This window comes from Enterobacter vonholyi (assembly GCF_008364555.1).
Classification (GTDB): Bacteria; Pseudomonadota; Gammaproteobacteria; order Enterobacterales; family Enterobacteriaceae; genus Enterobacter; species Enterobacter vonholyi.
In genome coordinates, this window is the sequence record NZ_VTUC01000002.1 from 395,159 (window position 1) to 451,601 (window position 56,443).

Annotated in this window: 60 protein-coding genes (2 of these 60 cut by a window edge); 36 read left to right on the top strand and 24 right to left on the bottom strand. The window is 53.0% G+C overall.

Annotation, left to right across the window (positions count from 1 at the left end):
• The 14 genes from pabC to F0319_RS04230 all read left to right on the top strand — a co-directional run.
• Positions 1–710 carry the 3' portion of an aminodeoxychorismate lyase gene (pabC, locus tag F0319_RS04165; RefSeq protein ID WP_149366333.1) on the top strand. 100 nt of this gene lie to the left of the window's left edge, so 710 of the gene's 810 nt are visible here — the last part of the coding sequence; its start codon lies beyond the left edge, outside the window; it ends in the stop codon at positions 708–710.
• 2 nt (positions 711–712) lie between these two features.
• On the top strand, positions 713–1,735 hold the full coding sequence (yceG, locus tag F0319_RS04170) for a cell division protein YceG (RefSeq protein ID WP_149366334.1): 1,023 nt from the start codon (positions 713–715) through the stop codon (positions 1,733–1,735).
• The gene (gene tmk / locus F0319_RS04175; RefSeq protein WP_149366335.1) at positions 1,725–2,366 is read left to right on the top strand and encodes a dTMP kinase; all 642 of its coding nucleotides are present in this window, start codon (positions 1,725–1,727) and stop codon (positions 2,364–2,366) included. Before yceG ends, tmk begins: the two co-directional genes overlap by 11 nt.
• Complete coding sequence (gene holB, locus F0319_RS04180) at positions 2,363–3,367, top strand: DNA polymerase III subunit delta' (RefSeq protein WP_111965545.1); 1,005 nt, start codon at positions 2,363–2,365, stop codon at positions 3,365–3,367. Before tmk ends, holB begins: the two co-directional genes overlap by 4 nt.
• 10 nt (positions 3,368–3,377) lie before the next feature.
• On the top strand, positions 3,378–4,172 hold the full coding sequence (locus F0319_RS04185; protein ID WP_149366336.1) for a metal-dependent hydrolase: 795 nt from the start codon (positions 3,378–3,380) through the stop codon (positions 4,170–4,172).
• Between the two features lie 297 nt (positions 4,173–4,469).
• Entirely contained in the window at positions 4,470–5,903 is a 1,434-nt protein-coding gene (ptsG, locus tag F0319_RS04190) for a PTS glucose transporter subunit IIBC (RefSeq protein ID WP_023311158.1), read from the top strand.
• 247 nt (positions 5,904–6,150) lie between these two features.
• Positions 6,151–6,510 (top strand): purine nucleoside phosphoramidase, encoded by a 360-nt coding sequence (gene hinT, locus F0319_RS04195; protein ID WP_014069796.1) that lies wholly within the window; start codon positions 6,151–6,153, stop codon positions 6,508–6,510.
• A gap of 1 nt (position 6,511) precedes the next feature.
• Positions 6,512–6,886 (top strand): YcfL family putative periplasmic lipoprotein, encoded by a 375-nt coding sequence (locus F0319_RS04200; protein WP_111965547.1) that lies wholly within the window; start codon positions 6,512–6,514, stop codon positions 6,884–6,886.
• 13 nt (positions 6,887–6,899) lie between these two features.
• Positions 6,900–7,544 (top strand): penicillin-binding protein activator LpoB, encoded by a 645-nt coding sequence (gene lpoB / locus F0319_RS04205; RefSeq protein WP_197737691.1) that lies wholly within the window; start codon positions 6,900–6,902, stop codon positions 7,542–7,544.
• Positions 7,525–8,349 carry a thiamine kinase gene (gene thiK / locus F0319_RS04210; protein ID WP_149366337.1) on the top strand — a complete coding sequence of 275 codons (825 nt, stop codon included), beginning with the start codon at positions 7,525–7,527 and terminating at the stop codon, positions 8,347–8,349. Before lpoB ends, thiK begins: the two co-directional genes overlap by 20 nt.
• An 11-nt stretch (positions 8,350–8,360) precedes the next feature.
• Positions 8,361–9,386: a beta-N-acetylhexosaminidase gene (gene nagZ / locus F0319_RS04215; protein WP_032655375.1), complete on the top strand. Its 1,026-nt coding sequence runs from the start codon at positions 8,361–8,363 to the stop codon at positions 9,384–9,386.
• Between the two features lie 34 nt (positions 9,387–9,420).
• On the top strand, positions 9,421–9,963 hold the full coding sequence (ycfP, locus tag F0319_RS04220) for an alpha/beta hydrolase YcfP (protein ID WP_008500781.1): 543 nt from the start codon (positions 9,421–9,423) through the stop codon (positions 9,961–9,963).
• A 238-nt stretch (positions 9,964–10,201) separates the two neighbouring features.
• Entirely contained in the window at positions 10,202–11,506 is a 1,305-nt protein-coding gene (locus F0319_RS04225; protein ID WP_127730402.1) for an NAD(P)/FAD-dependent oxidoreductase, read from the top strand.
• 192 nt (positions 11,507–11,698) lie between these two features.
• Positions 11,699–12,238, top strand: a complete 540-nt coding sequence (locus tag F0319_RS04230; RefSeq protein WP_008500779.1) for a glycine zipper 2TM domain-containing protein — start codon at positions 11,699–11,701, stop codon at positions 12,236–12,238.
• 58 nt (positions 12,239–12,296) lie between these two features.
• Here the strand turns inward: F0319_RS04230 and F0319_RS04235 are convergent, their stop codons facing one another.
• Positions 12,297–12,932 carry a TetR/AcrR family transcriptional regulator gene (locus tag F0319_RS04235; RefSeq protein ID WP_024909039.1) on the bottom strand — a complete coding sequence of 212 codons (636 nt, stop codon included), beginning with the start codon at positions 12,930–12,932 and terminating at the stop codon, positions 12,297–12,299.
• A 244-nt stretch (positions 12,933–13,176) separates the two neighbouring features.
• Here F0319_RS04235 and bhsA point away from each other — a divergent pair, with 244 nt between their 5' ends.
• Entirely contained in the window at positions 13,177–13,434 is a 258-nt protein-coding gene (gene bhsA / locus F0319_RS04240) for a multiple stress resistance protein BhsA (protein WP_008500777.1), read from the top strand.
• A gap of 75 nt (positions 13,435–13,509) precedes the next feature.
• Here bhsA and ldtC read toward each other — a convergent pair whose 3' ends face one another.
• From ldtC to F0319_RS04255, 3 genes are all read right to left on the bottom strand, one after another.
• Positions 13,510–14,475, bottom strand: coding sequence for a L,D-transpeptidase LdtC (gene ldtC / locus F0319_RS04245; RefSeq protein ID WP_111965550.1), 966 nt, complete (start codon positions 14,473–14,475; stop codon positions 13,510–13,512).
• A 147-nt stretch (positions 14,476–14,622) separates the two neighbouring features.
• Positions 14,623–18,069 carry a transcription-repair coupling factor gene (gene mfd, locus F0319_RS04250; protein WP_111965551.1) on the bottom strand — a complete coding sequence of 1,149 codons (3,447 nt, stop codon included), beginning with the start codon at positions 18,067–18,069 and terminating at the stop codon, positions 14,623–14,625.
• A 149-nt stretch (positions 18,070–18,218) separates the two neighbouring features.
• On the bottom strand, positions 18,219–19,292 hold the full coding sequence (locus tag F0319_RS04255; protein ID WP_149366338.1) for an acyltransferase family protein: 1,074 nt from the start codon (positions 19,290–19,292) through the stop codon (positions 18,219–18,221).
• Positions 19,293–19,548: 256 nt separating this feature from the next.
• On the opposite strand from F0319_RS04255, the gene lolC reads away from it, so the two are divergent.
• From lolC to cobB, 5 genes are read left to right on the top strand one after another with little or no spacing between them, the layout of a single operon-like run.
• A complete protein-coding gene (lolC, locus tag F0319_RS04260) occupies positions 19,549–20,748 on the top strand; it encodes a lipoprotein-releasing ABC transporter permease subunit LolC (RefSeq protein WP_024908607.1) in 1,200 nt (399 codons plus the stop codon).
• A complete protein-coding gene (gene lolD, locus F0319_RS04265) occupies positions 20,741–21,442 on the top strand; it encodes a lipoprotein-releasing ABC transporter ATP-binding protein LolD (protein WP_149366339.1) in 702 nt (233 codons plus the stop codon). The genes lolC and lolD overlap by 8 nt, the downstream gene beginning before the upstream one ends.
• Positions 21,442–22,686 (top strand): lipoprotein-releasing ABC transporter permease subunit LolE, encoded by a 1,245-nt coding sequence (gene lolE, locus F0319_RS04270; protein ID WP_111965554.1) that lies wholly within the window; start codon positions 21,442–21,444, stop codon positions 22,684–22,686. Before lolD ends, lolE begins: the two co-directional genes overlap by 1 nt.
• 53 nt (positions 22,687–22,739) lie before the next feature.
• The gene (gene nagK / locus F0319_RS04275; protein ID WP_115874745.1) at positions 22,740–23,651 is read left to right on the top strand and encodes an N-acetylglucosamine kinase; all 912 of its coding nucleotides are present in this window, start codon (positions 22,740–22,742) and stop codon (positions 23,649–23,651) included.
• 14 nt (positions 23,652–23,665) lie between these two features.
• On the top strand, positions 23,666–24,487 hold the full coding sequence (gene cobB / locus F0319_RS04280; protein ID WP_021240739.1) for a Sir2 family NAD+-dependent deacetylase: 822 nt from the start codon (positions 23,666–23,668) through the stop codon (positions 24,485–24,487).
• A 45-nt stretch (positions 24,488–24,532) separates the two neighbouring features.
• Here the strand turns inward: cobB and F0319_RS04285 are convergent, their stop codons facing one another.
• Positions 24,533–26,464, bottom strand: a complete 1,932-nt coding sequence (locus F0319_RS04285; protein WP_149366340.1) for a methyl-accepting chemotaxis protein — start codon at positions 26,462–26,464, stop codon at positions 24,533–24,535.
• Between the two features lie 237 nt (positions 26,465–26,701).
• On the opposite strand from F0319_RS04285, the gene F0319_RS04290 reads away from it, so the two are divergent.
• Positions 26,702–27,931, top strand: a complete 1,230-nt coding sequence (locus tag F0319_RS04290; RefSeq protein ID WP_149366341.1) for an EAL and HDOD domain-containing protein — start codon at positions 26,702–26,704, stop codon at positions 27,929–27,931.
• Positions 27,932–27,977: 46 nt separating this feature from the next.
• Here the strand turns inward: F0319_RS04290 and potD are convergent, their stop codons facing one another.
• The 4 genes from potD to potA are packed head-to-tail and all read right to left on the bottom strand — an operon-like array spanning position 27,978 to position 31,780.
• A complete protein-coding gene (gene potD / locus F0319_RS04295; RefSeq protein ID WP_111965558.1) occupies positions 27,978–29,012 on the bottom strand; it encodes a spermidine/putrescine ABC transporter substrate-binding protein PotD in 1,035 nt (344 codons plus the stop codon).
• Positions 29,009–29,800: a spermidine/putrescine ABC transporter permease PotC gene (potC, locus tag F0319_RS04300; protein WP_033145228.1), complete on the bottom strand. Its 792-nt coding sequence runs from the start codon at positions 29,798–29,800 to the stop codon at positions 29,009–29,011. Before potC ends, potD begins: the two co-directional genes overlap by 4 nt.
• A complete protein-coding gene (potB, locus tag F0319_RS04305) occupies positions 29,797–30,654 on the bottom strand; it encodes a spermidine/putrescine ABC transporter permease PotB (RefSeq protein WP_045401925.1) in 858 nt (285 codons plus the stop codon). The genes potC and potB overlap by 4 nt, the downstream gene beginning before the upstream one ends.
• The gene (gene potA, locus F0319_RS04310; protein WP_181574049.1) at positions 30,638–31,780 is read right to left on the bottom strand and encodes a spermidine/putrescine ABC transporter ATP-binding protein PotA; all 1,143 of its coding nucleotides are present in this window, start codon (positions 31,778–31,780) and stop codon (positions 30,638–30,640) included. Before potA ends, potB begins: the two co-directional genes overlap by 17 nt.
• 237 nt (positions 31,781–32,017) lie before the next feature.
• Here potA and pepT point away from each other — a divergent pair, with 237 nt between their 5' ends.
• Positions 32,018–33,241 (top strand): peptidase T, encoded by a 1,224-nt coding sequence (gene pepT / locus F0319_RS04315; protein ID WP_111965560.1) that lies wholly within the window; start codon positions 32,018–32,020, stop codon positions 33,239–33,241.
• Positions 33,242–33,282: 41 nt separating this feature from the next.
• Here pepT and F0319_RS04320 read toward each other — a convergent pair whose 3' ends face one another.
• The 8 genes from F0319_RS04320 to rluE form a co-directional block, all read right to left on the bottom strand.
• Positions 33,283–34,404: a ribosomal protein uL16 3-hydroxylase gene (locus F0319_RS04320; protein ID WP_111965561.1), complete on the bottom strand. Its 1,122-nt coding sequence runs from the start codon at positions 34,402–34,404 to the stop codon at positions 33,283–33,285.
• 92 nt (positions 34,405–34,496) lie between these two features.
• Complete coding sequence (phoQ, locus tag F0319_RS04325; protein ID WP_111965562.1) at positions 34,497–35,960, bottom strand: two-component system sensor histidine kinase PhoQ; 1,464 nt, start codon at positions 35,958–35,960, stop codon at positions 34,497–34,499.
• On the bottom strand, positions 35,961–36,632 hold the full coding sequence (phoP, locus tag F0319_RS04330) for a two-component system response regulator PhoP (protein WP_028019015.1): 672 nt from the start codon (positions 36,630–36,632) through the stop codon (positions 35,961–35,963). It lies immediately after the preceding gene.
• A gap of 123 nt (positions 36,633–36,755) precedes the next feature.
• Entirely contained in the window at positions 36,756–38,126 is a 1,371-nt protein-coding gene (gene purB / locus F0319_RS04335; RefSeq protein ID WP_008500757.1) for an adenylosuccinate lyase, read from the bottom strand.
• Between the two features lie 19 nt (positions 38,127–38,145).
• A complete protein-coding gene (hflD, locus tag F0319_RS04340) occupies positions 38,146–38,775 on the bottom strand; it encodes a high frequency lysogenization protein HflD (RefSeq protein ID WP_013097081.1) in 630 nt (209 codons plus the stop codon).
• A 27-nt stretch (positions 38,776–38,802) separates the two neighbouring features.
• Positions 38,803–39,915: a tRNA 2-thiouridine(34) synthase MnmA gene (gene mnmA / locus F0319_RS04345; RefSeq protein WP_021241033.1), complete on the bottom strand. Its 1,113-nt coding sequence runs from the start codon at positions 39,913–39,915 to the stop codon at positions 38,803–38,805.
• 40 nt (positions 39,916–39,955) lie between these two features.
• Positions 39,956–40,429, bottom strand: a complete 474-nt coding sequence (locus tag F0319_RS04350; RefSeq protein ID WP_149366360.1) for an NUDIX hydrolase — start codon at positions 40,427–40,429, stop codon at positions 39,956–39,958.
• Positions 40,430–40,438: 9 nt separating this feature from the next.
• A complete protein-coding gene (gene rluE / locus F0319_RS04355; RefSeq protein WP_111965565.1) occupies positions 40,439–41,092 on the bottom strand; it encodes a 23S rRNA pseudouridine(2457) synthase RluE in 654 nt (217 codons plus the stop codon).
• Positions 41,093–41,209: 117 nt separating this feature from the next.
• Here rluE and icd point away from each other — a divergent pair, with 117 nt between their 5' ends.
• From icd to F0319_RS04370, 3 genes are all read left to right on the top strand, one after another.
• The gene (icd, locus tag F0319_RS04360; RefSeq protein WP_045327001.1) at positions 41,210–42,460 is read left to right on the top strand and encodes an NADP-dependent isocitrate dehydrogenase; all 1,251 of its coding nucleotides are present in this window, start codon (positions 41,210–41,212) and stop codon (positions 42,458–42,460) included.
• Positions 42,461–42,874: 414 nt separating this feature from the next.
• Positions 42,875–43,357: an outer membrane beta-barrel protein gene (locus F0319_RS04365; protein ID WP_048980379.1), complete on the top strand. Its 483-nt coding sequence runs from the start codon at positions 42,875–42,877 to the stop codon at positions 43,355–43,357.
• Positions 43,358–43,374: 17 nt separating this feature from the next.
• Complete coding sequence (locus F0319_RS04370; protein ID WP_047368302.1) at positions 43,375–43,911, top strand: response regulator transcription factor; 537 nt, start codon at positions 43,375–43,377, stop codon at positions 43,909–43,911.
• A 142-nt stretch (positions 43,912–44,053) separates the two neighbouring features.
• Here the strand turns inward: F0319_RS04370 and F0319_RS04375 are convergent, their stop codons facing one another.
• Positions 44,054–44,653, bottom strand: coding sequence for a helix-turn-helix domain-containing protein (locus F0319_RS04375; protein WP_052686501.1), 600 nt, complete (start codon positions 44,651–44,653; stop codon positions 44,054–44,056).
• Between the two features lie 567 nt (positions 44,654–45,220).
• Between F0319_RS04375 and F0319_RS04380 the strand changes: the two genes are divergently transcribed.
• Positions 45,221–46,513, top strand: a complete 1,293-nt coding sequence (locus F0319_RS04380) for an MATE family efflux transporter (RefSeq protein ID WP_240168077.1) — start codon at positions 45,221–45,223, stop codon at positions 46,511–46,513.
• A 164-nt stretch (positions 46,514–46,677) separates the two neighbouring features.
• Here F0319_RS04380 and F0319_RS04385 read toward each other — a convergent pair whose 3' ends face one another.
• The 6 genes from F0319_RS04385 to F0319_RS04405 form a co-directional block, all read right to left on the bottom strand.
• Positions 46,678–47,805 (bottom strand): site-specific integrase, encoded by a 1,128-nt coding sequence (locus F0319_RS04385; protein ID WP_087822352.1) that lies wholly within the window; start codon positions 47,803–47,805, stop codon positions 46,678–46,680.
• The gene (locus F0319_RS04390; protein WP_071785721.1) at positions 47,786–48,031 is read right to left on the bottom strand and encodes an excisionase; all 246 of its coding nucleotides are present in this window, start codon (positions 48,029–48,031) and stop codon (positions 47,786–47,788) included. Before F0319_RS04390 ends, F0319_RS04385 begins: the two co-directional genes overlap by 20 nt.
• 52 nt (positions 48,032–48,083) lie before the next feature.
• Positions 48,084–50,567, bottom strand: coding sequence for a 3'-5' exonuclease (locus F0319_RS04395; protein WP_149366342.1), 2,484 nt, complete (start codon positions 50,565–50,567; stop codon positions 48,084–48,086).
• 176 nt (positions 50,568–50,743) lie between these two features.
• Positions 50,744–50,926, bottom strand: a complete 183-nt coding sequence (locus tag F0319_RS04400; RefSeq protein ID WP_087822354.1) for a DUF1482 family protein — start codon at positions 50,924–50,926, stop codon at positions 50,744–50,746.
• Positions 50,923–51,045 carry a hypothetical protein gene (locus tag F0319_RS22470; protein WP_010433050.1) on the bottom strand — a complete coding sequence of 41 codons (123 nt, stop codon included), beginning with the start codon at positions 51,043–51,045 and terminating at the stop codon, positions 50,923–50,925. Before F0319_RS22470 ends, F0319_RS04400 begins: the two co-directional genes overlap by 4 nt.
• 306 nt (positions 51,046–51,351) lie before the next feature.
• Positions 51,352–51,771, bottom strand: coding sequence for a helix-turn-helix domain-containing protein (locus F0319_RS04405; RefSeq protein ID WP_149366343.1), 420 nt, complete (start codon positions 51,769–51,771; stop codon positions 51,352–51,354).
• Between the two features lie 77 nt (positions 51,772–51,848).
• Between F0319_RS04405 and F0319_RS04410 the strand changes: the two genes are divergently transcribed.
• The 10 genes from F0319_RS04410 to F0319_RS04455 all read left to right on the top strand — a co-directional run.
• On the top strand, positions 51,849–52,061 hold the full coding sequence (locus F0319_RS04410; RefSeq protein ID WP_149366344.1) for a Cro/CI family transcriptional regulator: 213 nt from the start codon (positions 51,849–51,851) through the stop codon (positions 52,059–52,061).
• The gene (locus tag F0319_RS04415; protein WP_149366345.1) at positions 52,061–52,513 is read left to right on the top strand and encodes a hypothetical protein; all 453 of its coding nucleotides are present in this window, start codon (positions 52,061–52,063) and stop codon (positions 52,511–52,513) included. Before F0319_RS04410 ends, F0319_RS04415 begins: the two co-directional genes overlap by 1 nt.
• Positions 52,514–52,535: 22 nt before the next feature.
• The gene (locus F0319_RS04420) at positions 52,536–53,453 is read left to right on the top strand and encodes a helix-turn-helix domain-containing protein (protein WP_149366346.1); all 918 of its coding nucleotides are present in this window, start codon (positions 52,536–52,538) and stop codon (positions 53,451–53,453) included.
• A gap of 2 nt (positions 53,454–53,455) precedes the next feature.
• Positions 53,456–54,196, top strand: coding sequence for an ATP-binding protein (locus F0319_RS04425; protein WP_149366347.1), 741 nt, complete (start codon positions 53,456–53,458; stop codon positions 54,194–54,196).
• Between the two features lie 17 nt (positions 54,197–54,213).
• Complete coding sequence (locus tag F0319_RS04430) at positions 54,214–54,507, top strand: hypothetical protein (protein WP_188035083.1); 294 nt, start codon at positions 54,214–54,216, stop codon at positions 54,505–54,507.
• A 9-nt stretch (positions 54,508–54,516) separates the two neighbouring features.
• A complete protein-coding gene (locus F0319_RS04435) occupies positions 54,517–54,966 on the top strand; it encodes a class I SAM-dependent methyltransferase (RefSeq protein ID WP_149366348.1) in 450 nt (149 codons plus the stop codon).
• Positions 54,967–55,170: 204 nt separating this feature from the next.
• Positions 55,171–55,494 carry a hypothetical protein gene (locus F0319_RS04440; protein ID WP_149366349.1) on the top strand — a complete coding sequence of 108 codons (324 nt, stop codon included), beginning with the start codon at positions 55,171–55,173 and terminating at the stop codon, positions 55,492–55,494.
• Between the two features lie 173 nt (positions 55,495–55,667).
• Complete coding sequence (locus F0319_RS04445; protein WP_149366350.1) at positions 55,668–55,886, top strand: hypothetical protein; 219 nt, start codon at positions 55,668–55,670, stop codon at positions 55,884–55,886.
• 144 nt (positions 55,887–56,030) lie between these two features.
• Positions 56,031–56,324: a Ref family recombination enhancement nuclease gene (locus F0319_RS04450; RefSeq protein WP_149366351.1), complete on the top strand. Its 294-nt coding sequence runs from the start codon at positions 56,031–56,033 to the stop codon at positions 56,322–56,324.
• On the top strand, positions 56,317–56,443 hold the 5' end (the start) of the coding sequence (locus tag F0319_RS04455; protein ID WP_149366352.1) for a RusA family crossover junction endodeoxyribonuclease. Its footprint extends 242 nt past the window's final position; the window shows 127 of its 369 coding nt (coding positions 1–127); the start codon lies at positions 56,317–56,319; its stop codon lies off the right edge, out of view. Before F0319_RS04450 ends, F0319_RS04455 begins: the two co-directional genes overlap by 8 nt.

A 56,443-nucleotide genomic window follows, 5' to 3' on the forward strand; every position in this document is an offset into this window, starting at 1 on the left:
GCGATGTCTGCCTGCTGGAGGCGCATATTCGACGCCTGCAGCATGGCTGTGAAAAGCTAATGATCCCTTTTACGCACTGGGACATGCTGCGTCAGGAAATGTGCCAGCTGGCTACGGAGAAGGACAGCGGTGTACTCAAAGTCATTATCAGCCGCGGTAGTGGTGGCCGGGGTTATAGCGCTGCATCGTGTCTCAACCCAACGCGAATCCTCTCCGTATCAGCTTATCCCGCGCATTACTCTCGCTGGCGAGAAGACGGCGTCACGCTAACGCTGAGCCCGGTGCGACTGGGACGAAACCCGATGCTGGCCGGGCTTAAGCATCTCAATCGCCTGGAGCAGGTGCTCATTCGTACTCATCTTGAACAGACGGACGCCGATGAGGCGCTGGTTCTTGACAGCGAAGGGTTCATTACGGAATGCTGTGCGGCTAATTTATTCTGGCGGCAGGGGGGAGAAGTGTTCACTCCGTCGCTGGAACACGCTGGCGTAAATGGGTTAATGCGTCAGTTTTGTCTGGAACAGCTGGCACGCTCTGACTTTCGCGTTGTCGAAGTTAGTGCAGGAGAAACCGCACTAAAGGCCGCAGATGAAGTCATCATCTGCAACGCGCTGATGCCTGTTGTACCCGTCCGTGCGTATGGCCAACAACGCTGGTCCTCGCGCGAGCTGTTTCAGTTTTTAGCCCCGATATGTGAGCAAATCAGATAGTCATGAAAAAAATGTTGCGCTTTGTCCTTATCCTCATCGTCGCGCTGGGCATCGCTGGCGGAGCAGGCGTATGGAAAGTACGCCAGCTGGCGGACAGCAAGATCCTGGTTAAAGACGAAACGATCTTTACCCTGAAAGCGGGAACCGGCCGTCAGGCGCTTGGGGAACAGCTCTATGGCGACAAGATTATTAATCGTCCGCGGGTATTCCAGTGGCTATTGCGCGTGGAGCCTGAGCTGTCACATTTCAAAGCCGGCACCTATCGCTTTACGCCAGGAATGACCGTCAGAGAGATGCTGCAGCTGCTCGAAAGCGGCAAAGAAGCCCAGTTCCCTCTGCGATTTGTGGAAGGGATGCGCCTGAGCGATTACCTTAAACAGCTGCGCGATGCGCCGTATATCAAACATACGTTAAAAGACGATAGCTATCAGACGGTAGCAGAAGCGCTGAAGCTTGAGCATCCGGAATGGGTGGAAGGCTGGTTCTGGCCAGACACCTGGATGTACACGGCAGGCACGACCGATGTGGCCATCCTTAAGCGGGCGTACAAAAAAATGGTCGCCGCAGTGGATGCCGCCTGGCAGGGGCGAATGGAAGGATTGCCTTACAGCGATCAGAACCAGTTCGTAACCATGGCCTCGATCATTGAGAAAGAGACCGCCGTTGCCGCCGAGCGCGATCGGGTGGCGTCGGTGTTTATCAACCGCCTGCGTATCGGCATGCGTCTGCAAACCGATCCTACCGTTATCTACGGCATGGGCGAGAGCTACGCCGGCAAGATCTCACGAAAAGATCTGGAGACGCCAACGGCGTATAATACCTACGTGATTAGCGGTTTACCGCCAGGCCCGATTGCCACGCCGAGCGAGGCGTCGCTAAAAGCAGCCGCGCATCCGGCTAAAACACCGTATCTCTATTTTGTGGCTGATGGAAAAGGGGGGCACACCTTTAACACCAACCTTGCCAGCCACAACCGCTCTGTTCAGGACTATCTGAAGGCACTTAAGGAAAAAAATGCGCAGTAAATACATTGTCATTGAGGGACTTGAAGGGGCGGGTAAAACCACTGCCCGCAACGTGGTAGTGGATACGCTCAAATCACTTGGCGTGGCGGACATGGTGTTTACCCGTGAGCCGGGCGGCACGCAGCTGGCTGAAAAGCTGCGCTGCCTGGTGCTGGATATTAAATCCGTCGGCGACGAAGTTATCACTGACAAAGCCGAAGTGCTGATGTTCTACGCGGCGCGCGTGCAGCTGGTTGAGACGGTGATCAAACCCGCCCTGGCCGAGGGTAAGTGGGTGATCGGTGACCGTCACGATCTGTCGACTCAGGCGTATCAGGGCGGCGGACGCGGCATCGACCAGACCATGCTGGCAACGCTGCGTAATGCCGTACTGGGAGATTTTCGCCCCGACCTGACGCTCTATCTGGATGTAACCCCGGAAGTGGGCCTCAAGCGTGCCCGCGCGCGCGGCGAGCTGGACCGCATAGAACAAGAGTCGTTTGATTTCTTTAACCGCACCCGTGCGCGCTATCTTGAACTGGCCGCACAGGACAGCTCAATTTGTACCATCGATGCGACGCAATCCCTGGACGACGTCACGCGTGACATTCAGCAAACCGTGACGCAGTGGATGCAGGAGCAGCAGGCATGAAATGGTATCCATGGTTGCGCCCGCACTTTGAACAGCTGATCGGCAGCTATCAGGCGGGGCGGGGGCATCATGCGTTACTGATTCAGGCATTGCCGGGAATGGGCGATGACGCGTTGATTTATGCCATCACCCGTTTTCTGATGTGCCAGCAGCCGGAAGGGCATAAGAGCTGCGGCAAATGCCGCGGCTGCCAGCTGATGCAGGCGGGTACACATCCTGACTACTACACCCTTGAGCCTGAGAAGGGTAAAAGCGCGCTGGGTATCGATGCCGTGCGGGAAGTCAGTGAAAAATTGTATGAACACGCGCGGCTGGGCGGCGCTAAAGTGGTCTGGCTTAAAGACGCCACGCAGCTGACCGAGGCGGCCGCTAATGCCCTGCTGAAAACCCTGGAAGAGCCACCGGTGAAAACGTGGTTTTTCCTCTCGTGCCGCGATCCGGGACGATTACTGGCGACGCTGCGTAGCCGCTGTCGTCTTCATCACCTTGCGGTTCCTCAGGAATCGTGGGCGCTGAGCTGGCTGGAACGAGAGGTGACAACGTCACCTGAGAGCGCGCTGTCCGCCTTGCGCCTGAGCAGCGGCGCGCCTGCGGCGGCGCTGGCATTACTGCAGCCTGACGTCTGGTCAGAGCGAGAAACGCTCTGCCGTGCCATCGAAACGGCACTGAATAACCACGACTGGCTAAGTTTACTGCCTGCGCTTAACAGCGAGCGGGCCGTTGATCGGCTGCACTGGCTGGCCTCCTTGCTGCTGGATGCGCTCAAAATCCAGCAAGGGGCAACGCTTCTAACCAACCCGGATGCGTGGGCGCTGGTGAATACGCTGGCGAACCGCCTCTCAGGGACGGTTCTTCACGCTATGCTTCATGAAATTTGCCAAAGCCGTGAACAGCTTTTAACCGTGACGGGGCTTAATCGCGAGCTTTTACTGACCGACCAGTTACTGCGTATCGAACATTACCTGCAACCCGGCGTCACACCGCCTGTTTCCCATCTCTGAGAGAGACATTATGTTTTTAGTCGACTCACACTGCCATCTTGATGGCCTGGATTATCAATCCCTGCATAAAAACGTGGATGACGTGCTGGCAAAAGCCGCTGCCCGCGATGTGAAATTTTGCCTTGCGGTGGCGACGACGCTGCCGGGCTATCGCTCCATGCGTGAGCTGGTGGGCGTTCGCGATAACGTGGTGTTCTCCTGCGGCGTGCACCCGTTGAATCAGGACGAGGTCTACGACGTTGAGGATCTTCGCCGCCTGGCAGCAGAAGAGGGCGTGGTGGCGATGGGCGAAACCGGGCTGGACTATTTTTACACGCCGGAAACCAAATCTCGCCAGCAGGAGTCCTTCCGCAACCATATTCGCATTGGCCGTGAACTTAATAAGCCGGTTATCGTCCACACCCGCGATGCACGTGCGGATACGCTGGCGATCCTCCGGGAAGAAAACGTGACGGATTGCGGTGGCGTACTACACTGTTTCACAGAAGACAGAGAAACGGCGGGTAAACTGCTTGATTTGGGATTTTATATCTCGTTTTCGGGGATCGTGACGTTCCGTAACGCTGAGCAGCTCCGGGATGCCGCGCGTTATGTTCCGCTCGATCGCATTCTGGTGGAGACAGACTCTCCGTATTTGGCCCCGGTACCGCATCGCGGTAAAGAAAACCAACCGGCGATGACGCGAGACGTGGCCGAGTACATGGCCGTACTGAAGGGCGTCAGCATCGATGAGCTGGCCCGCGTGACGACGGAAAACTTCTCCGCGCTGTTCCATATTGACCCCGCCCGCCTGCAATCTGTCTGATACACCTGTTTTTTTTAGGCTCGTAATTAATAAGTAAAGCGAGTAAAGTTCACCGCCTCATTTGGGGCGGTGAGGATGTTTTTAGACACATCCGGACATGCTTTTTGTAAATAACTGAAAGTTTTTCGACCGCCTTAAGCTGAAACGTGATAGCCGTCAAACAAACTCAGAGGGAATTATTTTACTCTGTGTAATAAATAAAGGGCGCTTAGATGTCCTGTCCACGGCACGGTACTCCCCCCGGGCCAATGCGTGAAAGCGTAAAAAAAGCACAAATACTCAGGAGCACTCTCAATTATGTTTAAGAATGCATTTGCTAACCTGCAAAAGGTCGGTAAATCGCTGATGCTGCCAGTATCCGTACTGCCTATCGCAGGTATCCTGCTGGGTGTCGGTTCTGCTAACTTCAGCTGGCTGCCAGCCGTAGTGTCCCACGTGATGGCCGAAGCAGGCGGTTCTGTCTTTGCTAACATGCCACTGATCTTCGCGATCGGTGTGGCTCTGGGCTTCACCAATAACGACGGCGTTTCTGCGCTGGCTGCAGTGGTTGCCTACGGCATCATGGTGAAAACCATGGCTGTGGTTGCGCCGCTGGTTCTGCATTTACCGGCAGAAGAGATCGCCGCGAAACACCTGGCAGACACCGGTGTTCTGGGCGGTATCATCTCCGGTGCGATTGCAGCGTATATGTTTAACCGCTTCTATCGCATCAAGCTGCCTGAGTATCTGGGCTTCTTTGCGGGCAAGCGTTTCGTTCCGATCATTTCTGGTCTGGCAGCGATTTTCACTGGCGTGATCCTGTCCTTCATCTGGCCACCAATTGGCTCTGCTATCCAGACCTTCTCTCAGTGGGCTGCTTACCAGAACCCGGTCGTGGCGTTTGGTATCTACGGCTTCATCGAGCGTTGCCTGGTGCCATTCGGTCTGCACCACATCTGGAACGTTCCTTTCCAGATGCAGATTGGTGAATTCACCAACGCAGCAGGCCAGGTATTCCACGGCGATATCCCACGTTACATGGCGGGCGACCCAACTGCAGGTAAACTGTCTGGTGGCTTCCTGTTCAAAATGTACGGTCTGCCAGCAGCGGCGATTGCTATCTGGCACTCTGCTAAGCCAGAGAACCGTGCAAAAGTGGGCGGTATCATGATCTCCGCAGCGCTGACCTCGTTCCTGACCGGTATCACCGAGCCGATCGAGTTCTCCTTCATGTTCGTTGCGCCGATCCTGTACGTTATCCACGCGATTCTGGCGGGCCTGGCGTTCCCAATCTGTATCCTGCTGGGTATGCGTGACGGTACGTCCTTCTCTCACGGCCTGATCGACTTCATCGTTCTGTCCGGTAACAGCAGCAAACTGTGGCTGTTCCCTATCGTGGGTGCGTGCTATGCCGTTGTTTACTACACCATCTTCCGCGTGCTGATTAAAGCACTGGACCTGAAAACTCCGGGTCGTGAAGATGCGACAGAAGACAGCAAAGCTGGCGCTACCAGCGAAATGGCTCCGGCACTGGTCGCAGCGTTCGGCGGTAAAGAGAACATCACTAACCTGGACGCGTGCATCACTCGTCTGCGTGTGAGCGTTGCCGACGTAGCGAAAGTAGACCAGCCGGGTCTGAAAAAACTGGGCGCAGCGGGCGTAGTTGTTGCAGGTTCTGGTGTACAGGCAATCTTCGGTACCAAATCCGATAACCTGAAAACCGAAATGGATGAGTACATCCGCAGCAACTAAGTTGTGACCTGGGGAGACTAAGGCAGCCGAATGGCTGCCTTTTTTATTTGTGTCTTAAAAAACGCCACTGAGGCACAAGAGCGGTCACTCTTCAGTCAGCTGATGAACATTCAGGAAAGAAATCGAGGGAGGAGGTTGAAAGGACAGGAGAAACTCGCTCATACTCTTGCATTGTGTCACACACCGATCCCGGGAGTGTGTTTACAGCGGACGCATTGCGCCAGATTAAACAAAAAAGGAAAAGGTCATGGCTGAAGAAACGATTTTCAGTAAAATTATCCGCCGCGAAATTCCGTCGGATATCGTCTATCAGGATGAACTGGTGACGGCTTTCCGGGACATTTCCCCTCAGGCCCCGACGCACATCCTTATTATTCCCAATATTCTGATTCCGACTGTAAACGACGTAAAAACCGAGCATGAAGTGGCGTTAGGTCGTATGCTGACGGTGGCCGCGAAAATCGCTGAACAGGAAGGCATTGCACAAGACGGTTATCGTCTGATCATGAACTGCAACCGTCACGGTGGCCAGGAAGTTTATCATATTCACATGCATCTGCTGGGTGGACGTCCTCTGGGACCGATGCTGGCACATAAAGGTCTTTGACATGCTTAAAGGGCGTATTGCAGCGCTGATAATGACGATGATGATTGTTGGGTGTAGCTCACGCCCGGCGATCCCCGTGAATGATGAACAGACGCTGGTCATGGAATCCTCCGTGCTTGCCGCGGGCATCACTGCGCAACAGCCCGCGTTGACTATCAGTGAAATCAACTCATCTGCCTCCTCTACGCTCTTTAATGAAAGACATGAGCCCGTGACGGTCCACTACCGTTTTTTCTGGTATGACGTAAGAGGTCTTGAAATGCATCCGCTGGAGGCGCCTCGCAGCGTCACGATTCCGGCCAGGTCGTCGGTAACGCTCTATGGCAGCGCCAACTATCTGGGTGCACATAAGGTGAGACTTTATCTTTATCTCTGAGGGGTGAACCTTGATTAAAAATTTGAGCCGCTATGCGCTCGTGACAGCTTTCGCTCTGTTCCTGGCAGGGTGTGTGACCCGAACTGAACAGCCAGCGCCTGTGGAAGAGGCGAAACCGGGCACTGAACAGCCGACGCCGCCAACGCAGCAGCAGCCAACCGTGCCGTCTGTGCCGTCTATTCCGTCACAGCCAGGCCCGATTGAACATCCGGACCAGACGTCGCAACCCACGCCGCGCGTGCGTCATTACGACTGGAACGGCGCAATGCAGCCCATGGTCGGCAAAATGCTGCAGGCACAGGGCGTGACGGCAGGTAGCGTGTTGCTGGTTGATAGCGTGAACAACCGTACCAACGGTTCGCTGAATGCGGGTGAAGCGACGGAAACACTGCGCAATGCCCTGGCAAACAACGGTAAGTTTACGCTGGTCTCGGCTCAACAGCTCGCGGTAGCCAAACAGCAGCTGGGCCTTTCGCCGCAGGATAGCCTCGGTACCCGCAGCAAGGCGATCGGTATTGCCCGTAACGTTGGCGCACAGTATGTGCTTTACTCTAACGCCACCGGTAACGTGAATACACCAGCCCTGCAGATGCAGCTGATGCTGGTTCAGACAGGCGAAATTATCTGGTCAGGTAAAGGTGCGGTTACGCAACAATGACAGCACGCGTGAAGAGATTCTGACGCGCTATTTTCCTCAGTACCGCTTTATCGCGCCGCAGGCCCATTCCGGGCTTGGCGGCGCGAGTTGCATTATAGCGCAGGGCGAACAACGTCTGGTCTTGCGGCAAAACCATGACCCCGATGCGCCTGCCTCCCATTTCCGTCGTCAGTTTCGCGCCCTGAGGCGTCTACCGTCAGATCTCGTGCCTGCCCCTCGTTTTTTCAGACAGGGCTGGATGGCCGTCGACTATCTGGAAGGTGATGTTAAAAGCGCGCTGCCGGACACGCCTGTGCTCGCGGCGATGCTGTATCATCTGCACCGGCAGCCACGTCTGGGATGGCGAATCACGTTATACCCGCTGCTGGAACGCTACTGGCTGCAGGCCGCGCCTGACAGACGCACCCCAATGTGGCTGGCGCATCTCAAGCGGCTGCATAAAACGGGCGAGCCGCAGCCGATTCGGCTCTCGCCGCTGCACATGGATGTTCATGCCGGAAATATTGTGCATACGTCAGCGGGCATCAGGCTCATCGACTGGGAATATGCCGGAGATGGCGATGTCGCGCTGGAGCTGGCGGCCGTCTGGACGGAGAGTGAAGCCGCGCGGCAGATGCTCATCATGGATTACGCCCAGGTGGCACACATTAACGCCGACGCGCTGAAGCGTCAGGTCAAACGCTGGCGGCCCTGGGTCGTCATGTTAATGGCTGGCTGGTTTGAAATGCGCTATCGGCAGTCCAGAGACAAACAATTTATTGCGCTGGCAGACGATGCCTGGCGTCAGTTACAAACTAAAGGATAAGAGAGGTGGATGTGGGTCCAGTCATGTTGGATGTAGAAGGGTTTGAGCTGGATGCGGAGGAGCGTGAAATTCTGGCGCATCCGCTGGTGGGGGGGCTTATCCTGTTTACCCGCAACTATCACGATCCGGCGCAGCTGCGTGAGCTGGTGCGTCAGATCCGCGCCGCGTCGCGCAACCATCTGGTTGTGGCCGTCGATCAGGAAGGCGGACGCGTGCAGCGTTTTCGCGAAGGGTTTACCCGCCTGCCGGCAGCCCAGTCTTTTGCCGCGTTGCTCGGCACGGAAGAGGGCGGGAAACTGGCGCAGGAGGCCGGCTGGCTGATGGCCAGTGAAATGATTGCCATGGATATCGACATCAGTTTTGCCCCGGTTCTGGACGTGGGGCATATCAGTGCCGCCATTGGCGAGCGCTCGTACCATGACGATCCGCGCATTGCGCTTGCCATGGCGACCCGGTTCATCGACGGTATGCACGATGCCGGGATGAAAACCACCGGGAAACACTTCCCGGGCCATGGGGCGGTTACGGCGGACTCGCACAAAGAGACCCCTCGCGATCCGCGCCCGGAAGCGGAAATTCGCGCGAAAGATATGTCGGTGTTCAGGTCGCTCATCACTGACAACAAGCTGGATGCCATCATGCCTGCGCACGTGATTTATAGCGACGTTGACCCGCGCCCTGCCAGCGGCTCTCCGCACTGGCTGAAAACCGTTCTGCGTCAGGAGCTGGGCTTCAATGGCGTGATCTTCTCTGATGATTTATCGATGGAAGGGGCGGCGATCATGGGCAGCTACGCTGAACGCGGTCAGGCGTCGCTGGATGCAGGTTGCGATATGATCCTGGTCTGCAATAATCGTAAAGGTGCCGTTAGCGTGCTGGATAACCTGTCGCCGATCAATGCTGAGCGTGTTACACAATTGTATCATAAAGGTTCATTTAGCCGTCAGGAGCTGATGGATTCGGCGCGCTGGAAGACGGTCAACGCCCGGCTTGAAGACCTGAATGAGCGCTGGCAGGCACATAAAGCCAGCCTGTAAACCCTCCCGGAAGGCGTAGCGTGGTGAGAAGACGATGATCATCTATTTACACGGTTTTGACTCAAACAGCCCTGGTAATCATGAGAAGGTGCTGCAGCTGCAGTTTATCGATCCGGATGTACGGTTGATCAGCTACAGCACGCGCCATCCGAAGCATGATATGCAGCATCTGCTCAAAGAGGTGGACAAGATGTTGCAGCTCAACGTCGACGATCGCCCGTTGATCTGCGGCGTGGGGCTGGGCGGCTACTGGGCGGAGCGCATTGGCTTCCTGTGCGACATCCGTCAGGTGGTATTCAATCCTAACCTGTTCCCGAACGAGAACATGGAAGGCAAAATTGACCGCCCGGAAGAGTATGTCGATATTGCAACCAAGTGCGTGAGTAATTTTCGTGAGAAAAACCGTGACCGCTGTTTGGTGATCCTGTCGCGTAACGATGAGGCGCTCAACAGTCACCGGGCGGCAGAGCTGCTGCATCATTATTACGAAATTGTCTGGGACGAAGAACAGACCCACAAGTTCAAAAACATCTCCCCGCACCTGCAGCGTATCAAAGCATTTAAAACGCTGGGTTAATTCCTTACCTGCAGGCGTCGAAGCCCGGCCGTGAAAGCGTGCCGGGCTTTCTTTTTGACCAGAATTGTCTACTTTTAAGCCATCAAAACTTGATGCATATCAATTTTGGTATGACCAATGCGCCTGACGTGGTATTCTCAATGCACCTGAATGGTTTCAGTGCTGTAACCTATTGTTAATTAAGGGTTATTTTTATAACTTTTAATTAACAATTGGTTAATAATTTGAGGGGGTCACGTTGACTACGCCATTGAAAAAGATAGTGATTGTAGGCGGTGGTGCTGGCGGGCTGGAGCTGGCGACACAGTTGGGTAAGAAGCTGGGTCGCGGTAAAAAAGCCAAAATCACGCTCGTGGATCGTAACCACAGCCACCTGTGGAAACCGCTGCTGCACGAAGTGGCGACCGGCTCTCTGGACGAGGGCGTGGACGCGCTCAGCTATCTGGCGCACGCGCGCAACCACCATTTCCAGTTCCAGCTGGGCTCGGTGGTTGACATCAACCGTGAAAGCAAAACCATCACTCTGGCAGAACTGCGTGATGAAAAAGGTGAGCTGCTGGTTCCCGAGCGTAAACTGGCGTATGACACGCTGGTCATGGCGCTGGGCAGTACCTCCAACGACTTCAACACGCCGGGCGTGAAAGAGCACTGTATCTTCCTCGATAACCCGCACCAGGCGCGTCGTTTCCATCAGGAAATGCTGAACCTGTTCCTGAAGTACACCAGCAATATGGGTGCGAACGGTAAGGTAAATATCGCCATTGTCGGCGGCGGTGCGACGGGCGTTGAGCTGTCTGCGGAGCTGCACAATGCGGTGAAGCAGCTGCACAGCTACGGTTACAAAGGATTAACGAATGAAGCGCTGAACGTCACGCTGGTCGAAGCCGGTGAACGCATTCTGCCTGCGCTGCCTCCGCGTATTTCCGGTGCGGCGCACAATGAACTCACCAAGCTGGGCGTGCGGGTGCTGACGCAGACCATGGTGACCAGCGCCGACGAAGGCGGTCTGCACACCAAAGACGGCGAGTATATCAAAGCGGATCTGATGGTCTGGGCGGCCGGCATCAAAGCGCCTGACTTTATGAAAGATATCGGCGGCCTGGAAACCAACCGCATTAACCAGCTGGTAACCGAGCCAACGCTGCAAACCACGCGTGACCCTGAAATCTTTGCTATCGGTGACTGTGCCTCCTGCGCGCGTCCTGAAGGTGGATTTGTGCCGCCGCGCGCGCAGGCCGCTCACCAGATGGCAAGCCTGGTCCTGCACAACATTCTGGCGCAGTACAAAGGCAAGCCAATGAAGGCCTATGTCTACAAAGACCATGGTTCTCTGGTATCTCTGTCAAACTTCTCTACCGTCGGCAGCCTGATGGGTAACCTGATGCGCGGCTCGATGATGGTAGAAGGGCGCATTGCCCGCTTCGTGTATATCTCCCTGTATCGTATGCACCAGATTGCGCTGCACGGCTATTTCAAAACCGGGCTGATGATGCTGGTCGGCAGAATCAACCGCGTGATCCGTCCGCGTCTGAAGCTGCACTAATCTTTCACTCCCTCCGGGCTCTCCGGAGGGAGTTTTTAGCATTTCATGCTGTAGATCACAGATCGAGTGCTTAAGAGTTCTCCTAAATACAATATATCTCCTCTGAACGTCCTTTTTTGATCCTTTATCTGATTGGCGAAGCCGTGCCTCCATTGCAAAATTGTTACCAATAGCAACAAAGGAGGAAGTCCCGTGAATAAATCAATGTTGGCGGGTATAGGGATTGGCGTCGCGGCTGCGTTAGGTGTGGCTGCCGTTGCCAGTCTCAACGTATTAGATCGCGGCCCGCAGTATGCGCAGGTGGTTTCTGCTACACCGATTAAAGAAACGGTAAAAACGCCTCGTCAGGAGTGCCGTAACGTCTCCGTGACGCATCGTCGTCCGGTGCAGGATGAAAACCGCATTGCCGGTTCTGTTCTGGGCGCGGTAGCGGGTGGCGTGATTGGTCACCAGTTCGGCGGCGGCCGGGGTAAAGATGTGGCGACCGTGGTCGGCGCGCTGGGTGGCGGCTATGCCGGTAACCAGGTGCAGGGTGCGATGCAGGATAACGATACCTACACCACGACTCAGCAGCGCTGCAAAACCGTCTATGACAAGTCGGAAAAAATGCTGGGCTATGACGTGACGTACAAAATTGGCGATCAGCAGGGCAAAATCCGCATGGATAAAGACCCGGGCACGCAAATTCCACTGGATGGAAATGGCCAGCTGGTTCTGAATAACAAAGTGTAAAAAAGATGTTCTCTGAATTTAGCTCCTCATGCGCTCAGGCTGAGGAGCTTTTTTTGCTTCAGATTTTCAGTAGCTCAGGCCACAGCCGCAGCGTGGTTTCGCTTATATTCTGCAGTTTTTCCAGCGTAGCCCCTTCACGGGCGCTGATCGACATCCCCTGCAAAATACAGCTCAGGTATTGCGCCAGCAGCTGTGGGTTGCACTGGGCAGGGATTTCACCGCGCTGCTGGCGCTGAGCCAGAAATGCGCTAAGCGTCTCCTCCTGCATGGCATGCCGCGATTTCACCGTATTGGCAATCTCTTTAGAGGACGCCGCCAGGGTGGCAGAGGTATTAATCATAAAGCAGCCCGCAGGCGTCTCTTTACTGGTGAAGCAGGTCGCGACGGCGGTGAAATAATCCCGAAGCGCCTGTTCGACGCTTTTCTCTTCACAAAACAGCTGGGCTTCGTGTTTCGCCGCAAAGCGCGAAATGTATCTGTCCAGCACCGCCCTGAACAGCCCCTCTTTATTGGTAAATTCGGCATACAGCGTCGGCGCTTTTGCTCCGGTAGCTTCTACCAGATCGGAAAGCGAGGTTGCTTCATACCCATGTTGCCAGAAGAGAGTCATGGCCTTATCAAGCGCTGCATCCCTGTCAAACACTTTTGGTCGGCCACGGCTTTTCTTCGCACAACTCGTGACGTCGGTTGTCATGTGCCGTTGGTCCTCTGTTGGTTTGTTGAATGACCATTATAAAAATAAACGCAAGTCACCACCAGCGCTGAATGCTTAAAAATAAATTAATCATATGAGTATGAAAAATAACGACTTTAAAATTAAGTTAATGGTCATTATAAAATTATGTTGACGCGTGATGTGGATCACATTTATGATTTACCTATCGATCGTTAACTAAATGATTAACGACCTCCAAATTCATCTGCTAAAGGTAAACATCATGAAAAACGTAAAAACCCTCATCGCTGCCGCTGTTCTGAGTTCACTCTCTTTCGCAAGCTTTGCTGCTGTACAGGTACAGTCGACCCCGGTCGATCAGCATAAAGTCGGGACCATTTCTGCGTCTGCCGGTACTAACCTGGGTTCCCTGGAAGATCAGCTGGCACAAAAAGCGCAAGAGATGGGCGCAAAATCTTACCGCATCACCTCTGTGACCGGTCCTAACACCCTGCACGGCACCGCCGTCATCTACAAATAAGCCGGGCATAAACCCTCATTTATGCCACTGCAATAGAAAACGCCCTGCTGAGCAGGGCGTTTTTTTATTTCTGATTTACATCGACTGCTGGGCAACATCGTGATGCCGGGTGACATCGGTCGGCATGCCTGAGCGGGCCTCCATTGCGCGCTCCATCACCTCGCTGTTGGTATTCGCATTCGTTTTGAAGCTTACCATCGCGGCATTCAGGTTAATGGGCAGCGTCTGCGGATCGTCGCCAATGTTTTTCGATAGCGGCTGATGAATTTCAACCAGCCGCACGCCGCCCGGCTCCTCAGAAACCTTAATCGGCGTATTGATAATATTCACTTTGGTACCCGGCGTAACGACGTTAAACAGCGTTTTGATATCGTCATCGCGCAGACGAATGCAGCCGGAGCTGACGCGCATGCCGATGCCAAAGTCCGCATTCGTTCCGTGCAGCAGGTAAACGCCGCCGTAGGCCGCCAGACGGATTGCGTGGTGACCCATCGGGTTATCCGGGCCTGCTGGCACCACGGCCGGAAGATCGATGCCCTGAGCTTTATAACGGGCACGAATATTGGCCGTCGGGGTCCAGGTTGGATTCGCGCGTTTATCCGAGACGGTGGTGACCATCGTCGGCGTCAGGGTGTCGCCGCCCAGCTGACCAATACCAATCGGGTAGACGGTCACCTCATTTTTACCCGGCGGATAATAGTACAGGCGTAGCTCCGCCAGGTTTATCACGATCCCCTCGCGCGGGGCGTCCGGAAGGATAGTCTGTAACGGGATTGTCAATACGCTGCCCGCGCGCGGGACGTACGGGTCGACGCCGGGGTTCGCCTGCAGCAGAGCCAGAAAACCGACGTTATATTTTTTGGCAATGGCTTCCAGCGAACCGCCATTATTTTCAACCACATGAAAGCGGTTTTCACCCACCACCTTGCTGCCGGGCGGAGGAAGGGGCCAGGTATTTGCGCGAGCGGGAAGCGCCACCGCGACGGTGGCTGCCAGCGCAATCAGGGTTAACCAGCGAGTAAAACGCGAAGAGGTCATCATCACCATAATCCATGCAAATGATAAGGTTATTGTTTTATAAGGCGTTAACAATAATTATGGCGAATGGGTGTGTCGGGAAGATCGGGTGAAGTGCAAAGAGTTTGTAAATTGTCCCCCGTTAGCGCTGGGCTAACGGGGGAAGGGAGGTCAGGCGATCGCGTTCTCTTCCAGCTGGCGCATAAAGTTACGCACCCAGTCCATGCGGGTTTTGCGCTCCGTCAGCTCCTGGGTAAATTTCAGACGCGTTGGGCCATCCAGACGGAAATGCTGCGGCTGTTTTTGCAGCAGGCCGATCAGCCACATCGGGTTGACGTGGTTCTTCTCCGCGAACTCAATCACGCCGCCTTTTTCGTTGCCTTCGAGCTTACGAATGCCCAGCTTCTGCGCCTGCTGGCGCAGGCGCGCGATATCCAGCAGATTTCGCGCCGCATCGGGCAGCAGACCAAAGCGGTCGATCAGCTCAACCTTAATCTCTTCCAGCTCGTTTTCCGTCTTCGCACTGGCGATGCGCTTGTAGAACGACAGTCGGGTATTCACGTCCGGAATGAAATCATCCGGCAGCAGGGAAGGCATACGCAGCTCGACCTCGGTCTGCTGGCTGGTGAGATCTTCCAGCGACGGCTCGCGACCGGCCTTCAGGGCATCAACCGCGTTCTCAAGCAGCTCCATATAGAGCGAGAAGCCGATGGTCTCCATGGAGCCGCTCTGGTCCTCACCCAGCAGCTCGCCGGCGCCGCGGATCTCGAGATCGTGCGTGGCCAGCGCGAAGCCTGCGCCGAGGTCTTCCAGCGAGGCGATGGCTTCCAGACGCTTCTGCGCGTCGGTGGTCATCGCTTTCGGGTGCGGCGTCAGCAGCCAGGCGTAGGCCTGATGGTGCGAACGCCCGACGCGGCCGCGCAGCTGGTGAAGCTGCGCCAGGCCAAAGTGATCCGCACGTTCAATGATGATGGTGTTCGCCGTCGGAATGTCGATCCCCGTTTCGATGATGGTGGTGCACACGAGCACGTTAAAGCGCTGGTGGTGGAAGTCGTTCATCACCCGTTCCAGCTCGCGCTCGCGCATCTGCCCGTGACCGATAGCAATGCGCGCTTCCGGCACCAGCTCCGCCAGCCTGTCGGCCGCTTTCTGGATGTTTTCCACGTCGTTGTACAGGTAATAGACCTGACCCCCGCGCAGGACTTCACGCAGTATTGCCTCACGCACCACCAGATTATCGTACTCGCGGACGAAGGTTTTTACCGCCAGACGGCGCGCCGGCGGCGTGGCAATAATCGACAGATCGCGCATGCCGCTCATCGCCATGTTCAGGGTTCGCGGGATCGGCGTTGCGGTCAGGGTCAGGATGTCGACGTCGGCGCGCATCGCTTTGATGCGCTCTTTATGGCGCACCCCGAAGCGATGCTCTTCGTCGACGATCAGCAGCCCCAAATCTTTCCACTTCACGTCGCTTTGCAGCAGCTTGTGGGTGCCGATCAGAATATCGATTTTGCCTTCGCTTGCCTGTTCGAGGATCTGCGTCTGTTCTTTGGTGCTGCGAAAACGCGACAGCATCTCGATTCGTACCGGCCAGTTGGCGAAGCGGTCGCGGAAGTTGTCGAAGTGCTGCTGAGCGAGCAGGGTGGTCGGCACCAGCACCGCCACCTGCTTGTTGTTTTCCACCGCAAGGAAGGCGGCGCGCATCGCCACTTCGGTTTTGCCGAAGCCGACGTCGCCGCAAACTAAGCGGTCCATCGCCAGCGGCTGGCACATGTCGCTCAGCACGGCGTTGATAGCCTGAGCCTGATCCGGCGTGGTTTCAAACGGGAAGCTGTCGCAGAACAGCTGATACTGTTCCTTATCATGCTTAAAGGCGAAGCCCTCTTTGGCCGCGCGCTGGGCGTAGATATCCAGCAGCTCGGCGGCCACGTCGCGCACTTTTTCCGCGGCCTTCTGGCGCGCGCGCGCCCAGGCATCGCCGCCCAGCTTGTGCAGCGGCGCGTTCTCTTCGGCACCGCCCGCGTAGCGGCTGATCAGATGCAGGGACGACACCGGGACATACAGTTTTGCGTCGTTCGCGTAGGTCAGCATCAGGTATTCACCTTTAATGCCGCCCGCTTCCAGCGTGGTCATCCCCTGATAGCGCCCAACACCATGCTCCAGGTGCACAATCGGCTGGCCCGGATGCAGCTCGGCCAGGTTGCGGATCAGCGTGTCCGGGTTGATGGTTCGACGGCTGTCCTGACGGCGGCGCGCGACGCGCTCGCCCAGCAGGTCGCTTTCGCAAATCAGCGCCAGGTTGTTGAGCGTGTCGATGAACCCGTGCTCGGCGGCGCCAATCATCAGGTAACGACCGTTTCCGGTCGCTTCGCTCAGGCGCAGGATGCGCTTCGGCGCCACCTTTATGCGTCCCAGCAGCTCACCCAAAGCTTCGCGGCGGCCTTCACTCTCAACGGAGAACACCACCGGGCCGGTAAAGGACTCCAGGAACTTGCGCAGATTATCCAGCGGGGATTTCTGCTGCGCCTGTACGGCCAGGTCCGGCAGCGTCCGGAAGGCGAGGTTGGTGTTGGCGGCCTTGTCGGCAAGCGAATCGGTTTTCAGCTGCATGCGCGGCCAGCGCTTCAGCTCGGCGTTGAGCTCGTCGGTACGCAGCCACAGCGCTTCCGGCGGCAGCAGCGGACGCATCGGGTCAACGCCCCGGTTTTCAAAGCGGGCGCGGGTTTCGCTTTCAAAGCGGCTGGCGCTGGCGTCGATATCCCCGGTGTTAACAATCAGCGTATTCGCCGGGAAGTAGCTGAACAGGGCAGGCAGCGGCTCGTTAAAGAATAGCGGCTGCCAGTATTCGATCCCGGCAGGCAGCGTGCCTTTGCTGACCTGCTGATAAATATGTTCCGCGTCGCGCTTCACCTCGAATCTATCGCGCCACTGGCTGCGGAACAGTTCGATAGCGGTTTTGTCCGTGGGGAACTCATGCGCGGGCAGTAAATTGATGGACTCCACTTCCTCCAGCGTGCGCTGCGTGTCGGCGTCAAAGACGCGCAGGCTGTCGATTTCATCATCAAAGAAGTCCAGACGATACGGCTGGTCGCTGCCCATCGGGTAAAGGTCGAGCAGCGCGCCTCGGGTCGCGTATTCCCCGTGTTCCATCACCTGGTCGACGTGGCGATAGCCGGCCCCGTCAAGCTGCGCCCGCAGGGCATCACGGGACAGGCGCTGGCCTTTTTTCATCACCAGCGCGTGGCCGTGCAGGTAGCTGTGCGGACAGACGCGCTGCATCAGGGTGTTCACCGGTACAATCAGCACGCCGCGCTGCATGGTCGGAAGCTGGTAGAGCGTCGATAGGCGCGAGGAGATGATCTCCTGGTGCGGAGAGAAGCTGTCATAGGGCAGCGTTTCCCAGTCGGCCAGGCTGAACACCAGATTATCGGTGAACTGGCGAATTTCATCGTGCAGGCGCAGGGCGTTTTGCATATCCGGGGCAACCAGGATCACCGGCCCTTGATGACGCTCGGCGATTTCCGCCACCAGCGTGGCGCACGCCGCGCCCGTGAGTTCACCCAGCTGGCGCTGGTCGCCCGCTTTGACAGGTAAGGAATAACGATAGTGTTCAGGCATGGCTATGTCAGAGTCTCTTATGGATATACCAACAGTATTGGGGCATATCACTGATACGCAATGTCTTTATTATCCTCGATCGTTTTGCATAAGCAAATCGTAACCGCACGGCAGGGCTAAACGCCCCCGTAGCGGGGGCGGAGAGGGCATTAACGCGTTGAGGGGGACAGGGTCAGCGTAGACGGAGGAGAGAAGAAAACGTCGCCAAACAGCGCGGTGGAGATCGTACGGACCCCGAGTCCGGCCAGGGCACAGATCAGCAGGCTGGCAAACGGGTAGACCAGAATTAAGGTGAGTTCAGCCCAGACCGGCCAGTAAGCGGCATTCATCTCGCCAATCAGGAACAGGCTGAAGGCCTCAATTAAGATGCGGTGGGTGGTATAAATCGCAATGGTATTGGAGCCAATCACGTTCAACAGGTTGTCAGGGTGAACGGCATAGCGCTGCTCAAAGCTGTAGAATAGCTTCATAATCAGCACAATCGACAGCAATGAGAGCAGCAGCGGAACGTTAGCAAACCACAGCACCACGGAGACGGCGGCGAAAGCGACGGTTGCCAGCCAGAGGCGGCGCAGGCTGACGCTTTTCATCCACGCCATCAGCGTCGCGCCATACCACGCCCCGAGGCTGTAGTAGATCATGTTGCGGACCACGCTGTTCATTCCCCACCACGGTAGCGGCAGGAAGTTGATCGCGATGCTTGCCAGCGCCAGCAGTCCCAGCATCGGCAGCTTCCAGCGGCTCAGCAGTTTACACAGCGTGAAGTACACGACCAGGGCATACAGATACCACAGGCTTGTGCTGGCGGTGAGCATGCCTTGCACAAATCCCGAGAGCGAGTCGGCGTAGGCCGCGTTCGACGAGGTGGCAAGCTCGCGATCGGGCGCCAGCCAGGCATTCAGGTGGGTCAGCGCCTGCCATTGCAGAATCCCCCACAGCGCCAGCACCCAGACAATGCTCCAGATTCGCTTGTCGAGACTGGTTCGCCAGTCCACTTCGTCAATATAACGACGGATCAGATAGCCGGAGATAAAGAAAAAGACCGGCATACGGAAGGGGGCAAGATAGAGATTAAAATAGACCCAGCATTTGGCGAGAAGGCCGGAGAGCGGGTGTTGCAGCCCGATCAGGTGCGGATAAAACGTGATAACCGAATGATAGATAACCACCAGGCAGATACACAGCCCTTTTATCTGGTTAATCCATAATGCTTTTTGCTTCATTGTTCGCAACTACCTTATTGCCATAGACGAACGAGCAATTGTTGTTAAACGAAACCGTGCTGTAATGGGTAACAGTCTGTATCAGGAGGTTTTTCGGAAAAGGTGGAGGTTATGAGATGCGGTTTCAGATATTAGTACCCTGATTTGTCTGAATTTTTTGGAAAAATGATTACCAAAGCTTACGGTTTCAGTCATTTACGCTTAACGGATTCGCTTATATACTCGTGGGTCTGCTATCAGCAAACAGACGGACTTCATGTATCAACCTGTCGCACTCTTCATAGGCTTACGCTACATGCGTGGGCGCGCCGCGGACCGCTTCGGTCGCTTTGTCTCCTGGCTATCGACTATTGGCATTACGCTTGGCGTGATGGCTCTGGTGACGGTGCTTTCCGTCATGAATGGCTTTGAGCGCGAGCTGCAAAACAACATCCTGGGGCTGATGCCGCAGGCCGTTCTCTCATCGACTAACGGCTCGGTTAACCCGCAGCAGCTGCCGGAAAGCGCGGCGAAGTTACAGGGCGTCACGCGCGTAGCGCCGTTGACCACCGGCGACGTGGTGCTGCAAAGCGCCCGCAGCGTGGCGGTCGGCGTGATGCTGGGTATCGACCCGGCGCAAAACGATCCGCTGACGCCGTATCTCGTTAACGTGAAGCAGACCGACCTGGAAGCCGGGAAATACAACGTGATTCTGGGCGAGCAGCTTGCCGGACAGCTTGGCGTCAACCGTGGCGATCAGCTGCGCGTAATGGTCCCTTCTGCCAGCCAGTTTACGCCGATGGGGCGCCTGCCAAGCCAGCGTCTGTTTAACGTGATTGGTACTTTTGCTGCCAACAGCGAAGTCGATGGCTACCAGATGCTGGTTAACATTCAGGACGCGTCACGCCTGATGCGCTACCCGGCAGGAAATATCACCGGCTGGCGACTGTGGCTCGACGCGCCGCTGAAGGTCGATACTCTCAGCCAGCAAAAACTGCCGGACGGCACCAAATGGCAGGACTGGCGCGAGCGTAAAGGCGAGCTGTTCCAGGCCGTGCGGATGGAGAAAAACATGATGGGGCTGCTGCTGAGCCTGATCGTCGCCGTGGCGGCATTTAACATCATCACCTCGCTGGGTCTGATGGTAATGGAGAAGCAGGGCGAGGTTGCTATCCTGCAAACCCAGGGGCTGACGCCGCGCCAGATCATGGCCGTGTTTATGGTGCAGGGCGCCAGCGCCGGGATCATCGGCGCGCTGCTCGGGGCGGTGCTGGGGGCGCTGCTTGCCAGCCAGCTTAACAATTTAATGCCGATCATCGGCGCGCTGCTCGACGGCGCGGCGCTGCCGGTGGCTATCGAGCCGCTGCAGGTGGTCGGTATTGCGCTGGCCGCGATGGCCATTGCGCTGCTTTCTACGCTTTATCCTTCCTGGCGCGCCGCCGCCACTCAACCCGCTGAGGCTTTACGTTATGAATAAGATCCTGTTGCAATGCGACAACCTGTCCAAACGCTATCAGGAAGGCACTGTGCAAACCGACGTGCTGCACGATGTGAGCTTCAGCGTGGGCGAAGGCGAGATGATGGCGATTGTCGGCAGCTCCGGCTCGGGCAAAAGTACGCTGCTGCATCTGCTGGGCGGGCTGGATACGCCAACCAACGGCGACGTGATTTTCTCCGGCCAGCCGATGAGCAAAATGTCCTCGGCGGCGAAGGCCGAGCTGCGCAACCGCGAGCTGGGCTTTATCTACCAGTTCCACCATCTGCTGCCGGACTTCACGGCGCTGGAAAACGTCGCGATGCCGCTGCTGATTGGCAAAAAGAAACCGGCAGAGATTAACGCTCGCGCCAGCGACATGCTGAAGGCGGTAGGGCTGGGTCATCGCGGTAACCACCGTCCGTCGGAGCTCTCCGGCGGCGAGCGCCAGCGCGTGGCGATTGCCCGTGCGCTGGTCAACAACCCGCGTCTGGTGCTGGCGGATGAGCCCACCGGGAACCTGGACGCGCGCAATGCGGACAGTATTTTCCAGCTTCTGGGCGAGCTGAACGCCTCGCAGGGCACCGCGTTTCTGGTCGTAACCCACGATCTGCAGCTGGCAAAACGTATGGGGCGTCAGCTTGAAATGCGCGACGGCCATCTGAACGCGGAACTGACCCTGATGGGAGCAGAGTAATGGCGTCACCGTTATCGTTACTCATCGGTTTACGTTTTAGCCGCGGCCGCCGTCGCGGCGGCATGGTGTCGCTGATCTCCGTTATCTCGACCATCGGTATTGCGCTGGGTGTGGCGGTGCTGATTGTGGGCTTAAGCGCCATGAACGGCTTCGAGCGCGAGCTGAATAACCGCATTCTGGCGGTGGTGCCGCACGGGGAGATCGAGCCGGTTAACCAGCCGTGGACGAACTGGAGCGATGCGCTCGCCAAAGTTGAAAAAGTGCCGGGCATCGCCGCGGCCGCGCCCTACATTAACTTTACCGGGCTGGTGGAAAGCGGGGTAAACCTGCGCGCCATTCAGGTGAAAGGGGTCAACCCGGCACAGGAAGCGCGTCTCAGCGCGCTGCCGAACTATGTGCAGAACGGCGCTTGGGCCAACTTTAAAGCTGGCGAGCAGCAGATCATCATGGGTAAAGGCGTTGCCGATGCTCTGAAGGTGAAGCAGGGCGACTGGGTGTCAATCATGATCCCGAACGCCAGCACCGACCACAAACTGCAGCAGCCAAAACGCGTGCGCCTGCACGTTACCGGTATTCTTCAGCTGAGCGGTCAGCTTGACCACAGCTTTGCGATGGTGCCGATGGAGGATGCGCGGCAGTATCTCGACATGGGCGACAGCGTGACGGGCATTGCCATCAAGGTGAACGACGTCTTTAACGCCAACAAACTGGTGCGTGACGCGGGCAGCGTGACCAATAACTATGTCTACATCAAAAGCTGGATCGGTACTTACGGGTATATGTACCGTGATATCCAGATGATCCGCGCCATCATGTATCTGGCGATGGTGCTGGTGATTGGCGTGGCGTGCTTTAATATCGTTTCGACGCTGGTGATGGCGGTCAAGGACAAGAGCGGCGACATCGCCGTGCTGCGTACGCTGGGGGCGAAAGACGGTCTTATTCGCGCCATCTTCGTCTGGTACGGTTTGCTGGCGGGTCTATTCGGCAGCCTGTGCGGCGTAGTGATTGGCGTGGTGGTTTCCCTGCAGCTGACGCCGATTATCAACGGGATTGAAAAGCTTATTGGCCACCAGTTCCTGTCGGGTGACATCTATTTTATTGACTTCCTGCCGTCTGAACTGCACTGGCTGGATGTTTTTTATGTGCTGCTTACAGCACTTTTACTGAGTCTGCTGGCAAGCTGGTATCCGGCGCGTCGCGCAAGCCGAATTGATCCGGCGAGGGTATTAAGTGGCCAGTAATTACGTCATGATCTAGCGGCTTTCGGGCCGCCAGGTTAAAAGAGGAATGCGTTATGTATTACGGATTTGATATTGGCGGCACCAAGATTGCGCTCGGCGTGTTTGATAAAAACCTCAAACTGCAGTGGGAAACCCGCGTTCCCACGCCGCGCGAAAGTTATGACGAATTTTTAACCGCCATTGCCGCGCTGGTGGCTCAGGCGGATGAACGCTTTGGGGTCAAAGGCAGCGTCGGCATTGGCATTCCGGGCATGCCCGAAACCGACGACGGTACGCTTTACGCGGCCAACGTGCCTGCCGCTAGCGGTAAACCGCTGCGCGCCGATCTCTCCGTGCTCCTTGAACGCGACGTGCGTTTAGATAACGACGCCAACTGCTTTGCGCTCTCCGAAGCCTGGGATGATGAGTTCCGTCAATATCCGCTGGTGATGGGGCTGATCCTCGGTACCGGCGTCGGCGGAGGAATCGTCATCAACGGTAAGCCCATCACCGGCCGCAGCTACATCACCGGCGAGTTTGGTCATATCCGCCTGCCGGTGGATGCGCTGGAGGTCGTCGGCCGTGATTTCCCGCTGACCCGCTGTGGCTGCGGGCAGCACGGCTGTATTGAGAACTACCTGTCAGGCCGCGGGTTTGCATGGCTTTACGAACACTTCTATCATCAGAAACTTGAGGCCCCTCAAATCATTACCCTGTGGGAGCAAGGGGATGCGCAGGCACGTGAGCACGTCGAGCGCTATCTGGATCTGCTGGCGGTGTGTCTGGGAAATATTCTCACCATCGTCGACCCGGATCTGCTGGTGATCGGGGGAGGGCTTTCAAACTTTACCGCGATTACGGAACGGTTGTCCGGGCGTTTGCCCCGACATTTATTGCCGGTTGCCCGCGTGCCGCGTATTGAACGCGCGCGACACGGGGACGCAGGAGGCATGCGCGGAGCCGCATTCCTTCATCTCACCGATTAGTTTACGAGGTTTCTATGCTGTCGCGTCGCCAGGGTCGACTCAGCCGTTTTCGCAAAAACAAACGCCGCTTGCGTGAGCGCTTGCGCCAGCGGATCTTTTTCAGAGACAGAATGATGCCAGAAGCGATGGATAAACCCAGAGTGGTGGTGCTGACCGGAGCGGGGATCTCGGCCGAGTCAGGAATTCGAACCTTCCGCGCGGCGGACGGACTGTGGGAAGAGCACCGCGTGGAGGATGTCGCCACGCCGGAAGGCTTTGCCCGCGACCCGGATCTCGTGCAGGCGTTTTACAACGCACGCCGTCGTCAGCTTCAGCAGCCTGACGTCGCGCCGAATGCGGCGCATCTGGCGCTGGCAAAGCTGGAAGAGGCGCTGGGCGATCGTTTTCTGCTGGTGACGCAGAATATCGACAATCTCCACGAACGGGCCGGTAACAAGAACATCATCCACATGCACGGCGAGCTGCTCAAGGTTCGCTGCGCCTGGAGCGGTCAGGTGCTGGACTGGAAAGAGGACGTGCTGCCAGAGGATAAGTGCCACTGCTGCCAGTTCCCGTCGCGCCTGCGTCCTCACGTGGTCTGGTTTGGCGAAATGCCGCTGGGAATGGATGAGATCTACAGCGCGCTGGCGATGGCCGACGTGTTTATCGCCATCGGAACATCCGGCCACGTTTACCCTGCGGCAGGGTTTGTCCACGAAGCGCGACTGCACGGTGCGCATACGGTAGAGCTCAACCTTGAGCCAAGCCAGGTGGGCAGCGAGTTTGAAGAGAAACACTACGGCCTGGCAAGCACGGTCGTCCCGGAGTTTGTCGACAAGCTGCTGAAAGGGCTGTAACGGCAATCGCCTGAAAAGGCACCCGCCCAGCGGGTGCCTTTTTGTTTATGAATGGAAGAACGCCAGCGTCTTCTCGAGAGATTTAGCCTGCTCATCAAGCGAGAGCGCCGCAGCGGAGATCTGCTGAACCAGAGAGGCGTTCTGCTGGGTCGTGCTGTCCATCTGGTTAACGGCGGTACTGACCTGGCTTATCCCGCGGTTCTGCTCGTCCAGCGCCTGGACAATGTCGTTGATGACCAGATGCACGTGCGACACCGCCTCAATCACCTGTTTCATCATTACGCCGGTTTCATTGACCAGCTCAACGCCTTTGCTGACGCGGCCTGAGGACTCGGCAATCAGCTGGGAAATTTCTTTAGCCGCGTTAGCGCTTCGCTGGGCAAGGTTGCGCACTTCACCTGCGACAACTGCGAAACCGCGACCCTGTTCGCCCGCGCGCGCCGCTTCAACGGCCGCATTCAGCGCCAGAATATTGGTCTGGAAGGCGATGCCGTCGACGATGCTGTTAATCTCACCGATCTTACGCGCGCTCTCGTCAATCTCTCCGATCACCATCACCACGTCGTTTACCAGCGTTTCGCCATGCCCGGCGAGGCTCGCGGCGCGATCGGTCAGCGTGGTCGCCTTGTGGGCGTTGTCGGCATTATTTTTCACCGTGACCGAAATCTCTTCCATGCTGGCTGCTGTTTCAACAATCGCCGCCGCCTGTTCTTCGGTACGTGAGGCGAGGTCAAGGTTGCCCGCCGAAATTTCGCTGGTGCCGCCGTGCACGGAGTGGCTGGCTTCGCTGATGTTGTCGACGATGCGCTTGAGCTGCGTCTGCATGGTGTGCAGGGCATAAAAAATGCTGTGGGTATCCCCGGAACGAACCGGGATGGTGTTATTCAGATCTCCCCGGGCAACGGCCAGGGCGATCCCGGCGGCCTCCGAAGGTTCCCCTCCAACCGGACGGTCAACCTTGCGGGTAAAGATCTGGGCCATCACCAGGCTGACCGCAACGATGCTTAACATCATCATCATGATGGCTTTCAGTAAAAATGCCCGCGCTTCGGCCATCACTTCGCTAACCGGAGTAATAATGGCCAGCTTCCACGGCGTCTGGCTGTTACCGACGGCGATGTCCTGCCAGGTGATGAACACCTCTTCCATCAGCAGCGGATCGTATACCCGGGTGACGTCATGACCGGCAATCTGACCCGCGTATGGCTTGCCTGCCGCCTGTTTGTCCGGGCTGGACACCACGTTATTACCCGCTGAGAGGAGCAGGGCGTAGCCTGTGCCGTTCCACGGTTTAATCGCGCCGATCGTGGACTGCAGCGTGGCGAGGGAGAAGTCAGAGGTGACCGAGCCCAGAAACTGGCCGTCACGCATGATGGGTGCGGCAATCGAGGTAAGCATCACGTCCACGCCGTTGTAGGGGTAAATATAGGGCTCGATGATCACATCTTTATGCCGCTGTTTCGGCAGCAGGTAATAATCACCGCTGCCGGGGGTTTCGATGTCAGTCAGCAGGTGTAATGCCGGTTTGCCGGTGGCATCGCGGTCGACGTAGCGGGCGTAGCGTCCGGCAGGATCTTCACCGCTCTGACCGGCAAAGGCGGCATCTTTATCGTCGAACGCGTTGGGCTCAAAGGCCATCGACATGGAGAGAAACTGTGGGTGAGCCGAGAGGTAGTGGATAAGCAGCTGGTTCAGGCTCTGGCGGTCGGATACGCCCGCCTCGCGCAGTGCCAGGGCGCTGTTGCCCATATCCCGGGCGGCAGTCAGGGCGGAATCCAGCTGTTTGCTGACCTGTAAAGCCTGTACCTCGGCTATCTGGCGGATATGTTTTTTGGCCAGCACCTCCTGCTGCGCCATCCACTGCCACATCATAAACCCGATCGTTGCCGTAAAGCCCACCGTCACGGTGAGGAAAATGGACAATAGCATCAACGTCTTGACTCTTATTTTTTGTTTTCGGACCATGGCGTCTTTCATTCTCATCTCCCGTAATGTTGTGCATGTCGGGCAGGCACACAGTACTTATCGGATATTTCATCCTCTTTCTGTAGAGCGCCGGATATATTTAATTTAAATTCCAGAATATTTAATCCCGTTAATTAGTGTGGATGCTTTTATTTTGTGCATTCAATCAAAATAGCGCTCGATAATGCTCGTTATCATCGTGTAGAAAGAGGATGCTAATAAATATTAAGTGGTAAAGGAGGATGGGATATGTACGGATTTATTGCGCGACAACCCATTTTTAACCCTGAGATGAAGACGGTGGCCTATGAGCTGCTCTTCAGAGACGGGATGACAAACCGTTTTCCGGATGTGTCGGCGGAATATGCCACCTCCAGAATGATATCCGATCAGTTTTTATGCGTGCCGTCCCAGCGCATCGCCGGGGCACATACTTCGTTTATTAATTTCCCTTCGCGAATGGTCATAGACCGCAGTGGAGAAGCGCTGGATAAAGAGAGCGTGGTCATTGAGATCCTTGAAGATGCTGTGCCGGGAGCGGAACTGCTGCAGGCCGTCAGGGAGATGAATGCGCATGGTTATCAGTTTGCGCTTGATGATTTCACCCTTGCACCAGAATGGGATGCTTTTTTACCCTATATTTCAATACTGAAATTTGACGTCAGAAATTACACCTTAGCGCAAATTAAACAGTATCTGAAAACGCGTAAACATCTGACCGGTCATATTAAATATCTCGCTGAAAAAATTGAGACTAAAGAGGAATTCAACCAATACAGGGACGAGGGGTTTTCCCTTTTTCAGGGCTATTTTTTCTGCCGCCCGGAGGTCATTAAATATAAACGGCTGTCGCAAAATCAGCTGGCGATTTTTCGACTGCAAATGGAGGTCGGACGCAATAAGCCTGATTTTCGAATTATCGAGTCGTTGATAAAAACCGATCTTACGCTCTCTTATAAAATCATGCGCTATATGAAGCATACGGCGTTTAAGCATGTCGGCGCCTGTAATTTCAGCAAGTTAACCCTGAGCGAGGTGCTCAGGTATCTTGGCGAAAATCAGCTCCGACGGTTTGTTGCCGTCGTGGTCCTCGCCAGTGCGGGCAATGATACCGTCAGCGAGCTTTATCCGCTGAGCATGATGCGCGGTAAGTTCTGCGAGCTGATCGCAGAGACGATGAACGAACCGATTCTGGCTGAAAATGCGTTCATGTGCGGCCTGTTTTCTCTTCTGGATACCCTCCTTGAGCTGCCGATGGCAGAGTTGATGAAGCAAATTGCGGTCCCGCAGAGCGTGAGCAACGCGCTTTGTCATCAGGAGGGACGGTTAGCCGATATGATTAACCTTTGCCGTTACTATGAACAGCAGCAGTGGGGCGAAGCGACCAGAGTACGCCAGAGGCTGGGGCTGTCGGATGAAGAAGTGGTTGAGGCGATGCGAAAGGCGACGATCTGGGCAGGAGAGAATGCGGTCAGTTAATCCTTCCTCACGCCGTACAGGCGGCGTGAGGAAGAACGCGATACCGTTACCGGCCCGCTTTTAACTTCTGGTAATACTCTTCGTAGAGGCGGCTGGCGTCGCCGACATCGTTCTGCCATTCGCCTTTGCTGATGGTTTCGGCATCCGGATAGAGCGATTTATCGTTAGCCACTTCAGGCTTCAGCAGCTTGCGTGCGGCGAGGTTTGGCGTCGGGTAGCCAATAGTCTCGGCAACCTGTTTCGCCACGTCCGGGCGCAGCAGGAAGTTAATCAGCTTATGCGCCCCTTCAACGTTTTTCGCATTGGCCGGAATAGACAGGCTGTCCATCCAGAAGATCCCACCTTCTTTCGGCCAGACCACCTCAAGCGGCGTACCGGCCTGACGGGCAACATACGCGGAGCCGTTCCAGACCATCCCCAGATTCACTTCGCCTTCCATATACGGGTTTGCCGGGTTATCAGAGTTGAATGCCGCCACGTTAGGCATCAGCTTTTTCAGCTCGGCATACGCCGCTTCAATCTCTTTAGGATCCGTCGTATTGCCCGAGTAGCCCAGCTTGCGCAGTGCCACCTGGAACACTTCGCGCGCGTCGTCTGTCAACAGCAGGCTGCCCTTGTATTCCGGTTTCCACAGATCGGCCCAGCTTGTCACCGATTTCGGATCGACGGCCTCGCTGTTAACGCCAATCGCGGTTGCCCCCCAGATATACGGAATGGAGTAGTCGTTATTCGGGTCGAACGGCTTGTTGAGCATCTCAGGATCGAGGTTTGAAAAATGGGTTAGCTTCGTTTTATCGATCTTCTGAATCATGCCCTCTTTGCGCATTTTGTCGACAAAGTAGGTGGAAGGAACCACCAGATCGTACGCGCCATCTTTGTAAGTTTTCAGCTTGGCGTACATGGTTTCATTCGACTCGTAGGTCGAGTAGATCACTTTGATGCCCGTCTCCTTTGTGAACTGTTCCAGCAGGCCCGGCGGCACGTACTCGGTCCAGTTGTAGAAGTAGAGCGTTTTGCTGTCATCAGCGTGCGCGGAACCCATGCCGAGCACCAGCGCCGCAGCGGCGAGCATTTTTTTCATTTCATTGTCCCCTGAGATTTTGTTTTATCACGAGCAATAACCTGGCTGGCGATCACCAGAACCAGCGAAAATACCAGCAGAATGGTTGCCAGCGCGTTCACCTCGGGTGAAACGCCGACTTTCACCATCGAATAGATTTTCAACGGCAGAATTTCATAGCTCGGCCCGGTCACGAAGGAGGAGACCACCACGTCATCCATCGACAGGGTAAAGCTCAGCAGCCATCCGGCCGCCACGGCGGGCATCGCCAGCGGCAGGATGATTTTGCGCAGGATGGTCATCTCGCTGGCGCCCAGATCTTTCGCCGCCTCCAGCATGCGCACGTCGAACCCTTTCAGGCGCGCAAAGACGGTCACCACCACAAACGGCAGGCAGAAGGTGATATGGGAAAACAGCAGCGACCAGAAGCCAAGCTGTACGCCCAGCAGCATAAACAGCACCAGCAGCGAAATCGCCATCACGATATCCGGCGACATCATCACCACAAACAGCATGCCGCTGACGAACGGTTTACCGCGAAAGCGGTAGCGGTAGAGCGCCACGGCGGTCAGTGAACCAATTAGCGTGGCGAAGGTGGCGGAGAAGATCGCCATCGTCAGCGAGTGCTGAGCGGCCTGCAGCAGGCTGTCGTTGTTCATCAGCAGGCTGTACCAGCTGGTGGTAAAGCCCTGCCAGTTAATCCCGAAGCGTGAGCTGTTAAACGAGTTCACGATCAAAATAACGATCGGGATATACAGGTAAGCGTAAATGGCGGTCATAAAACCGCCGCGAAGCAGTCGACCGATCATTCGAGTTCCACCTTCTTGTTCAGCAGCCGTGAAGCGCGCCAGTAGACCAGCAGCATCAGACCCATCACCACCGTCAGCGTGATGCTGGTGGCGGACCCGAACGGCCAGTCGCGAATGTTCAGGAACTGACTCTTGATCACATTCCCAATCAGCAGGTTTTTCGCGCCACCCATCAGGTCAGAAACGTAGAACAGACCCATGGCCGGAAGCATTACCAGCAAACAGCCCGCGATAATGCCGGGCATGGTCAACGGGATGATAATGCGGATAAAGGTCTGGAGCTTGTTGGCTCCCAGATCTCTTGCCGCTTCCAGCAGCGGTTTATCCAGCTTCTCAATGCTGGAGTAAAGCGGCATTACCATAAACGGCAGCAGGATATAGACCAGGCCGATAATGACCGCGCTCGGGGTAAACATGATGCGGATCGGCGTATCAATCACCCCCAGCCACAGTAGAAACTCATTGAGGTAGCCTTTGGTGCTGAGGAAGATTTTCAGCCCGTAGATGCGGATTAACGAGTTGGTCCAGAATGGAACAATCAGTAAAAACAGCAGCAGGGGCCGCACCTTTTGCGGCAGGCCCGCGAGGAACCATGCGAAGGGATACCCGAGCACCAGGCAGGCAACGGTGGCAATTAGCGCCATATTGAGCGAGTGCAGCAGCACGTCAAAATAGAGCGGATCGAGCAGGCGCGCGTAGTTATCCAGCGTAAAGACCAGCGAAACGAAGTTTGCGTCGTCGCGGGTCAGGAAGCTGGTGGCGATGATCATCAGGTTGGGTAAAAAGACAAACAACACAAGCCAACCGACGATCGTGGCAATCACCACATTCTGGAACTTACTTGTGTTCTTCATCAGCCAGCACAACCTCCCAGCTTTCTACCCAGTTGACAACCATTTTCTGGTCGAGCGAGTGGTCGAAGTCAGGGTCGTCCTCGTTAAAGAACTCGCTGACCATCACCATTTTGCCGTTCTCAAGCTCGACGACAGACTCCAGGGTCATCCCTTTGTAGTTGCGCTCGCGGATATAGCCGATTAACCCTTCGGCCTCGGTATTGCCGTGGATTTCATCGACGCGCAGATCTTCCGGGCGCAGCAGAACGTTGAGCTTTTGTCCCTTCTCGACGGGGAAATTCACCGTGATATTGCATTCGCGTCCTTCGACGCTGGCGAGCACGCGCTGGTCGTCCAGACGTTCAATCACCGTGGCGTCAAAGATATTGATCTCGCCAATGAAGCTGGCGACAAACAGGTTCTTCGGCTCTTCGTAGATTTCGCGCGGCGTGCCGTCCTGCTCGATTTTGCCGTCGCGCATCACCACGATGCGGTCTGACATGGTCAGGGCTTCTTCCTGATCGTGGGTGACGAAGACAAAGGTAATGCCGAGTTTGCGCTGCAGGGCTTTGAGCTCGTTCTGCATCTGTTTGCGCAGCTTGTAATCCAGCGCGGAGAGGGATTCATCCAGCAGAAGCAGACGCGGCTTGTTAACCACGGCGCGGGCGATGGCCACGCGCTGCTGCTGGCCGCCGGAAAGCTGATGGGGTTTACGCTGGGCAAACGTCTCAAGCTGTACCATGCGCAGGGCGTCGGTGACGCGCGGTTCGATCTCATGCGCCGGGGTTTTTTGCATCCGCAGGCCAAACGCCACGTTTTCAAAAACGGTCATGTGCGGGAACAGGGCATAGCTCTGAAAGACGGTATTAACGTGGCGATCTTCGGCAGGAACCCGGGTAATGTCCTGGTTCTCTAGATGGATATGGCCGTTATCGACGCTTTCCAGCCCGGCGATAAGGCGCAGTACGGTTGTTTTGCCGCAGCCGGAGGGGCCAAGCAGCGTCAGAAACTCACCGTCATTGATGGTAAGAGTGAGGTCGGAAATAACGTCTTTGCCATCAAAACTTTTACGAATTCGTTCCAGTTTCACCAGCGGTGAACGGGTTTGTGTATTCAATTTTTGCGCTGTCCCATATAGACGCCTCAGGCAGCAGACTGAAGCGGGGTTTGTGTGTAACCACCTTGGTGACTCGTAATGAGGGCGGACATTCTACGGCAATCCCCGGTAATCGCCAATCCTTGTCACTGATTCATAAGCTACATTTACTAACGCATAACGATATAAACGGAAAATATTCTCGTTTGCGGGATAAAAGTGACCTGACGCAATATTTGCGTTTTGATGCTTATTGATAATGTTGTCACAAAAAGTGAGGGTGACTGCATGGATAAATTACTTGAGCGTTTTTTACAGTACGTTTCGCTGGATACCCAATCTAAACCGGGTGTTCGCCAGGTGCCGAGCACCGAAGGCCAGTGGAAGTTATTAAACCTGCTGAAAGAGCAGCTTGACGCCATGGGGCTGGTCAACGTCACGTTAAGCGAGAAAGGCACTGTGATGGGAACGCTGCCGGCGAATGTCCCGGGTGACATTCCGGCGATTGGCTTTATCTCCCATGTCGACACCTCTCCTGATTTTAGCGGTAAAAATGTGAACCCGCAGATTGTGGAAAATTACCGCGGCGGTGACATTGCGCTGGGCATTGGCGACGAAGTGCTCTCGCCCGTGATGTTCCCGGTGCTGCATCAGCTGCTGGGCCAGACGCTGATCACCACCGACGGGAAAACCCTGCTGGGGGCGGATGACAAAGCGGGGATCGCGGAAATCATGACGGCGCTGGCGGTGCTGAAGGGCAAAGATATTCCGCACGGCGACATCCGCGTGGCCTTTACGCCGGATGAAGAGGTCGGCAAGGGCGCGAAGCACTTCGACGTGGACGCCTTTAACGCCCAGTGGGCCTACACCGTCGACGGTGGTGGCGTCGGTGAGCTGGAATATGAAAACTTCAATGCCGCGTCCGTCACGATCAAAATTGTCGGCAACAACGTTCACCCCGGTTCGGCGAAAGGCGTCATGGTGAACGCGCTGTCGCTGGCGTCGCGAATTCATGCGGAAGTCCCGGCGGAAGAGAGCCCCGAACAGACCGAGGGGTATGAAGGTTTCTATCACCTGACCAGCATCAAAGGCACCGTGGACAGCGCGCAGATGCACTACATCATCCGCGATTTCGACCGTAAAGCCTTTGAGGCACGCAAGCGTAAGATGATGGAGATCGCCAAAAAGGTGGGTAAGGGCCTGCATCCCGACTGCTACATTGAGCTCATCATCGAAGACAGCTATTACAATATGCGCGAGAAGGTGATGGCGCATCCGCATATTCTCGATATCGCCCAGCAGGCGATGCGCGACTGCGATATTGAACCGATATTAAAACCGATTCGCGGCGGCACCGACGGTTCTCAGCTGTCATTCATGGGGCTACCGTGCCCGAACCTGTTTACCGGTGGCTACAACTACCATGGCAAGCATGAGTTTGTGACGCTGGAAGGAATGGAAAAAGCGGTGAAGGTGATAGTGCGGATAGCGGAGTTGACCGCGAAGCGGTAAGAAAAGCCCGGTGGCAAAGCGCCACCGGGCATTAAGGCGACTCAGTCCTCAAAGAACCAGTACCCGCTGTTAACCAGCGCGGCCAGCATCGCGAGGAAAGACGGGTCTTCCAGCGCATCGCCAAAGGTATCGGCAGTCAGCACCAGATGGCTGGCTATGGATTCGAGCGCTGGACGGTGCGGAGAGTCCAGCTTCTCGCCGTTGACGAATACCTCCTCGCCAATGCGCAGCACGCGCAACCCGCCCAGACGTACCAGCTTGTCGCCCTGCTGGAGCGCATCATAAATCTCGTCAGCCTGATAAGGCGGCTCCGGTGGCGCAACGTCCAGCTCATGACGAGACTGGCTGATAAACTCGCCAAACCACTGACGGAAATGTTCCGGTTCGTTGATCAAATCCAGCATCATGCCGCGCAGCTTATCCAGCTCTGCAGGCAGGATATCGGCCGGATGCTCGCGTGCAGGCACATCGGGGTCGCTGTAACGATAGCTGCCCAGCTCGCGTTGCAGAACGTAGTCGGCAAATCCGCTGATCATCTCGCGGCCGCTTGGCGCGCGGAACCCCACGGAGTAGTTGAGGGAGTTTTCCAGCGAGTAACCCTCGTGAGGGAATCCAGGCGGAATGTAGAGAATATCGCCCGGCTCCAGCTCTTCGTCGATAATCCCTTCAAACGGATCAACCTGCAGCAGGTCCGGATGCGGGCAGTGCTGCTTCATAGGTACTTTTTCGCCCACGCGCCAGCGGCGGCGGCCCGTACCCTGAATGATGAATACGTCGTACTGGTCCAGATGCGGGCCCACGCCGCCGCCAGGCACGGAGAAGGAGATCATCAGATCGTCCATGCGCCAGTCGGGCAGGGCGCGGAACGGACGCATTAAGGCGGCAGTTGGCTCGTGCCAGTGGTTGACCGCCTGCACCAGCAGCGACCAGTTGTTTTCACCGAGGTGATCGTAGCTTTCGAAAGGACCGTGGCTAACCTGCCATTTCCCGTCCTGGTGGCTGACCAGACGGCTGTCGACTTCGTTTTCCATGGCCAGACCGGCCAGCTCGTCAGGCGAGATGGGGTCGACAAAATTGCTGAACCCGCGTTTCAGAACCACCGGGCGTTTTTGCCAGTAACGTTCAATAAACTCGGGCCAGTTAAGCGTTAAGTGATAATCCATAATTTTTTTATTCCGCAGGCTCTTACTGACTCGGATTATAACGGAAGCTCAGCCCCCCGGCTGCGAGATCCTCGCATTTTTCACATAACGGGTTAACTATCGTTCGATGTGGGCTGCTGGCGACCAAAAATGACCTCCATTCTGGCGCCGCCCAGTAAGCTTTCGCTGGTTTCGATTTTCCCGTCGTACTGATCGACAATCTCGCGCGCGACGGCTAATCCTACGCCCTGTCCTGGACGTAACGTATCGGCGCGCTGACCGCGATCGAACACCACGTCACGCTTATTGCGCGGGATCCCCGGGCCATCATCCTCAACGATAATATGCAGCTCGGTTTCCGTCTGGCGCGCAGAAACTTCCACGAACTCCAGGCAGTATTTGCAGGCGTTATCCAGCAGGTTACCCATCACTTCCATGAAGTCATTTTTTTCACCCACAAAGCTTATCTCTGGCGAGATATCGAGGCTGATATTCACCCCTTTACGCTGATACACCTTGTTGAGGGCGGACGTGAGGTTATCCAGAAGCGGGGCAACCGGGTGCAGCTCACGGCTCAGCAGCGCGCTGCCGGAACGCATGCTGGCGCGATGCAGGTAATAGCCAATTTGCTGGGAAATACGGCTGATCTGTTCCAGCATCACCGGCTCGGCATCGTCGACGCTCAGCTTCGAACTGCGCATTGAACGGAGGGTACTTTGCATGACCGCGAGCGGGGTTTTCAGGCTGTGGGTCAGGTCGGTAAGCGTCGTACGGTATTTATCATAGCGTTCGCGTTCACTTTTCAGCAGGCGGTTGAGGTTTCGCACCAGGCTGGTGAGCTCGCGCGTGGTTTCCGGGTTCAGCTTCTCGCGATGATGTTCCTCCAGCTCGCGAACCTCTTTCGCCAGTGATTCAATGGGGCGCAAGCTCCACCATGCCGCCACCCACAGCAGCGGGATCACCAGCAGGAGATTCGCAGCCAGAACATAGATGAACCAACTCCAGACCATATAAGAACGCTTCAGCTCGACCGGAATGGTGTCGATCACCACAATGGTCAGCTGCGGCATGTTTAGCGTCGCCGGATAGAGGTTAATCGCGACGGAGTGCGTCATCTCCGTTTCGGCATTGTCGGCGCGGATCTCGTTCAGCTTTTGCTGCAGGGAGCGATCTTCACGGATCAGCGAGCTGGTGGTGTTGAGATCGGCTTCAATTTCATGAAACCCGTTGGTTCTGAGCCAGTCCGGACGAATGCTTTTGACCAGCCATGGGATGTCACGCTGCGCCCACAGTAGCTTGCCCTTTTCGTCATAAATCAGGGCCAGCGTTGGACTCTGCTGGTTGAGGTTTTCCGGCATTTCGACGGTGATTTGATTGTTTTCCCACTTCGCCAGGGTATAAAAAAGATTGCTTTCGCCACGCAGCAGCCGAAAGGTGGTTTTATCAAAGCTGACGCTATAGCCCACCAGGGCGACCATGCCGTAGGAGAGTGACAGCACCAGCACGACGGCGGCCGTTGCCAGTAAGAAACGAACCCTCAGGGAGAGGGGCAGAATATGGCGTAAAATCCGTCTCATTTAGCGTAATTCGAACAGGTAGCCCTGGCCACGGACGGTGGTAATCACATCCTGCGGATACTGCGCCTGAATTTTCTTGCGCAAACGCCCCATCAGCACGTCAATGGTATGGCTCTCGCGCAGTTCCGCATCAGGGTAAAGCTGGAGCATTAAGGAATCTTTGCTTACCACTTTGCCGTTGTTACGGATCAGCGTTTCCATAATGGTGTATTCGAAGGCGGTAAGCTTGATCACTTCATCATTGATCGCTAACTCCCGACGGGAGAGATCGACCTGGAAAGGCGGGATGGAAATAACCTGTGAAGCCAGCCCGCTATTGCGGCGTAACAGCGCCTGCATGCGCGCCGCCACCTCTTCAATATGAAACGGCTTGGTGACGTAATCATCCGCACCCGCGCTCAGCACTTCGACCTTATCCTGCCAGCCTTCACGGGCGGTCAGAACCAGAACCGGTAGGGAGACATCATGGCTGCGCCAGCGGCGAATCAACGACAGACCGTCTTCGTCAGGCAGCCCTAAATCGACAATGGCGATATCCGGCAGGTGTTCATTGAGATAATAATCGGCTTCTTTTGCGTCTTCAGCATCGTCCACCTGATGTCCCATCTCCTGAAGCTGAACCTTCAGGTGATGACGTAGCAATGCGTTATCCTCAACAACCAGTACGCGCATCATCTCTTCTCCCTAAATAATTGGTATGAATAGTTTAACGCTGATTATGTTGTTTTGGGGATAAACATTGAGTAAACCGGGGAAAAGCATCCCCCTTTTCGGGCGAAAAGGGGGAGAGGGGCGTTACTTCAGCTCGTCAACCATGGTGATGGCGCGGCCAATGTAGTTCGCCGGGGTCATCGCCTTCAGGCGCGTTTTCTCTTCCTCCGGCAGCGCCAGACCGTCGATAAACTGCTTCATGCCTTCGGCGTCAACGCGTTTGCCGCGGGTCAGCTCTTTCAGCTTCTCGTACGGTTTTTCGATACCGTAACGGCGCATCACGGTCTGGATTGGCTCCGCCAGAACTTCCCAGTTGTGATCCAGCTCGTCCAGCAGACGGTCACGGTTCACTTCCAGCTTGCTCACGCCTTTCAGGGTGGACTGATACGCGATCAGCGCATAGCCAATGCCCACGCCCAGGTTACGCAGTACGGTGGAGTCGGTCAGGTCGCGCTGCCAGCGGGATACCGGCAGTTTGCTCGCCATATGCTGCAGCACGGCGTTTGCCAGGCCCAGGTTGCCTTCTGAGTTTTCGAAGTCGATAGGGTTTACTTTGTGCGGCATGGTGGAAGAGCCGATTTCACCGGCGATGGTTTTCTGCTTGAAGTGGTTCAGGGCGATGTAGCCCCACACGTCACGATCGAAGTCGATCAGGATGGTGTTGAAGCGCGCAATGCAGTCAAACAGTTCGGCGATATAGTCGTGCGGCTCAATCTGGGTAGTGTACGGGTTCCACTGAATGCCCAGAGAGGTCACGAACTCTTCGCTGAACTGGTGCCAGTCCACTTCCGGGTAGGCGGCGATGTGGGCGTTATAGTTACCGACCGCGCCGTTGATTTTGCCAAGAATTTCAACCTGTTCCAGCTGACGATACTGGCGCTCCATACGGTACGCTACGTTGGCCATCTCTTTACCCATCGTGGACGGGGTGGCTGGCTGGCCGTGGGTACGGGAGAGCAGCGGAATATCGCGGTATTCCACGGACAGCGCTTTCACCGCGTCGATGATTTTACGCCAGTAAGGCAGCACTACCTCTTTGCGCGCGGTGGAGAGCATCAGCGCATGGGACAGGTTGTTGATGTCTTCAGAGGTACAGGCGAAGTGGATGAACTCAGACACGGCGTGCAGCGCAGGGACGCTTTCCACTTTCTCTTTCAGGAAGTACTCAACCGCCTTAACATCGTGGTTGGTGGTGCGTTCAATGGTTTTAATGCGCGCGGCGTCTTGTTCGCTAAACTCGGCAACGATTTTATCAAGGTAATCGTTTGCCTTTTCGTCAAAAGCAGGAACTTCCTTGATTGCTGCCTGGGCGGCCAGCTTTTGCAGCCAGCGTACTTCAACCTGAACACGGAACTTCAGCAAACCATATTCGCTGAAGATCCCGCGCAGCGCGCTGACTTTATCGCCGTAGCGTCCATCGACAGGGGATACGGCGGTCAGTGAGGATAATTCCATAATTCGCAACTCCGGGAGGTTAACAATGAGCAAGAATTTGTTTTGCCTGAGTGGTCAGGCGATTACGAGAAAACATTAACTGCAGGCGGCCACCACCGACCTGGTGCCACAGCACGGCGGCGCGGATACCTGCCAGCAGGGACGCGCGCACTTTTGCCTGTACCTGCGGGCTTTGCAGTACGGCAGGGGATCCGGTGACCTGAATACGCGGGCCCAGCGGGCTGATGACGTCAACATAAATGCCGGCCATGGCGCTGAGCAGCGTTTCGGACTGCAGGTCAAAATGGTCGAGCTGACGCTGCAGCCCGGCAATACGATCGCCCAGGGTATTGAGCGCGCCTTTTGCTGCGCTCAGCTTACGCTCCAGCACCATCAGGCTCAACGTGTAGCGTGTGAGCTCCGCGTTTAATCCCTGACGGCTGCTGGCGTTTAGCACGCCCAGCAGGGTTTCAAGACCGAGACGAAGATTGGTTTCACTGCCGCCGAACACGCCCAGGGTCGAGCCGGGGTTAAGATCGATAACGCTGTTCAGTGAAACGTGCAGGGCATCAGCGTCGCAATGACCCTGATGCGCCAGCTGTTGCACCAGACGGGCTGACTGGCAAATTCCCGCCAGCGCCAGGGTGATGTCATAGTAGTTCTTCGCCACACGGTCTCCTTTATGTGTGCAATCGTATTAAACAGCAGGCAGCGGCAGGCGCTGTTCAATGATCCCGCCGCCCAGGCAGATCTCGCCGCTGTAGAAGACAGCAGACTGACCTGGGGTGACGGCGGCAACCGGCTCGTCGAAGCGCACGTCAATGCGATCGTCATCGAGCGCGGTAACGGTGCAAGGAATATCGGTCTGACGGTAGCGTGTTTTCACCGTGCAGCGCAGCGTGCCTTTCAGCGGCTCACGATCGACCCAGTGCAGCTGTTGCGCGATCAGGCCAACGGACATCAGACGCGGATGGTCGTGACCCTGAGCAACAACCAGAATATTGTTTTCGACATCTTTGTCGACTACGTACCACGGATCTTCGCTACCTTCTTTCGTTCCGCCGATACCCAGGCCTTTACGCTGGCCGAGCGTGTGGTACATCAGCCCCTGGTGCTGGCCAATCTCTTCCCCGTCGACGGTGACAATTTTACCCGGCTGTGCGGGCAGGTAGCGCCCCAGGAAATCGCGGAATTTACGCTCGCCGATGAAGCAGATGCCGGTAGAGTCTTTTTTCTTCGCGGTGATCAGGTCCAGCTCTTCGGCGATTTTACGCACCTGCGGCTTTTCCAGCTCGCCGACCGGGAACAGGCTCTGGGCGATCTGCTCGTGGCTCAGCGTATAGAGGAAATAGCTTTGATCTTTGTTGCCGTCCAGACCGCGCAGCAGCTGGCTTTTACCATTCACGTCTGCACGACGCACGTAGTGGCCGGTCGCGATGTAGTCAGCGCCCAAATCTTCCGCGGCGAATTCCAGGAAGGCCTTAAATTTGATCTCTTTGTTGCACAGAATATCCGGGTTCGGCGTGCGGCCCGCTTTGTACTCTTCCAGGAACAGTTCAAAAACGTTGTCCCAGTATTCTGCGGCAAAGTTAACGGTGTGCAGTTCAATGCCGAGCTTATCGCATACGGCCTGCGCGTCGGCAAGATCCGCTGCGGCAGTGCAGTATTCCTCGCCATCATCTTCCTCCCAGTTCTTCATGAACAGGCCCTCCACCTTATAGCCCTGTTGCTGTAACAGGTAGGCGGAAACGGAGGAATCGACACCGCCGGACATGCCGACGATCACTTTTTTCTGGCTGTTATCTGACATGGAATACTCACGACATTGAACTTCAAGGCGGCGTATTCTATCACGCCCCCCCACCATTGGCACCCTCTGTAAACGGCCAGTTAAATGCGCCGATGACATCCAGCGGCAGGCGTCCGCCTGACTGCCAGCAGCGAATGCTTTCCGCAACCAGCGGCGAGCGCAGGTTTGGCGCGTTCAGGATCTCGTCGGCGGTGACCCACAGACAGCGGTCTATATCGTCATCGTGCGGCTCAGTGGCGCACGTTTCGCTAAGCTCAACGGCGAATAAAAAGCGCAGGAACGGGGTGCTGTCGGGCGCAATCCACTGGTGCATACGGATGAAGTGCTGGGGTTCAGCGTGAATGCCTGTCTCTTCCCACAGCTCGCGTTTTGCTGCCTCCAGCAGGGTTTCATTGGCTTCAAGGTGTCCGGCAGGCTGGTTCCACAGCGCTTTGCCGTTAATGCTCTCTTCGACAACCAGGAATTTACCCCGGGCGTGGACCACGCAGGCAACCGTAACATGAGGTTTAAACATCATTTCTCCTTAAGGGGCAGCGTCGCGCCATTCGCCGTTTGCCAGCGTATCCAGGGTGTAGCTGCCCATGGCGTAGCGAATCAGACGCAGGGTAGGGAAGCCGACATGTGCGGTCATGCGGCGAACCTGACGGTTGCGGCCTTCGTAAAGGGTGATTTTGAGCCAGCTGGTCGGGATGGATTTGCGTTCACGAATCGGCGGATTGCGCGGCCACAGCCACTCCGGTTCATTCACGCGTTCAATACCTGCGGGCAGTGTTGGGCCGTCGTTCAGCGTGACGCCTTTGCGCAATTTTTCCAGCGTTTGTTCGTCCGGCTCGCCTTCGACCTGGACGAAGTAAATTTTGCCGGTGCGTTTGCCCGGCTGCGTGAGCCTCGCCTGCAGCGCGCCGTCGTTGGTTAAGACCAGCAGGCCTTCGCTGTCGCGGTCCAGACGCCCGGCCGCGTAGACCCCCTGAACGGGAATAAAATCCTTCAGCGTGCTGCGCCCGGCTTCATCGGTAAACTGCGGCAAAACATCGTAGGGTTTATTGAACAAAATAACCCGCTTTGGCTGGGTTTCTTGCGGTCTTCTGGCGGCTTGTCGTGAGCTGAATCGCTCAACCCGGTGTTTTGTAAAAGAAGTTTTCTTCATGGTATTTTCAGGCGTTATCAATTGCCGCATTATAGCCTAATAACGAAGACCTTTCATGGCGCAGGACAATCAGGTACTATCGAAGGGCTCATTACAATTTATTAACATAAGATCAGTAACAACCAGAAGCGCTCGAAGGAGAGGTTAATGGAAAGCAAAGTAGTTGTTCCGGCGGAAGGTAAAAAGATCACCCTGCAAAACGGCAAGATTAACGTTCCTCACAATCCGATTATCCCGTTCATTGAAGGTGACGGAATCGGTGTAGACGTTACCCCGGCGATGCTGAAAGTGGTTGATGCCGCTGTTGAGAAAGCCTACAAAGGCGAGCGTAAAATTTCCTGGATGGAAATTTACACCGGTGAGAAATCTACTCAAGTTTATGGCCAGGACGTCTGGCTGCCAGCAGAAACGCTGGACCTGATCCGCGACTACCGCGTTGCTATTAAAGGCCCTCTGACGACGCCTGTTGGCGGCGGTATCCGTTCCCTGAACGTGGCACTGCGTCAGGAGCTGGACCTGTACGTGTGTCTGCGTCCGGTTCGTTACTATCAGGGCACCCCAAGCCCGGTTAAGCACCCTGAACTGACTGATATGGTTATCTTCCGCGAAAACTCAGAAGACATCTACGCGGGTATCGAATGGAAAGCGGACTCTGCTGACGCAGAAAAAGTGATTAAATTCCTGCGCGAAGAGATGGGCGTGAAGAAAATTCGCTTCCCTGAGCATTGTGGTATCGGCATCAAGCCATGTTCCGAAGAAGGGACCAAGCGTCTGGTGCGTGCGGCGATTGAATACGCTATCACCAACGACCGCGACTCTGTGACCCTGGTTCACAAAGGCAACATCATGAAGTTCACCGAAGGCGCGTTCAAAGACTGGGGCTACCAGCTGGCGACCGAAGAGTTCGGCGGTGAGCTGATCGACGGCGGCCCATGGCAGAAGATCAAAAACCCGAACACCGGCAAAGAGATCGTCATTAAAGATGTGATCGCCGATGCGTTCCTGCAGCAGATCCTGCTGCGTCCTGCAGAATACGACGTGATTGCCTGTATGAACCTGAACGGTGACTACATTTCTGACGCCCTGGCAGCGCAGGTTGGCGGTATCGGTATCGCCCCTGGCGCGAACATCGGTGACGAATGCGCCCTGTTCGAAGCGACCCACGGTACTGCACCAAAATACGCGGGTCAGGACAAAGTGAACCCGGGCTCTATCATCCTGTCCGCAGAGATGATGCTGCGTCATATGGAATGGTTCGAAGCCGCAGACCTGATTGTCAAAGGTATGGAAGGCGCGATTAACGCGAAAACCGTCACCTATGATTTCGAACGTCTGATGGAAGGCGCTAAGCTGCTGAAATGCTCAGAGTTTGGCGACGCGATTATCGCGAACATGTAATCCAGATTCTAGGTTAAACTGGAACGGGAGCCGATTGGTTCCCGTTTTTATTATTAGTTTTCGAATGGTTATCAACAATTTATCAAAATAGATTATCAAAACCCTCTCTTAATCAGATGTTTTTTCCTATTATTTCCGCATTGGCCATAACAATTTACCGGACGGCATACAGGTTGCTATAAGCATATAATATGTATTCGGGCGTTGTAGTCTCCAAACTATCAGAAATGTATACAAACTCGGTTCTCATATCCTTTTGCTATTTTATCTGGGAATCACTGGTTCCTGCTGGTTTCCTTAGTCAATGTACAAAAATATACATTTCATTGTGTGATTATGATTTTTTTTTGCGTATTTATATGCTGGTAACACAATTTTATCTCTGTATATTTAAGAGAAATCTTTGGAGGATCTATGCATAAAATTAAGCTTGCAGTGCTATTTCTTTTTATTTTCGTTTTTAACACGACTGTATCTGCTAGTAATTCAATGTCTATGAATTATGCTATAGGCAAGAAAAATGGGGCAGAAAATATGCATGGATTGAATATCATGTTTAGACACGATATGAATGATTTCGCACTGGTCGCATCAGGCACTTATATACAGAATACCAGCGGCTCTGGATATTCTTATTTAAAGAATAAATATGCATCTATTATGCCGGGTATAGCATTTAACATTACGCAAGATATAAACTTATATGGGCTTGCTGGTCTTGCTTCTGGCTCAAAAATGACACCTAATCAAACACATGAGGTTTACGGGGCTGCTTTTGGTGCTGGTTTTTTTTACAATTTAACAGACAACATTCAATTTAATTCAGGATATGAATTGGGTCTTATTGATAACAAAGAAATAAATACTTTCATCATTGGGATAGGATATTTGTTTTGATTTTGAAGGTGAATAAAATGATCTCTAAAAAATTATTAAGAATATACGTTATTACTGACAATTATTTTTTATATCACGGCATCAGGGAACTTATTGAAGATTCAAAAGTTTTTGAATCTTATACATATAACGTTGAGCAAACCACAAAGCTTCCAACACTTATTTTTTATCATAAGTATCATACTCAAGATATTATTATTACAGATAACTTTTTACATTGTTATGCAGTTTCAAAATACAGACCAGAAAAAACTTTGATTTTACCATGTAATTACGACTTGGATAAATACATTGAGTGTTTTAATGATTTAACAGACCAAAATGACTTTCATGATATGCTTCATTTTAAAAAACTATCATCACAAGAGACTCTTTTGTTCACTTTGTTTTCTGAAGGAACAACAGATGACAACATTGCAATTATTCTTAACATAACAAAAAAGACAATAAGCACACATCGACGTAATATTTTGCAAAAGTTGAATTTAAAAAATAGACATGAACTTTATATGTATGCTCTGGCAACAAAGGAGGGGGTTTATGAGCATGTATAATACAATATCTATTTTATCGATAATGGTATTGATTCCATTCTCAATCTATTGTCTTTATGCTAATTATCGCATAAACGAAAAGAAGAGTATTGCATCAGAAACAACACCATTGTGGAGAAAGATTTTTCTGCCGCCTAAGTGATTAGTATTTTAGCGGTAGATTTTTAATGTTTAAAAGTTTTCCTCTGTGAATTTTAATATACCCCCCATCATTGAGGTCTTTTAGAACTTTATTTAAGGAGCTACGAGATATTGTACTTCTAGATAAAATAAATTTGAAAACTGAAATTTGAGATCTTTCATTTTCTGGTAATTCCCATATAGCTTCTAAGTTGTTTTTTATAATATCGTAGGCATTTTTTGATGAAAATCTTTGATCCCTTTTGAAAAAGTTTGAAGCGATTTCACAAGTCATTAAGAAAAAATGTTTCCACAAATTATTACTATCAGCTAGGCAGTTCAGTTCTATAGTTGGTATTGCTGTAAAGGTTGCATCCGTCGAAGCTCTGAAATAATGATAATCATTCTTTTCGAACATAAAAAATAACCCTAAAATATAAGGTGCATATACAGTGAAAATTAAAATATCGTCTGTTTTCCTATAAATATCTACTCTACCTTCGGTGAGAAAGTAAACATGTGGTTTATTATTGAGTGTGCTGTGTATCTGCTGTCCATTTGACGCATAAATGCGTATAAATTTGTTAGAAGCTTCAACAATCTCTAAGATATGGTCAAACATGATTTAATGCCTCTGCTATTATTTTCATTCTTAAAGTTTGATGTTAGGCAATCATATGATCTTTTTAGGGGATGGCAAGTTTAAATTTAAATATGTTCTTGTGTAATTATACATAATTTATTTATGAGTTAAATTACCAGCAGTTAATGCTGGGTTCGTCAAATATTATCAACCTATCATTCTCAATAGTCGTTAGGATGTGTGTTTTGTGTTAGTTGATTGTTTGGTAGGGTGCTAACAATTTATTTTATAACTATTTTAATATATAGTTTGCATACTAATGTTTTCCATGATTGAGTTTTGCTAAAAAACACTTCTGCAATTATATTTTTTGCGATATTTATACTAGTCTACTCATTCTGCTTTGAATTGTATTGGTTTTGAATTCAATGTTAAAAAGAGGATTGAATATGTTATTTCTACTTTCATGTATTGTCTTATTGATACTGATAGTTGCTGTTGTTTACGTTATGCTATTTAATAAAAATAGCATGGATATTACGCAATTCATAGATTTACTATATAAAGATAATGAAGAGAAATAAATATTTAAAAGAGGTTGAGTAGGTGTTAACTAAAACTCAAAAAAATATCATTTGGATGATTACAGAAAAATCAATAGGCATAATTGGTCTTTTCTTTATAAACGCTTTAGTAGCTAAATACTTGGGGCCTGTAGTAATTGGGCAAATAGCAATCGCAACTGCGATTTTTCAAATTATTCAAGTTGCCGCGGTTTTTGGTAGCGATAGTATTTTCTATAAAAGAATAACCACAAACTTACTGGGCGGCATTCAATTAATGTTGCCTATATTCATATTGAGGAGTGCGGTATTTATATTTTTTGCATGTACTTGCATCATGATTTTAAATGTGCAAATGGATTTAACAGGTATGGTGTTAGTGCTGTCAATATGTTTGGCATATTACTTTTACACAATTGATACATATACAAGCTTTAATGAGTCATTGCTGAACTCTAGAATGAATGCTCTTGCAAACGTAACCGGACTTATTTTCGGTTTAGTAGTCAGAGCATTAATGGTTAAATATAAAGCTCCGGTTATCTTATTTGGGCTGCCTCTTATAATTATAAGCGCCACCCCTTACTTTTTGAAATTATTTATATTCCGGAAGGAATATAAAAGTAAAGTGACAATAAAATACAAAGTATTAAGAAAAAGGTTTTTTTACCTGAGTTATGCGGGTAGTATTCTCGTTATTCCTTCTGTTATTGCATCAATCTATCCGAGATTGAATTTACTTGTAATATCATTTTTGTATGGGGATCATGATGTCGGCATATATTCAGTTTCTCAAACTCTTGCTACTAGTTGGAATTTCATTTTGTTATCGTTGCTAACCTCTTGTCTACCGGCAATATTTCGAGAGAAAAACAAATCAAAAATAATCAATCTTGGTGCAAGACTGCATTTGAATATCATTTTACTGTCAATTCCGGTAATATTTCTGATGACGTTTTTGATAAGCTATATAATCTTCTACATATATGGTGGTGAGTATAATGAATCTATAGCGCCCTGCATTTTATTATGTTTTGCAACATTATTATCTACACTTGGAATGGCTTCATCAAAAATAATTGTTAAGCTTTCTGGATATAGATTTTTGCTATATAAAACTATATTTATTTTGGTTTTTAGTTTGGTGCTTTCTTATTTTTTTTCTCTAAGGTTCGGATTGATTGGTGCTGCCTTAGCGGTTATCATTACTGAAATTTTTTCTCTAACAATTTTCAACTACTTGTTCATGCAAGGTTTTATGTTGTTAGTGCATGTCGAAATAATCAAGGTTATTTGCGGATGCGTTCGGAAATTATTTAAAAAAAGCGTTAGATAAAGGTTAATAAAATGCAATCTTTATCTGAATGGGTTAAGATAAAAGTTTAAGTCTAAAATCTATTCTTTATAAAAGATATTAATCGTTATGTTTAATTAATTGGTAAGAAGTTTTGCAGTCCGATGGGGTTTTAAAAAAATAAATATAAAGGAGTGTATACTCCTTTATATAAATATTTTTATCCAATCTTTACCCCGATCATCATGATATCGAGCCGTTTGATTCGGTGACTTATGACCTAGCAACTTCTGAGTATCTATCCCTTGAATCTCATATAGTCTTTCCGCTAACGAGCGTTGTTCATGGAAAGTAGCTGGCGTGCCATCCCCCCAATTTATGTCTGATTTATCACGAGCCTTACTGAAGTTCATTGTTATTGTGTTCGACTTTACCTGGGCACCTCGTTCTGCCATTGAGGTTGCCCGAAAAAAGTGGATTAGGTATGGACTCACTGCATAGTCACGGCAACGTGCAACTACATCCCTCAAACTCCAGTCAATCGCGTTAAGCCTTAGGGATAGAGGGAGCGCTAGCTTGCTCCCTGTTTTCTCCTGAACGACATGCAGATGGTCATCCCAAATATCGCAAAACTTCATGTTGGAAATATCCCCAAGGCGTTGACCAGTAACGAGAGCCAATAGCATTGCATTGCCCATGTATTGATGTTGGGCATCAGCTATCGCGAAAATCTTTTGCCATTCGTCGAGGTTTAGACGTTGTCGGGTAACTCGCCGGCGCGGTTGTTTTGTAGCAAGAGCCGGGTTATAACCCGGCGGTACCTCGCCATAATGTTGGGCTTCCTTGAAAACATCGATTAAAACAGAGCGGATTACCTGGGCCATCCTTGGTTGACCTTCTGCAACATAGGACTCCAGTATCTGGGCAACATCCCGAACATCGACGGATGAAATCAATTTCATTCCCACGCTCTCACGAAGTAGGGCTACTGGTTTAGCCTTTTGCTTATGAGTGTTCGGCTTGATATCACCGTTCTCCAGTCTTTCATCCTGAATTTTCCAATAACGATCTAACCACGTATTTGTTGTTATCGCCTTTCCTTTGCTGGAGGCGATCTTGTCGCTTATAGCCAAAACCTGCCTGGTGCGCTGTTCAGCTAGTCGCTCATTGGCTTCGATTGCTATTGCTGTTGCTTCGGCCTCGTTAGTTCCAAGACTATGAAACTTACCTGTAACGGGATGCTTATACCGCCAGTAGATTTTATTTACCTTACGACTGTAGAGTGGATAAAGATTAGGTATCTTAACGTTGTTTTTACGTGGTCGGGCAGCCATCAGACAGTATCCTTTGAAGCATAGGAGAATCAGATTTTTTAATAACGGGCTGGGTTAAATTACCTGTAATCTCGGCATCTTCTCTTACCCGCCAGTATCTTCCTTCTTTGGTGGCCGGGGGAGTGAACATGCTCTCTTTAGCGTATCGGCGTAAAGTATTCAGGCTTGGAGGGTTACTCCGGTATTTTTCCGCAGCCCATTCTTCTAAAGTCAGCATTTGAAGCATGTGATTTACCTCATAATGGCCCATATTCGGGCCATATTCTGAAATTAAAAAATCAGTGTTCAGTCAGACGCTGCCAGATTGCTGACACGTATTTGACCTGGTGAAGCGCATCCGAAATAGCCTTGTGAGGTTCTCCATCAAATAGGATTTCATAGCGAGGCTCGCAGCCAACGGCTTTACCCAACTCGACAACAGTTCTTACATCCCGGTTATTCCAGAACTTCCATGGGCAGGTGATCCCCGTTCGGTCATAAGATGCCTCAAGCAGGACATTGTCATAAGTGGCACCATTCCCCCAGACCTGTACAGAATCAGGACCGTTATCCGCATTCTCGGCTATAAACTCATTTAGCTGCAGTAAGGCATCATCGAGCGGAATAGCATCATCTATCACTAATTCTGAACGAGCTTCAGGCGACGCTTTAAGCCAGAAGATTATGGTAGATGCTTCAGGAACCCCGCCGCTGGCCATGGAAGATTCCAGGCTAATCACTTTGTAAAACTCCGAACCGGTATTACCTGTAGATGGATCAAAGAACACGGCTCCGATAGATACGACTGGTGAATCAGCCTTTTTGCCAAAAGCTTCAATGTCGATCATAAGGTGTGTATAGAGCATTTCAGGCTCGGTATGATTATGATGACCGGAATCATTATTTATGGCAGTTGTGCTGCTATAACTTTCAGTCGCGCTTGCGCTTGAGATAGTTTCTTCCGTGCCTTCTGATAACGCATCACCGTTCAGGGTTTCATCATTGCCAGTTTCTTCCATCTGCACATTATCAACGTACTCCGCCGCGGTATTTTGTCGGTCGATTACAGCGTTGCTGGTGGCCAGCCCTTCAATAGAAAAAAGACCATTACCAACTTTTTCGAGAACCGGTAGCGTGCCGCCGTCGACTTGTGCCCCTTCATTCTGGCCGCCAGTTTCAAAAGCAGAATCAGTCACTACCTCGTTTGTCCAGCTCACTTCAGGGTTATGGCGCGCAGCCGCAAGAGTTTCGTCTGATGGAGCAGAATGATCGCTTTCAGTCAGGTTTGCGTTAATGAATCCGCTGAGACGTGACGGATACAGGTAATGCTCCGGGTGAGCGCTACGGATAAGTGCAAAGATAGCCGCACGCGAGTAATCCAAAACTCCCGGGGTTGCACGAAGGGCTTTAGACCATTCCTTGAACGGACTTTCTTTTTTACTAACAATCTCTTTTGCACGACGGAAAACACCACCAGGGATATCGTAAATGTTGAAATCCATTGGTAGCGTTGCCAGTGCAATCTCTAAATCGAGAGTGTCAAGATCATGTTTAAGGTCAGGGTTTCTGTCAGTCTTGTTGCCTCCGCCAGCATTCGTACCGCTTTCAGTACGCTGTATTTCTGCAACGCGATTGCCTTTGGCCCATTCTTTTACCAGCAGGCCGCGGTCAATGTAATCAGTCGCCGCCCAGATTCTGGTGAATCGGAGAACCAAAGCGAGTTCGTGACGCTTTTCCTGGTTGAACACTTTGCGAATGGCGTCGGTATAGCGCCATAGGTCTTTGGTGTCGTAACCTTTAACCTGTTCGCAGTTTTCTGCCGCCAGCAGCAGGTTCTGGACATAGCTGTTGTCAGTGTCCATCTCCAGCGCGCTGATACCTTCGTATTCTTCGCGGCTTAAGTGGTGGCGCAGTTCGTCGGCGGTGAACTGGGCGAGTACCTGCTTGCGGAAGGGCATGCGAACGACTGGATAACGTGTGGTTTCATCATCATTCTCGTCAATCTGGATACCGTTATCAGGTTCAAGACCCTGATTTGCTATAACACCGGTGTCGCTGGTGCTTTCAGATTTCACATGGGTAAATTTGCCGCTGCGCCAGGCTTCCACTAATTGGTTGCGATCGCTGGCATCTGCTTTAGCCCAGTCAGCCATGAATGCAGCGATATTTTCAGTTTCGTGTGCTTCATCTGGCGCGAAAACCAGCTTAATCGCCTGAACAAGTTTCCACTCAGCGTTCAGGCTGAGTTCGGCAACTTCAGGGATGTCGCTCTTCGCCAGCAGCAGGTTCTTAAGATAGGTGTTGCCTTCATCCAGTGACATTTCGCTGGCAGCCAGCTGCTGCTCTTTTGTGATGTGTGATTGATACTTGTCGCTGGTCAGGTGAACGGCAAAACGTACTGATGGAGTGCGGTTTTCAAGCGGGACACTCTCGACGGTTGTTTCAACTGTACTGGTCGCTTCCGGAGCGGCAGTGTTGTTGTCCACGGCTCCAGTAGACTCAGCACCAGCCTTTGGCAGCCAGGTGCGTCCATCGTCCTGGAGTTCGTAGCGTTTGCACCAGGTGTAATCCACTGTGCATTCTTCAGGCAGGTCGTCATAAACCGGAAAATCGGTACGTACAGGCTTGCTATAATCCTTGCCCCGGCCGGTTTCAATACCAGCATCTTCCAGCTCAACATCCAGCTGCAAATTGGCTCGTGCTTCTGATTTAGCCGTGAACCAGATAACGGCATCTTCTTTGCCGGATTTCTGCGTTGCCTTGATTAAATGAAAGAATTCCATATCGGGTCCTTAATTTTGGTTGTAAGATACCCGCAGCTAGTGATTGCCGCCTTGGGTAGTGGTCATTGGTCGAAACTCGATTCCGGTAAGCTTTGGTCGGCTGACCGGGTACTTAACCCGCCTTGCGCGGGTTTTGTGCTTTAAGGGGCTGGTAGCAGCCATTGGTCACAACTCGATTAAAATTTGAAAGCTGGCTGATGGTCGTCAGCTGATTTGTACGGGTAACACTCTCCTTTAACGTGCTGCTCTTTGGCAGCTGAATTACAACCAGCTTCTGTTTGGTAAACACCAAGCATGATGTCTGAGCATTCCCCGGTGAGGGCACAGACGGTAACGATCAGGGCAAAGAACGAGCTCATGCTTTAAGCTCTGGATTGCCTTTCTGTGCCAGTAAGTAGCAAAGCTTACGAACCAGAACTTCAAACAAATTTAAGCGAACGGCTTGGCAGCCAGCTTTTTTGCGTGCGAAATCGATCATGGTTAACTCCTGTGTGCCTTTAAGGCCAAACTGGCGGAACGGTAAACCTGCTGCGCGATTGTCTTTCCATCTCATCCGGTGTTTAGTATGTCGCCGGCAGCTACTTCATGGGCGTCCTGCTTGTTCGCTCTGTTTACCCTTATCGCCGGGTAGGCGGAACGTTTACTGATTACTGCTGTTAAGTTTTGATAACGCTAATTGTTATTTAAACCTAACAAATCGTCAAGTATAAATTTCGCAAAACCTAACATAAGGGGGCGGAAAACGCAAAAAGGCCGCTGTTGGAGCGGCCTATGAGGGTGAAAATTATTTGATGTCGAGGTTTTTGAGGATCTGCAGGATTTCTTCTTTGCTTTTGGTTTTTATGAGGTCATTGAACGTTTGATCATAGTCCTTGACCTTGTCCCGCAAATTGATGATGTGTTGTTCTTTCTCTGCATTAGGAAGCTTGTCGAAGAGCTCTAAAAGCTGATGCTGCTGTGGGGATAACAATCTGTAGGATTCGGCTGGTGGTGGTTCATACCCCTCATCACCCTTAATAATCCAGCCCGGCTCTACGTTCAGTGCTGCAGCTAGTTTGAATAGGTTATCGCCTCTCGGTGAGGTTTCATCACGTTCCCACTGAGAGATTGTGACATGGGCAACCCCAGCCTGTTTACCTAGGCTGCGCTGGGTATATTTCAAGGCAGAGCGTCGCTCTTTTATACGCTGACCGATCGTTTTCATAGTTCGGAAATCCTAACGCGCATTGACTCTTGTTTCCTTAACATATAAAGTTAGGAAAACTTACCAAGGAGAACCCAATGAAAACCGAAGATGTAATAAAACACTTTGGGAAAAAAGCCAATGTAGCGAGAGCTCTCAACATCGCTCGATCCTCTGTCAGTGAATGGGGTGAGTTGGTCCCTGAACGACGAGCCGCGCGACTAGAAAAGATAACGGGTGGTGCATTGAAGTACGACTCAGTTTTGTATGAGCACAAAGATAACCCAAAAGATTCAAAGGAGTCTGAGTGATGGAAATCAAAAAACTAGCATGTGAGCTGGAGTCCTGGGCTCAGGAAAAGGGATGGAAGACGGTCACGCAGCTTATAACCCCGCATCACTTTGGCGATCTGCTTCAGCCATTGGATAACGTGACGGACCCTGACGAGTACGCGCGGCGCTTGCACAACAACAAGCAAATTATTCAGCGTGCATTCCGCAACAATACGCCTAACTACCTGAAACAGGCGGAAGTCCTGAGCTATGCCATCCGCACAGCCATTGATAACGAGCTGAAGCAGAAAGACTGCATGCTCTACCGGGCCGCCAAGGTTAACAAAGAGTGTATCGAAGCCACCAACGCGGTATTCACTGGGAAACCGCAACCGGTAATCCGCCGCGAGACTCTGGAAGCTATCGACGCGCTGGCGCAGCTGGTCGGCGTCAAAGTGAAGCTGGTTTCTACTTCTTCAAACGTAGCCTAGTTCAGCTGTATCGAGGTGTTCTATGAGCATGGAACTGATGGTTCAGGCGATGAAGGTCAAGGTAGGAAACCCGCTTCGTAAGCTTGTCCTGCTAAAGCTGGCCGATAACGCAAGTGACCAGGGCGAATGCTGGCCGAGCTATCAGCATATCGCTGATCAGTGTGAGATCAGCCGTCGTTCCGTTATGAATCATGTTGCCGCGCTTTGCGAGTCTGGACTGATGCGAAAAGAAACCAGATCGGGGCCGAAAGGCAATGGCAGCAACTTCTACCGACTAACCCTGAGCGGTGCAAATACCAGTGCGAGGGTAGTGCAGGAGATTCACCAGGATGGTGAAGCAAATTCATCAGGGGCTGGTGCAGGAAATTCACCAGATGGTGCAGCACATTCACTAGGGGATAGTGAAGGAGATTCACCCAGAATCAGTCACTCTTCTGAACCAGTCAAAGAACCAGAAAATAATTCTAGTCCGGATGCTTCGCAGTCCGACGGGAAGATTTCAAAAGCAGAATTTTTAAATCGTCACCCGGAAGCAGCGGTTTGTAGCCCTGCTAAACGCCAGTGGGGTAGCCAGGAAGATTTGACCTGTGCGCAATGGATTTGGAAGCGCGTGCTGAAACTCTACGAGGAGGCCGCAACCTTTGACGGCGAGATCGTTCGTCCGAAAGAGCCGAACTGGACGGTCTGGGCGAATGACGTTCGTCTGATGCGCACCCTTGATGGCCGTAGCCACAAGCAAATTTGTGAAATGTTCAAGCGCGTTCAGAGCGATACGTTTTGGGTTCGCCAGGTGAAATGCCCGGCCAAACTCCGCGAAAAATGGGATGACCTGATTATCCGCCTGTCGGCACCGGGCACAGGACATTACCAGGCTGGTGGACGGGATATCAATCAGATCTCCCGTCCAGATAACACCGTTCCGCCAGGATTCAGGGGGTAAGCATGCAAAACGCAGGTTCCATTCTCGATCGCCTTCGCCGCGTAATTCCGCAAGGCGTAGAACCCAAATTCAAGAACGCTGCAGAGCTGATGGCCTGGCAGCGTGAGGAAGGGCAGAAACGTGCGGCTGAGGTGGACAAACTCAACCAGCAGGCACGAGCAGAGAAAATTTTCGGGCGATCCGGGATCCAGAACCTGCACCGCAGCTGCAGTTTCGCGAATTACACGGTGAACGGCGATGGACAGCGCCATGCCCTGAGTATGGCAAAGAGTTATGCGCAAAATTTTGGAACCGGCTTTGCGAGCTTCGTTTTCACAGGAAAGCCAGGCACGGGGAAAAACCACCTCTCAGCGGCGATCGGAAATTATCTGCTGAAACAGGGGCGAACGGTTCTGATTGTGACCGTGCCGGACCTGACCCTGCGCGCCAGGGCCTGTTATGACGAAGGTCGTTCTGAAGCCGCGCTGCTGGATGACCTCTGCAAAGTGGATTTGCTGGTGCTCGACGAAGTAGGTATTCAGCGCGACAGCCGCGGCGAGAAAGTTTTGTTGAACCAGATTATCAATCGCCGGCTGGCCGCTATGCGCCCCGTTGGCGTTCTGACCAACCTGAATTACGACGCGTTGGTAGAAACCCTGGGTGAAAGGGTTATTGACCGCCTGCGCATGGATAACGGCATTTGGGTGAACTTTGACTGGGAGAGCTACCGCGGAAACGTTAGCCACCTGAGGCCTGTTAAGTAAATTTTGAGGAGAAAATTATGGAATCAGTAATCGACGCACTGAAAGCAATGGGTAAAGCAACCTACCTCGATGTAGCAGCCCGCCTGGATATCGAGCCCGTAGAGGCACTGAAAATGCTTCGCGAGCAGAAAGAAGAGGGGTTGTGCGATTTCTTCGATGGATCATGGTCGGTGGGGACCGCGAAGGAGCAAAAGCCGAAGCGTATCCGAGCCAAGCAACCATCGCCGCTGGTGGAGAGGATATTGTCAGCAATGCAGGGGCAGGGAGCTATGAGCGCTAATCAGGTCGCAGAAAAGCTGGGTATGTGCTGAGGTTCCCGCATGTTCTGGTTCAACAAACGCGATACGCGCACGCTCTTCGCCGATATTCGCAGCGAAGAGCACGAATTATTCGACGGCCGCCGCCTTGTTATCCGTCCTGATTTGATTGCTGACTTCCGCGCGCTGCCGTTCGCAGATGCGTCGTTTCCGGTTGTTGTGTTTGATCCTCCACATCTTGAGCGTGTCGGTCAAACGGCATGGATGGGGAAAAAATATGGTCGATTGAACAAAAATACATGGCGTTCAGATCTGCGCGCCGGTTTCAAAGAGGCATTCCGAGTTTTGCGGCCACATGGTGTGCTTATTTTCAAATGGAATGAAACGCAAATCCCGGTGATCCAGATTTTGGAGCTTACTGACGAGAAACCTGCGATCGGCCAGCGTACCGGGAAGAACGACAAAACCCACTGGATTATTTTCGTGAAGGGGCCTGCAACACACTTGCAGTAGGTGAAACAGTGTATCTGATGGAGCTGTTATCAGGGGCTATATGGCTGGTGGTTTTAATCCTGCTGGTGGTGCTGGCTATGAGAAGAATTGATTACTGATTAAGCACTTACCCGCTTCGGCGGGTTTTTTGCGCCCAATATCTTGACCCTCGTTTTTTTGATGTTACTGTATAAATATACAGTTAATTATCAGGGGGTGGTTATTATGGGTTTTCCATCACCAGCAGCAGACTATGCAGTACAGACTTTCACTATCGCCAGCCTTCACGGCTATGACGGCAACTGCCGAACCATCGAAACATCAGCCGGGTACGCGATCATAAACGTCGCCAGAAAGCCGGAAGTGGGTGACACCATCCTGATTTCGTTCTGCGGCAGTCTGGATTTCGCAAAAGTCCAGGGGAAAGCGCTGATCACTCAGGATGGAGAGGCTATCGAGGGTGATGCGCTGGACGATGCAACCGTAATGGGCGTGATAACGCACCTCCTAAATCGTGTGACAGATACCGATGATCGGCCTGTGATTTAAAAAGCAGGACCTGAGTACTGTGTTTTGAAAGCAGATCGGTTAGACAGGTCAATTATGGTTAATTGATCTTTCTAACCTATTAGACATCTGGTTAGCGGAAACCTAAATGAAATCAGTTACAGGGAGAAAAGGACCGCCCCCGCAAGGGGAAATCCATTTTTAGGGAATTGCCCATGAAATTGAATGAATTTGCTGCCGGTCTCACCAAAGACGGAATGCTTGTTTTATGTCTTACTGATGGTGAAATAACAGACTACCTGGTGACCAGCAAGGCATTACGCACACTGATTCGCCGGGAAGGAGGCGGGCTTTCAGCCCAGATTCTGGATGATGAAGATCGGATTATCAACTTGAACTCCCTGCCAGAAGCACTTAAGGTTCTCAAGCAGTAGGTGTTGATTTATAATAATCAAACGGGCTGAACACCCACTGATTACTGCGCCAACCTGAGGAATCAAAATGGCGCAGAGCATTACCCTAAACAACCCTCACCGCCCGTCTATGTGCGGTGTTTCTGCTTATGCTGGTGGTCCAGCATGAAGAAAGCAGATAGCCTCCATCTTTCGCGTGTGGCCGCATTGGGCTGCATCGTGTGCAGAAATCAGAAACTGGGCGAAACGCCTGCGGAAATCCACCACATCCGAACCGGGCAGGGCGCAAGCCAGCGCGCTGACCATCGGAAATCAATTCCTCTGTGCCATATGCACCATCGCAACGGCGGTTATGGTGTGGCCATTCATGCTGGTCGTAAGCAATGGGAGAGAAACTTCGGTACCGAGTTGCAGCTGCTGGAGCAGGTCCAGTTAGAGCTGGGAGTGTTCTATGCCTAAATACATCATCACCCCAGTTGGAAAACCCCGCATGACACGCCGCGATAAGTGGAAGCAGCGTCCGCCGGTGATGCGCTATCGCATGTTCTGCGATGAAGCCAGTCTGCATGGAATCCAGG

Excerpts from the sequence above, each read along its gene's own strand:
- yceG (WP_149366334.1), top strand. The coding sequence starts at position 713 with ATGAAAAAAATGTTGCGCTTTGTCCTTATCCTCATCGTCGCGCTGGGC.
- tmk (WP_149366335.1), top strand. The coding sequence starts at position 1,725 with ATGCGCAGTAAATACATTGTCATTGAGGGACTTGAAGGGGCGGGTAAA.
- holB (WP_111965545.1), top strand. The coding sequence starts at position 2,363 with ATGAAATGGTATCCATGGTTGCGCCCGCACTTTGAACAGCTGATCGGC.
- F0319_RS04185 (WP_149366336.1), top strand. The coding sequence starts at position 3,378 with ATGTTTTTAGTCGACTCACACTGCCATCTTGATGGCCTGGATTATCAA.
- ptsG (WP_023311158.1), top strand. The coding sequence starts at position 4,470 with ATGTTTAAGAATGCATTTGCTAACCTGCAAAAGGTCGGTAAATCGCTG.
- hinT (WP_014069796.1), top strand. The coding sequence starts at position 6,151 with ATGGCTGAAGAAACGATTTTCAGTAAAATTATCCGCCGCGAAATTCCG.
- F0319_RS04200 (WP_111965547.1), top strand. The coding sequence starts at position 6,512 with ATGCTTAAAGGGCGTATTGCAGCGCTGATAATGACGATGATGATTGTT.
- ycfP (WP_008500781.1), top strand. The coding sequence starts at position 9,421 with ATGATCATCTATTTACACGGTTTTGACTCAAACAGCCCTGGTAATCAT.
- F0319_RS04235 (WP_024909039.1), bottom strand. The coding sequence starts at position 12,932 with ATGACAACCGACGTCACGAGTTGTGCGAAGAAAAGCCGTGGCCGACCA.
- bhsA (WP_008500777.1), top strand. The coding sequence starts at position 13,177 with ATGAAAAACGTAAAAACCCTCATCGCTGCCGCTGTTCTGAGTTCACTC.
- ldtC (WP_111965550.1), bottom strand. The coding sequence starts at position 14,475 with ATGATGACCTCTTCGCGTTTTACTCGCTGGTTAACCCTGATTGCGCTG.
- mfd (WP_111965551.1), bottom strand. The coding sequence starts at position 18,069 with ATGCCTGAACACTATCGTTATTCCTTACCTGTCAAAGCGGGCGACCAG.
- F0319_RS04255 (WP_149366338.1), bottom strand. The coding sequence starts at position 19,292 with ATGAAGCAAAAAGCATTATGGATTAACCAGATAAAAGGGCTGTGTATC.
- lolC (WP_024908607.1), top strand. The coding sequence starts at position 19,549 with ATGTATCAACCTGTCGCACTCTTCATAGGCTTACGCTACATGCGTGGG.
- lolD (WP_149366339.1), top strand. The coding sequence starts at position 20,741 with ATGAATAAGATCCTGTTGCAATGCGACAACCTGTCCAAACGCTATCAG.
- lolE (WP_111965554.1), top strand. The coding sequence starts at position 21,442 with ATGGCGTCACCGTTATCGTTACTCATCGGTTTACGTTTTAGCCGCGGC.
- nagK (WP_115874745.1), top strand. The coding sequence starts at position 22,740 with ATGTATTACGGATTTGATATTGGCGGCACCAAGATTGCGCTCGGCGTG.
- cobB (WP_021240739.1), top strand. The coding sequence starts at position 23,666 with ATGCTGTCGCGTCGCCAGGGTCGACTCAGCCGTTTTCGCAAAAACAAA.
- F0319_RS04285 (WP_149366340.1), bottom strand. The coding sequence starts at position 26,464 with ATGAAAGACGCCATGGTCCGAAAACAAAAAATAAGAGTCAAGACGTTG.
- F0319_RS04290 (WP_149366341.1), top strand. The coding sequence starts at position 26,702 with ATGTACGGATTTATTGCGCGACAACCCATTTTTAACCCTGAGATGAAG.
- potD (WP_111965558.1), bottom strand. The coding sequence starts at position 29,012 with ATGAAAAAAATGCTCGCCGCTGCGGCGCTGGTGCTCGGCATGGGTTCC.
- potC (WP_033145228.1), bottom strand. The coding sequence starts at position 29,800 with ATGATCGGTCGACTGCTTCGCGGCGGTTTTATGACCGCCATTTACGCT.
- potB (WP_045401925.1), bottom strand. The coding sequence starts at position 30,654 with ATGAAGAACACAAGTAAGTTCCAGAATGTGGTGATTGCCACGATCGTC.
- pepT (WP_111965560.1), top strand. The coding sequence starts at position 32,018 with ATGGATAAATTACTTGAGCGTTTTTTACAGTACGTTTCGCTGGATACC.
- F0319_RS04320 (WP_111965561.1), bottom strand. The coding sequence starts at position 34,404 with ATGGATTATCACTTAACGCTTAACTGGCCCGAGTTTATTGAACGTTAC.
- phoQ (WP_111965562.1), bottom strand. The coding sequence starts at position 35,960 with ATGAGACGGATTTTACGCCATATTCTGCCCCTCTCCCTGAGGGTTCGT.
- phoP (WP_028019015.1), bottom strand. The coding sequence starts at position 36,632 with ATGCGCGTACTGGTTGTTGAGGATAACGCATTGCTACGTCATCACCTG.
- purB (WP_008500757.1), bottom strand. The coding sequence starts at position 38,126 with ATGGAATTATCCTCACTGACCGCCGTATCCCCTGTCGATGGACGCTAC.
- mnmA (WP_021241033.1), bottom strand. The coding sequence starts at position 39,915 with ATGTCAGATAACAGCCAGAAAAAAGTGATCGTCGGCATGTCCGGCGGT.
- F0319_RS04350 (WP_149366360.1), bottom strand. The coding sequence starts at position 40,429 with ATGTTTAAACCTCATGTTACGGTTGCCTGCGTGGTCCACGCCCGGGGT.
- rluE (WP_111965565.1), bottom strand. The coding sequence starts at position 41,092 with ATGCGGCAATTGATAACGCCTGAAAATACCATGAAGAAAACTTCTTTT.
- icd (WP_045327001.1), top strand. The coding sequence starts at position 41,210 with ATGGAAAGCAAAGTAGTTGTTCCGGCGGAAGGTAAAAAGATCACCCTG.
- F0319_RS04365 (WP_048980379.1), top strand. The coding sequence starts at position 42,875 with ATGCATAAAATTAAGCTTGCAGTGCTATTTCTTTTTATTTTCGTTTTT.
- F0319_RS04370 (WP_047368302.1), top strand. The coding sequence starts at position 43,375 with ATGATCTCTAAAAAATTATTAAGAATATACGTTATTACTGACAATTAT.
- F0319_RS04375 (WP_052686501.1), bottom strand. The coding sequence starts at position 44,653 with ATGTTTGACCATATCTTAGAGATTGTTGAAGCTTCTAACAAATTTATA.
- F0319_RS04385 (WP_087822352.1), bottom strand. The coding sequence starts at position 47,805 with ATGGCTGCCCGACCACGTAAAAACAACGTTAAGATACCTAATCTTTAT.
- F0319_RS04390 (WP_071785721.1), bottom strand. The coding sequence starts at position 48,031 with ATGCTTCAAATGCTGACTTTAGAAGAATGGGCTGCGGAAAAATACCGG.
- F0319_RS04395 (WP_149366342.1), bottom strand. The coding sequence starts at position 50,567 with ATGGAATTCTTTCATTTAATCAAGGCAACGCAGAAATCCGGCAAAGAA.
- F0319_RS04400 (WP_087822354.1), bottom strand. The coding sequence starts at position 50,926 with ATGAGCTCGTTCTTTGCCCTGATCGTTACCGTCTGTGCCCTCACCGGG.
- F0319_RS22470 (WP_010433050.1), bottom strand. The coding sequence starts at position 51,045 with ATGATCGATTTCGCACGCAAAAAAGCTGGCTGCCAAGCCGTTCGCTTA.
- F0319_RS04405 (WP_149366343.1), bottom strand. The coding sequence starts at position 51,771 with ATGAAAACGATCGGTCAGCGTATAAAAGAGCGACGCTCTGCCTTGAAA.
- F0319_RS04410 (WP_149366344.1), top strand. The coding sequence starts at position 51,849 with ATGAAAACCGAAGATGTAATAAAACACTTTGGGAAAAAAGCCAATGTA.
- F0319_RS04415 (WP_149366345.1), top strand. The coding sequence starts at position 52,061 with ATGGAAATCAAAAAACTAGCATGTGAGCTGGAGTCCTGGGCTCAGGAA.
- F0319_RS04420 (WP_149366346.1), top strand. The coding sequence starts at position 52,536 with ATGAGCATGGAACTGATGGTTCAGGCGATGAAGGTCAAGGTAGGAAAC.
- F0319_RS04425 (WP_149366347.1), top strand. The coding sequence starts at position 53,456 with ATGCAAAACGCAGGTTCCATTCTCGATCGCCTTCGCCGCGTAATTCCG.
- F0319_RS04430 (WP_188035083.1), top strand. The coding sequence starts at position 54,214 with ATGGAATCAGTAATCGACGCACTGAAAGCAATGGGTAAAGCAACCTAC.
- F0319_RS04435 (WP_149366348.1), top strand. The coding sequence starts at position 54,517 with ATGTTCTGGTTCAACAAACGCGATACGCGCACGCTCTTCGCCGATATT.
- F0319_RS04440 (WP_149366349.1), top strand. The coding sequence starts at position 55,171 with ATGGGTTTTCCATCACCAGCAGCAGACTATGCAGTACAGACTTTCACT.
- F0319_RS04445 (WP_149366350.1), top strand. The coding sequence starts at position 55,668 with ATGAAATTGAATGAATTTGCTGCCGGTCTCACCAAAGACGGAATGCTT.
- F0319_RS04450 (WP_149366351.1), top strand. The coding sequence starts at position 56,031 with ATGAAGAAAGCAGATAGCCTCCATCTTTCGCGTGTGGCCGCATTGGGC.